The organism is Streptomyces sp. NPDC111520 (genome assembly GCF_055635295.1).
The window spans coordinates 111,547-169,217 of sequence record NZ_JBVKBW010000017.1 but is presented as its reverse complement, the minus strand read 5'-3'; the positions used below and the strand labels follow the sequence as shown (position 1 = coordinate 169,217).

Annotated in this window: 48 protein-coding genes (1 of these 48 running past the window's edge); 30 read left to right on the top strand and 18 right to left on the bottom strand. The window is 71.7% G+C overall.

Annotation, left to right across the window (positions count from 1 at the left end; all coding sequences use genetic code 11):
* The 7 genes from ACZ7MY_RS33060 to ACZ7MY_RS33030 form a co-directional block, all read left to right on the top strand.
* Positions 1–58, top strand: the 3' end of a protein-coding gene (locus ACZ7MY_RS33060) for a M14 family zinc carboxypeptidase (protein WP_499607170.1). 1,229 nt of this gene lie to the left of the window's left edge; only the last 58 of its 1,287 coding nucleotides appear in the window; the start codon falls outside the window, past its left edge; it ends in the stop codon at positions 56–58.
* Between the two features lie 90 nt (positions 59–148).
* Positions 149–904: a GntR family transcriptional regulator gene (locus tag ACZ7MY_RS33055; RefSeq protein WP_499607167.1), complete on the top strand. Its 756-nt coding sequence runs from the start codon at positions 149–151 to the stop codon at positions 902–904.
* A gap of 290 nt (positions 905–1,194) precedes the next feature.
* A complete protein-coding gene (locus tag ACZ7MY_RS33050; protein WP_499607164.1) occupies positions 1,195–1,632 on the top strand; it encodes an RpiB/LacA/LacB family sugar-phosphate isomerase in 438 nt (145 codons plus the stop codon).
* Positions 1,629–1,796 carry an SPOR domain-containing protein gene (locus ACZ7MY_RS33045; protein ID WP_361808082.1) on the top strand — a complete coding sequence of 56 codons (168 nt, stop codon included), beginning with the start codon at positions 1,629–1,631 and terminating at the stop codon, positions 1,794–1,796. Before ACZ7MY_RS33050 ends, ACZ7MY_RS33045 begins: the two co-directional genes overlap by 4 nt.
* A 27-nt stretch (positions 1,797–1,823) precedes the next feature.
* The gene (locus ACZ7MY_RS33040; RefSeq protein WP_499607161.1) at positions 1,824–2,231 is read left to right on the top strand and encodes a (deoxy)nucleoside triphosphate pyrophosphohydrolase; all 408 of its coding nucleotides are present in this window, start codon (positions 1,824–1,826) and stop codon (positions 2,229–2,231) included.
* A 405-nt stretch (positions 2,232–2,636) separates the two neighbouring features.
* Entirely contained in the window at positions 2,637–5,276 is a 2,640-nt protein-coding gene (locus ACZ7MY_RS33035) for a SpoIIE family protein phosphatase (protein ID WP_499607159.1), read from the top strand.
* A 145-nt stretch (positions 5,277–5,421) separates the two neighbouring features.
* Positions 5,422–8,040, top strand: coding sequence for a SpoIIE family protein phosphatase (locus ACZ7MY_RS33030; RefSeq protein WP_499607156.1), 2,619 nt, complete (start codon positions 5,422–5,424; stop codon positions 8,038–8,040).
* A 33-nt stretch (positions 8,041–8,073) separates the two neighbouring features.
* Here the strand turns inward: ACZ7MY_RS33030 and ACZ7MY_RS33025 are convergent, their stop codons facing one another.
* From ACZ7MY_RS33025 to ACZ7MY_RS33010, 4 genes are read right to left on the bottom strand one after another with little or no spacing between them, the layout of a single operon-like run.
* Entirely contained in the window at positions 8,074–8,841 is a 768-nt protein-coding gene (locus tag ACZ7MY_RS33025) for a succinate dehydrogenase/fumarate reductase iron-sulfur subunit (RefSeq protein ID WP_499607154.1), read from the bottom strand.
* On the bottom strand, positions 8,838–10,793 hold the full coding sequence (locus ACZ7MY_RS33020) for a fumarate reductase/succinate dehydrogenase flavoprotein subunit (protein WP_499607152.1): 1,956 nt from the start codon (positions 10,791–10,793) through the stop codon (positions 8,838–8,840). Before ACZ7MY_RS33020 ends, ACZ7MY_RS33025 begins: the two co-directional genes overlap by 4 nt.
* Positions 10,793–11,638 (bottom strand): succinate dehydrogenase subunit SdhC, encoded by an 846-nt coding sequence (sdhC, locus tag ACZ7MY_RS33015; RefSeq protein ID WP_499607149.1) that lies wholly within the window; start codon positions 11,636–11,638, stop codon positions 10,793–10,795. Before sdhC ends, ACZ7MY_RS33020 begins: the two co-directional genes overlap by 1 nt.
* Before the next feature lie 10 nt (positions 11,639–11,648).
* Positions 11,649–11,942: an Rv0250c family protein gene (locus tag ACZ7MY_RS33010; RefSeq protein WP_499607147.1), complete on the bottom strand. Its 294-nt coding sequence runs from the start codon at positions 11,940–11,942 to the stop codon at positions 11,649–11,651.
* A gap of 353 nt (positions 11,943–12,295) precedes the next feature.
* Here ACZ7MY_RS33010 and ACZ7MY_RS33005 point away from each other — a divergent pair, with 353 nt between their 5' ends.
* From ACZ7MY_RS33005 to ACZ7MY_RS32975, 7 genes are all read left to right on the top strand, one after another.
* Positions 12,296–14,059 (top strand): ABC transporter family substrate-binding protein, encoded by a 1,764-nt coding sequence (locus ACZ7MY_RS33005; RefSeq protein WP_499607145.1) that lies wholly within the window; start codon positions 12,296–12,298, stop codon positions 14,057–14,059.
* A gap of 170 nt (positions 14,060–14,229) precedes the next feature.
* Entirely contained in the window at positions 14,230–16,125 is a 1,896-nt protein-coding gene (gene typA, locus ACZ7MY_RS33000; protein WP_499607142.1) for a translational GTPase TypA, read from the top strand.
* Positions 16,126–16,838: 713 nt separating this feature from the next.
* Positions 16,839–18,473 carry a peptide ABC transporter substrate-binding protein gene (locus ACZ7MY_RS32995; RefSeq protein ID WP_499607140.1) on the top strand — a complete coding sequence of 545 codons (1,635 nt, stop codon included), beginning with the start codon at positions 16,839–16,841 and terminating at the stop codon, positions 18,471–18,473.
* A gap of 154 nt (positions 18,474–18,627) precedes the next feature.
* Positions 18,628–19,560: an ABC transporter permease gene (locus ACZ7MY_RS32990; RefSeq protein WP_499607137.1), complete on the top strand. Its 933-nt coding sequence runs from the start codon at positions 18,628–18,630 to the stop codon at positions 19,558–19,560.
* Positions 19,553–20,515: an ABC transporter permease gene (locus ACZ7MY_RS32985; protein WP_499607134.1), complete on the top strand. Its 963-nt coding sequence runs from the start codon at positions 19,553–19,555 to the stop codon at positions 20,513–20,515. Before ACZ7MY_RS32990 ends, ACZ7MY_RS32985 begins: the two co-directional genes overlap by 8 nt.
* Before the next feature lie 11 nt (positions 20,516–20,526).
* On the top strand, positions 20,527–21,582 hold the full coding sequence (locus ACZ7MY_RS32980; protein ID WP_499607131.1) for an ABC transporter ATP-binding protein: 1,056 nt from the start codon (positions 20,527–20,529) through the stop codon (positions 21,580–21,582).
* Entirely contained in the window at positions 21,575–22,687 is a 1,113-nt protein-coding gene (locus ACZ7MY_RS32975) for an ABC transporter ATP-binding protein (RefSeq protein ID WP_499607127.1), read from the top strand. The genes ACZ7MY_RS32980 and ACZ7MY_RS32975 overlap by 8 nt, the downstream gene beginning before the upstream one ends.
* A gap of 63 nt (positions 22,688–22,750) precedes the next feature.
* Here ACZ7MY_RS32975 and ACZ7MY_RS32970 read toward each other — a convergent pair whose 3' ends face one another.
* The 5 genes from ACZ7MY_RS32970 to ACZ7MY_RS32950 form a co-directional block, all read right to left on the bottom strand.
* On the bottom strand, positions 22,751–23,716 hold the full coding sequence (locus tag ACZ7MY_RS32970; protein WP_499607124.1) for a phosphotransferase: 966 nt from the start codon (positions 23,714–23,716) through the stop codon (positions 22,751–22,753).
* 154 nt (positions 23,717–23,870) lie between these two features.
* Positions 23,871–25,568: an ABC transporter family substrate-binding protein gene (locus tag ACZ7MY_RS32965; protein ID WP_499607121.1), complete on the bottom strand. Its 1,698-nt coding sequence runs from the start codon at positions 25,566–25,568 to the stop codon at positions 23,871–23,873.
* A gap of 31 nt (positions 25,569–25,599) precedes the next feature.
* Entirely contained in the window at positions 25,600–27,672 is a 2,073-nt protein-coding gene (locus tag ACZ7MY_RS32960) for an ABC transporter ATP-binding protein (protein WP_499607118.1), read from the bottom strand.
* Complete coding sequence (locus tag ACZ7MY_RS32955) at positions 27,669–28,661, bottom strand: ABC transporter permease (RefSeq protein ID WP_499607116.1); 993 nt, start codon at positions 28,659–28,661, stop codon at positions 27,669–27,671. The genes ACZ7MY_RS32960 and ACZ7MY_RS32955 overlap by 4 nt, the downstream gene beginning before the upstream one ends.
* Positions 28,662–28,715: 54 nt before the next feature.
* Positions 28,716–29,696 (bottom strand): ABC transporter permease, encoded by a 981-nt coding sequence (locus ACZ7MY_RS32950; RefSeq protein WP_499607113.1) that lies wholly within the window; start codon positions 29,694–29,696, stop codon positions 28,716–28,718.
* A 407-nt stretch (positions 29,697–30,103) separates the two neighbouring features.
* Between ACZ7MY_RS32950 and ACZ7MY_RS32945 the strand changes: the two genes are divergently transcribed.
* Genes ACZ7MY_RS32945 through ACZ7MY_RS32925 form a run of 5 tightly spaced genes read left to right on the top strand, consistent with a single transcriptional unit; the run spans position 30,104 to position 35,710 of the window.
* The gene (locus ACZ7MY_RS32945; RefSeq protein WP_499607111.1) at positions 30,104–31,729 is read left to right on the top strand and encodes a peptide ABC transporter substrate-binding protein; all 1,626 of its coding nucleotides are present in this window, start codon (positions 30,104–30,106) and stop codon (positions 31,727–31,729) included.
* Positions 31,730–31,734: 5 nt separating this feature from the next.
* Positions 31,735–32,658: an ABC transporter permease gene (locus tag ACZ7MY_RS32940; protein WP_499607108.1), complete on the top strand. Its 924-nt coding sequence runs from the start codon at positions 31,735–31,737 to the stop codon at positions 32,656–32,658.
* Positions 32,651–33,652 (top strand): ABC transporter permease, encoded by a 1,002-nt coding sequence (locus tag ACZ7MY_RS32935; protein WP_499607105.1) that lies wholly within the window; start codon positions 32,651–32,653, stop codon positions 33,650–33,652. Before ACZ7MY_RS32940 ends, ACZ7MY_RS32935 begins: the two co-directional genes overlap by 8 nt.
* A complete protein-coding gene (locus ACZ7MY_RS32930) occupies positions 33,652–34,677 on the top strand; it encodes an ABC transporter ATP-binding protein (RefSeq protein ID WP_499607102.1) in 1,026 nt (341 codons plus the stop codon). Before ACZ7MY_RS32935 ends, ACZ7MY_RS32930 begins: the two co-directional genes overlap by 1 nt.
* Positions 34,661–35,710, top strand: coding sequence for an ABC transporter ATP-binding protein (locus tag ACZ7MY_RS32925; protein ID WP_499607100.1), 1,050 nt, complete (start codon positions 34,661–34,663; stop codon positions 35,708–35,710). The genes ACZ7MY_RS32930 and ACZ7MY_RS32925 overlap by 17 nt, the downstream gene beginning before the upstream one ends.
* A gap of 114 nt (positions 35,711–35,824) precedes the next feature.
* Here ACZ7MY_RS32925 and ACZ7MY_RS32920 read toward each other — a convergent pair whose 3' ends face one another.
* The 5 genes from ACZ7MY_RS32920 to ACZ7MY_RS32900 form a co-directional block, all read right to left on the bottom strand.
* On the bottom strand, positions 35,825–36,895 hold the full coding sequence (locus tag ACZ7MY_RS32920) for an ABC transporter ATP-binding protein (protein WP_499607235.1): 1,071 nt from the start codon (positions 36,893–36,895) through the stop codon (positions 35,825–35,827).
* 35 nt (positions 36,896–36,930) lie between these two features.
* Complete coding sequence (locus ACZ7MY_RS32915; protein ID WP_499607097.1) at positions 36,931–38,022, bottom strand: ABC transporter ATP-binding protein; 1,092 nt, start codon at positions 38,020–38,022, stop codon at positions 36,931–36,933.
* 37 nt (positions 38,023–38,059) lie between these two features.
* Complete coding sequence (locus ACZ7MY_RS32910) at positions 38,060–39,037, bottom strand: ABC transporter permease (RefSeq protein ID WP_499607095.1); 978 nt, start codon at positions 39,035–39,037, stop codon at positions 38,060–38,062.
* Positions 39,038–39,117: 80 nt separating this feature from the next.
* The gene (locus tag ACZ7MY_RS32905) at positions 39,118–40,899 is read right to left on the bottom strand and encodes an ABC transporter substrate-binding protein (protein ID WP_499607093.1); all 1,782 of its coding nucleotides are present in this window, start codon (positions 40,897–40,899) and stop codon (positions 39,118–39,120) included.
* A gap of 86 nt (positions 40,900–40,985) precedes the next feature.
* A complete protein-coding gene (locus ACZ7MY_RS32900) occupies positions 40,986–42,014 on the bottom strand; it encodes an ABC transporter permease (RefSeq protein ID WP_499607090.1) in 1,029 nt (342 codons plus the stop codon).
* Between the two features lie 456 nt (positions 42,015–42,470).
* On the opposite strand from ACZ7MY_RS32900, the gene ACZ7MY_RS32895 reads away from it, so the two are divergent.
* Positions 42,471–43,502, top strand: a complete 1,032-nt coding sequence (locus ACZ7MY_RS32895; protein WP_499607087.1) for a hypothetical protein — start codon at positions 42,471–42,473, stop codon at positions 43,500–43,502.
* A gap of 14 nt (positions 43,503–43,516) precedes the next feature.
* On the opposite strand, the gene ACZ7MY_RS32890 is transcribed toward ACZ7MY_RS32895, so the two are convergent.
* Entirely contained in the window at positions 43,517–45,649 is a 2,133-nt protein-coding gene (locus tag ACZ7MY_RS32890) for a S9 family peptidase (RefSeq protein ID WP_499607084.1), read from the bottom strand.
* 188 nt (positions 45,650–45,837) lie between these two features.
* On the opposite strand from ACZ7MY_RS32890, the gene ACZ7MY_RS32885 reads away from it, so the two are divergent.
* The 8 genes from ACZ7MY_RS32885 (at position 45,838) to ACZ7MY_RS32850 (ending at position 53,368) form a co-directional block, all read left to right on the top strand.
* Positions 45,838–46,032 carry a hypothetical protein gene (locus ACZ7MY_RS32885; RefSeq protein ID WP_499607081.1) on the top strand — a complete coding sequence of 65 codons (195 nt, stop codon included), beginning with the start codon at positions 45,838–45,840 and terminating at the stop codon, positions 46,030–46,032.
* Positions 46,033–46,184: 152 nt separating this feature from the next.
* Positions 46,185–47,078, top strand: coding sequence for an N-acetyl-1-D-myo-inositol-2-amino-2-deoxy-alpha-D-glucopyranoside deacetylase (mshB, locus tag ACZ7MY_RS32880; RefSeq protein WP_499607078.1), 894 nt, complete (start codon positions 46,185–46,187; stop codon positions 47,076–47,078).
* On the top strand, positions 47,075–47,431 hold the full coding sequence (locus ACZ7MY_RS32875; protein WP_499607075.1) for a DUF6113 family protein: 357 nt from the start codon (positions 47,075–47,077) through the stop codon (positions 47,429–47,431). The genes mshB and ACZ7MY_RS32875 overlap by 4 nt, the downstream gene beginning before the upstream one ends.
* Positions 47,432–47,625: 194 nt before the next feature.
* Positions 47,626–49,755, top strand: coding sequence for a VanW family protein (locus tag ACZ7MY_RS32870; RefSeq protein ID WP_499607072.1), 2,130 nt, complete (start codon positions 47,626–47,628; stop codon positions 49,753–49,755).
* Between the two features lie 135 nt (positions 49,756–49,890).
* Entirely contained in the window at positions 49,891–50,850 is a 960-nt protein-coding gene (locus ACZ7MY_RS32865; RefSeq protein WP_499607069.1) for an ABC transporter ATP-binding protein, read from the top strand.
* Complete coding sequence (locus tag ACZ7MY_RS32860; protein ID WP_499607066.1) at positions 50,847–51,560, top strand: ABC transporter permease; 714 nt, start codon at positions 50,847–50,849, stop codon at positions 51,558–51,560. Before ACZ7MY_RS32865 ends, ACZ7MY_RS32860 begins: the two co-directional genes overlap by 4 nt.
* Positions 51,561–51,582: 22 nt before the next feature.
* Positions 51,583–52,830, top strand: a complete 1,248-nt coding sequence (locus tag ACZ7MY_RS32855) for a sensor histidine kinase (protein WP_499607064.1) — start codon at positions 51,583–51,585, stop codon at positions 52,828–52,830.
* Positions 52,760–53,368 (top strand): response regulator, encoded by a 609-nt coding sequence (locus ACZ7MY_RS32850; RefSeq protein WP_396568620.1) that lies wholly within the window; start codon positions 52,760–52,762, stop codon positions 53,366–53,368. The genes ACZ7MY_RS32855 and ACZ7MY_RS32850 overlap by 71 nt, the downstream gene beginning before the upstream one ends.
* Before the next feature lie 283 nt (positions 53,369–53,651).
* Here the strand turns inward: ACZ7MY_RS32850 and ACZ7MY_RS32845 are convergent, their stop codons facing one another.
* The gene (locus tag ACZ7MY_RS32845; RefSeq protein ID WP_499607061.1) at positions 53,652–54,476 is read right to left on the bottom strand and encodes a transglutaminase-like and tetratricopeptide repeat-containing protein; all 825 of its coding nucleotides are present in this window, start codon (positions 54,474–54,476) and stop codon (positions 53,652–53,654) included.
* Between the two features lie 10 nt (positions 54,477–54,486).
* A complete protein-coding gene (locus ACZ7MY_RS32840) occupies positions 54,487–55,509 on the bottom strand; it encodes a GNAT family N-acetyltransferase (protein WP_499607232.1) in 1,023 nt (340 codons plus the stop codon).
* 113 nt (positions 55,510–55,622) lie between these two features.
* Here ACZ7MY_RS32840 and fdxA point away from each other — a divergent pair, with 113 nt between their 5' ends.
* The gene (gene fdxA, locus ACZ7MY_RS32835; protein ID WP_018561461.1) at positions 55,623–55,943 is read left to right on the top strand and encodes a ferredoxin; all 321 of its coding nucleotides are present in this window, start codon (positions 55,623–55,625) and stop codon (positions 55,941–55,943) included.
* Positions 55,944–56,037: 94 nt separating this feature from the next.
* On the top strand, positions 56,038–57,150 hold the full coding sequence (dapC, locus tag ACZ7MY_RS32830) for a succinyldiaminopimelate transaminase (protein ID WP_499607059.1): 1,113 nt from the start codon (positions 56,038–56,040) through the stop codon (positions 57,148–57,150).
* A 100-nt stretch (positions 57,151–57,250) separates the two neighbouring features.
* On the opposite strand, the gene ACZ7MY_RS32825 is transcribed toward dapC, so the two are convergent.
* Positions 57,251–57,664 carry an ATP-binding protein gene (locus ACZ7MY_RS32825; RefSeq protein WP_499607056.1) on the bottom strand — a complete coding sequence of 138 codons (414 nt, stop codon included), beginning with the start codon at positions 57,662–57,664 and terminating at the stop codon, positions 57,251–57,253.
* Positions 57,665–57,671 lie beyond the last annotated feature (7 nt).

Below are 57,671 nucleotides of genomic sequence, written 5' to 3'. Positions count from 1 at the left end.
CCAGGCGGAGCAGCACGCCAGGGTGGTCCTGGCGGCCTTCGATCTGCTGCCCGGGTGACGCGACACGGGTAAAGCCTTGCGGAAGGCTTGCGGGTGGCAACCCTGAGTTGTCAAGCTGTTGCACACAGTCAACCCGAGGGAGGGGCACGTGCCTTTCGGTGAGCAGCCCGCGTACCTGCGCGTCGCCGAGGATCTCCGCCGGAAGATCCTCGACGGCAGCCTCCCTCCGCACACCCGCCTGCCCTCGCAGGCCCGCATCCGCGCCGAGTACGGGGTGTCGGACACCGTCGCCCTCGAGGCCCGCAAGGTGCTGATGGCCGAGGGCTTCGTCGAGGGCCGTTCCGGTTCCGGGACGTACGTGCGCGAGCGCCCCGACCCGCGGCTGGTCGTGCGCACGGGCTACCGTCCCGGCAGCGGCCAGGCGACGCCGTTCCGGCAGGAGCAGGCCGACGAGGGCTTCAAGGGCACCTGGGAGTCGAACAGCTTCCAGGACACGGCGAACGCGCGCATCGCCGAGCGGCTGGGCGTCAAGCCCGGCGACCGCGTGATGCGCACGCGCTACCTCTACCGGACGGAGGGCGAGCCGATGATGCTCGCCACGTCCTGGGAGCCGCTGTCGGTGACCGGCCGCTCGCCCGTCCTGCTGCCCGAGGAGGGCCCGCTGGCCGGCCAGGGGGTGGTGGAGCGCATGGCGGCGCTCGACGTCGTGGTCGACAACGTGGCCGAGGACGTCGGTGCCCGGCCCGGGCTCGCGGAGGAGACCGCGGTGCTGGGCGGGGTGCCCGGGCACGTCGTCATCGAGATCCGCCGTACGTACTACGCGTCGGGGCTGCCCGTCGAGACCGCGGACATCGTCATCCCGGCCGACCGCTACCGGGTGTCGTACCGGATGCCGGTGAAGTGACCCCCCTCGGGCGCCGGGCGGCGCCCGGGGAGCGGGCCGGGCCGCGCCGGCCCGGCGCCGCGGGCCGCGCCCGTTGTGCGCCGGCGCCGGCAAGGCCGCTGGTGGGCCGCGTGCCCGCGGGGCGCCGGGGGTGCGCGCGGGGCGGAGGGCGGCGCCGGGGCGCACACCGATGTACGAAGGGCGCGGGCAAGAGCCCCTTCTGAGTCAACTCCCCATCGAACATGGCCCGATCGAGTCGAATACTGCCCGAACGTGTCCGGCGCGTCACGTTCGGGCGTAGGCTCCGGCATATGCGCATCGCCGTTTCCTCGGACATGGACGAGCCGGTCGCGCGACTGGTCGTCGACGAACTGCGCCGTCGCGGGCACACCGTGGTCGCCTACGGCGCGCTGCGCGCCGGCGACCGCGAGGACTGGGCCTGGAGCGCGGAGACCGCCGCCCGCGAGGTCGCGGAGGGCCGCGCCGACCAGGCCGTCGTGTGCTGCTGGACGGGCACGGGCGCCTCCATCGCCGCCAACAAGGTGCCCGGCGTGCGCGCCGCCCTCTGCGCCGACGCGTACTCAGCTGACGGCGCCCGCAAGTGGAACGACGCCAATGCCCTCGCCCTGAGCCTGCGCCTGACCAGCGGGCCCCTGCTCCGGGAGATCCTCGACGCCTGGTTCGCCGGCGCCCCGAGCGACGAGGACGACGACCGGGCCAACGTGGCGCACCTGGAGGAGATCCGATGAGCGAGCTGGTCTGGGTCGTCATACGTCAGGACGACAACGGCAACCGCTACCGGGTCGGCCGCTACGCCACCCGGCAGGAGGCCGAACGCGTCGCCGACACCCTCGACGCCCGCGGCCACAAGCAGCTCTACCTCATCGAGCGGATAGACCGGCGCGCGTCGTAGCCGTCCGCCGCGGATAGGGTGCCGCCCATGACGACGCACGACGTGACGGTGGTGGTCGGCGCGGCCGTGCTCGACCGGGGCCGGCTGCTCGCGGCACGGCGCAGCGCGCCGCCGGAGCTGGCGGGGCGCTGGGAACTGCCTGGTGGGAAACTCGAACCCGGGGAGACGGCGCCGCAGGCACTGGTCCGTGAGCTCCGCGAGGAACTGGGCGTGGAGGCCGAGGCGCTGGAGCGGGTCCCCGGGGAATGGCCGCTGAAGCCCGGTTACGTCCTGCAGGTGTGGACCGCCCGCATCCTCTCCGGACAGCCCCGGCCCCTGGAGGACCACGACGAGCTGCGCTGGCTCACCCCCGACCGCCTCGACGAGGTCGACTGGCTCGACCAGGACCGCCCCGCCGCCACCTGGGCCGCCACCCGCGCCGCCCCCCAGGACTGATCCGGCCCCTCCCGTCCCTGGCGGCTCCCTCCGGACGCGGGCCCGCCCCGGCCGGACGCCCGGACCCCCCGGCCCGCTCGGGCTCCGGACCCGGACGGGCCCCGCGGGGCCGACGCCCGGCGATCCGGAGGGGAACTCCCGGGCCCCGCGCCGCCCGGACGCCCCGCGACCCCGGCCCCCGCCCCCGCCCCCGGCGCCCGGACGCCCCGCGACCCCCACATCGCCGACCCCGCAGGGCCCTTGGGCCGCCCCGACCTCCCACCACCCGGCGCCGAGGCCTCCCCGCCCCCTCCGCGGCGCGCCGGGACGGATATGCGGTGCGGAATATCGGGTATGGGGGGATTGATCCACCGACGGGGACCGGCCCCGAGCCGGTGGCCCTGCGATGGTCTGGGGTCCCCACACGTGAGCGGGAGCGAGGACGGCACGGCGAAGGGCGAGGCCCCGGGACGCCCCGGGTCCCCGGCCGGGCACGGGCGCGCCCACGCCGGGCTCCAGCCGGGGCCCGTGGGACGGGCGCCGGGCGGGCCGCCCACCGCCTCCGGGACGCTCCTCGACACCCTGCGGCTGGCCGTCGTCATGCTCGACACCTCCGGCCGGGTCCTGCTCTGGAGCCCCCTCGCGGAGGAGATGCTCGGCTGGGCGGGCGAGCACATCGTGGGCCGCCGGATCTCCGCCCTGCTCGACCCCGCCGAGGACGGCGGCCGGGCGGGGCGGCCCCCGGAAGCCGTGTCCGCCGCCCGGCGGACGCCCTCCGTGCCCCGGCCCGGTCCCGGCGAGCGGATCCTGGCCGAGCTGCTGCGCACCGGCCGCTGGGACGGCGTCCTCGCCGTCCGGCACCGCGACGGCCACCGGGTGCAGGTCGAGGCGCGGGCCTCGCTCCTCGTGGACGGCGACGGCCGGCCCTTCGTCCTGGTGTCGATCGCCGAGACGAGCCGGATCCGCGGCATGGAACACGACCTGGCCGCCCTGGACTCGCTCTTCGACTCCTCGCCGCTGGGCGTCGCCATCTTCGACACCGAGCTGCGCTACGTCCGTGTCAACGAGGCACTGACGCGGATGAACGAGGTCCGCGCCGAGGACACCCTCGGCCACCGCGTCGAGGAGATCGTGACCGCGGGGGCCGCCGACGAGCTGACCACCCTCCAGCGGCACGTGCTGGCCACCGGACGCCCCGTCATCGACGTCGTCGTGCCCGGCCCCTCCGGCGGCTGGCGCTCGGTGTCGTACCACCGGCTGGAGGACCGCGCGGGCCGGGTGCTGGGCATCAGCTGCAGCGTGATGGACGTGACGGAGCGCCAGCAGAGCGCGGAGAAGATCGAGCGCACCCGGCGCCGGCTGGCGCTGCTCAACGACGTCGGCTCGTGCCTGGCGGACCTGCTGGACGTGCGGCGGATCGCCGAGCAGCTGGCCAGGACCGTCGTGCCGCGGTTCAGCGACTACAGCGGGGTGATCCTGCACGCGGCCGTGCCGGACGGCGGCGAACTGCCCGGTGCCCCGTACGGGGAGCGCACCGAGATGCGCCAGCTCGGCATCGGGGCGGTCAAGGAGGGGCCCCTGGTCGACCGGATGCTCGGCATCGGCAAGGTCATCCAGGTCGACCGGGCGTCCGTCTTCGGCTCCGTGCTGCACAGCGCGCGGCCCGCCCTGGTGCGCAGCGCGGACGAACTGCGCGACGGCGTCGCCACCTTCCCGGGCGACCCCAAGGTGCAGGCCGCCGTGGACCTCGGCATCCACTCCCTGCTGGTCGCGCCGCTGCGGGCCCGCGGCATCGTCCTCGGGCTGCTGGTCGTCAGCCGCGCCGGCGGGCGCGAACCCTTCGACCGGGACGACGTCGACCTCGCCATGGAACTGTGCGACCGCTCCGCCGCCGCCCTGGACAACGCCCGCCTCTACATCCGCGAGCGCGAGGGCGCATTGATGCTGCAGCGCAGCCTGCTGCCGCGGAGCGTGCCCGAGCCGCCCGGCGTGGACCTCGCCTTCCGTTACGTCCCCGGCAGCACCGGGGCGGCGGCGGGGGGCGACTGGTTCGACGTCATCCCGCTCGCCGGCGGCCGGGTCGCCCTCGTCGTCGGCGACGTCGTCGGCCACGGGCTGCGCGCCGCCGCGACGATGGGCCGGCTGCGCACCGCCGTGCGGACCCTGGCGGCGTTGGAGATGGCGCCGGAGGAACTGCTGCGCCGGGTCGACGACCTCGGCGACGACCTCGCGGCGGGCACCGCCGAGGGCTGGACGGCGACCTGCGTCTACGCCGTCTACGACCCCTCCACCCGGCGGCTCGCCGTGGCCCGCGCCGGGCACCCGCCGCCCGTCCTGGTGGAGCCAGCGGCCCATGGGGGCGGCCGGGCCCGGCTGCTGGACTCCCCGGCCGGGGTGCCGCTGGGCGTCGGCGGCGTGGAGTTCGAGTCGGTCGAGCTCGACGTGCCCGACTCCTCCGTCCTCGTGCTCTACACCGACGGCCTGGTCGAGGCGCGCGGCGAGGACATCGGCGTCGGCATGGACCGGCTGCGGTCGGTGCTCGCCCGCCGTCCGCTGCGCTCCCTGGAGGAGGCCTGCGACGACCTGCTGGCCACCCTCGTCCAGGGCCGCGAACCCGACGACGTGGCCCTGCTCGTGGCCCGCCTCGGCGGCCTCCCGGAGGGCAGTACCGCCCACTGGACGTTCTCGGCCGAGCCGAGCGCCGTCCGCCGTGCCCGGCGGCACGTACGGGAGACCCTCGCGGAGTGGGGCCTGCGCGAGCTCACCGACGTCACCGTGCTGCTCGTCAGCGAACTCGTCACCAACTCCCTGCGGTACGCCCGCGGGCCGATCGGCGTGCGCATGGTGCGCGGTACGTCGTTGCTGGTCGAGGTCTCCGACCCGCTGCCCGACCCGCCCCGCCGGCGCGCCCCGGCCGAGGAGGACGAGGGCGGCCGCGGACTGCAACTGGTCGCCCACGCCTCCCGGCGCTGGGGGACGCGGCACGGCCCGCTGGGCAAGACGGTGTGGTTCGAGCTCGCCCTCCCCTGCGGCCCGGCGGCCGCCGCGTGCGGCTCCCGCGGATGACCGGTCACGCACGGTTCGGCGGGCCGGAGCAGGGTAGTTGAAGTGGGGCGTCGGCGGAATCCGTACGCCTCGAGATGATGCTGTGATCGACAAGTGCATGTGCGGAACGGGGGTAATGCTGGATACTCGGCACCAGCCGGTCCGTATGTGTGAGCTGGAGGGGTCGGGCGTGAGCGATGAGCCGTCGGGGGCTGTTGGGCCCCGGAACCCTGAGGCCGTGACACAGAGCGCCTGGCAGTCCAGTCCGCCCGGCTCCCTCTACGACTACATCCGGGTGGCCTCGTTCTCCCTCGGCCCCGACGGGCGGATCGAGCAGTGGAGCGAGCGCGCCGAGGAGTTCTTCGGCGTTCCCGCGTCCGAGGCGCTCGGCCAGGACCCGATCACCGCCTTCGTCCCCGAGGACCGGCGCACCCGGGCGCACGAGCGGATCGCGGAGATCCTCGACGGCCGCGAGTGGATCGGCACCGTGCCGTACCGCGACAAGGCCGGCCAGGAGGGCCTGGCCGAGGTCTACGTGATGCCCTCGCGCAGCGAGACCGGGGCGCGCGGGGCGCTGTGCATCGCCGTGGACGTCCGCGTGCTGCGCCAGATCGAGACCGACCTCGCGTCCTCGCAGGCGGTGTTCGGCCAGTCGCCGATGGGCTTCATCCTCTTCGACACCAACCTCAAGCTGCTCCGGGTCAACCAGCGCTTCGCCACCGTCTTCGGCCGGCACGCCGGCGACCACCGCGGCCGCACCCCGCACGACTTCCTGTCCCGCGTCGAGGCCGACCGGCTCACGGCCGCGCTCAAGCAGGTGCTGGACAGCGGTGATCCGGTCCTGGACATGACGATCGTGGGCACCGTCCCCTCCGGCTCGGGCACCAACAACCGCAGGCGCTGGTCGATCTCCCTGTACCGGCTGCACAGCGGCAGCGGGCGCCCCATCGGTGTCGCCGGCCTCGCCCAGGACGTCACCGGGCGCCAGCGGGCCGAGCGGGAGGCCGCGCACACCCGCCGCAACCTCGCCCTGCTCAACGAGGCCAGCCGGCGCATCGGCAGTTCCCTGGACCTGGAGACCACCGCCCGCGAACTGCTCGACGTCGCCGTGCCGCACTTCTGCGACCTGGCCTCCGTCGACCTGTACCAGGCGCTGCTGGTCGGCGAGGAGGGCCCGGTCGGCACCGCCGACGGCAGCGGCGAGGTGCGCAGGGTCGCCTTCGCCAGCGCCGTGTCCGACGCGCCCGTGGTCCCGCTCGACGGCGGCCACGCGGGCGGCCCGGTCTCGGTGGGCGCCGTGCACCGCTACCCCTTCAACTCGCCCTGGGCGGGCGCCCTGCGCACCGCCCAGACCCAGGTCATAGGCGCCGACGGCGGCGACCAGGAGGTGGAACTCGGCGAACTCGGCGGCGGCCTGGTGCAGTCCACCCTCGCGGTGCCCGTCGTCGCCCGCGACACCGTGCTGGGCCTGGTCCAGTTCGCCCGCGCCAAGGGCAGTGAGCCCTTCTCCGAGCGCGACCGGATGCTGGCCGAGGAACTCGCCGCCCGTGCCGCCGTGTTCATCGACAACGCCCGGCTGTACCGGCGCGAGCACGAACGCGCCCTCATCCTGCAGCGCAGCCTGCTCCCGCCGGGCAATCCCGAGGCCGCCGGACTCGACATCGCCTGCCGCTACCTGCCCGGCAACATGGAGACCGAGGTCGGCGGCGACTGGTTCGACGTCATCGAACTCCCCGGTCACCGCACGGCGCTCGTCGTCGGCGACGTCATGGGCCGCGGTCTGCGCGCCGCCGTCGCCATGGGCGAACTGCGCACCGCCGTACGCACCCTGGCGCTGCTGGACATCGAGCCGGCCGACGTGCTCACCGCCCTTGACGAGGTCGCCCGCGGCCTCGGCGGCAGCGGCGACGGCCGCAGCAGCCGGCGCGGCAAGGAGGCCGACGGCTCGGACCTGTCCGAGGTCTACCTCGCCACCTGCGTGTACGCCGTCTACGACGCCATCTCCCGCCGGGTCACCATCGCCAACGCCGGCCACCTGCCGCCGGTCCTGGTCGAGCCCGGCGAGCAGGCCATGATGCTGGAGGTGCCCACCGGGATGCCGCTGGGCGTCGGCGGGGAGCCCTTCGAGGAGGTCGAGGTCGACCTGCCGGACGGCGCCCTGCTCGCCCTCTACACCGACGGCCTCGTCGAGTCCCGCAACCACCCGCTCGACGAGGGCCTGCGCGCCTTCCGGGCCGCGCTCGACGAACCCCAGCGGCCGCTGGAGGACGTCTGCGACCACATACTCGCCCGGCTGGACACCGCCCACGGCGAGGACGACATCGCCCTGCTCATGGCCCGCGTCCACGGCCTGCCCGCCGACTCCGTCGGGGACTGGACGCTGGAGCCCAACCCCCGCTCCGTGGCCCGCGCCCGCGAACTGGCCCGCGACTGCCTGCTCTCCTGGGACCTGGCCGCGCTGGTCGACACCACGGAACTGCTCGTCAGCGAACTGGTCACCAACGCCCTGCGGCACGGCCAGGGCGACATCCGGCTGCGTCTGCTGCGCGACCGCACGCTGGTCTGCGAGGTGTGGGACGACGCCCTCGTCCAGCCGCGCCGGCGCCGCGCCCGCGCCACCGACGAGGGCGGCCGCGGACTGCAGCTGGTCTCCCTGCTGAGCACGCGCTGGGGGTCCCGCCGCACCCACCGCGGCAAGACGGTGTGGTTCGAGCTGGACCTGCCCTCCGAGGGCGAGGGCAGCACGGGCGAGGACACGATCGAGGCGCTGCTCAGCCTCTTCTGAGCAGCGCCCCGACGCCGGGTGGGACGGTCCCGGTCAGCTCCTGCGGCGGATCTTGTCGCCGAGCCAGACCAGCGGGTCGTACTTGCGGTCCACCGCGCGCTCCTTGAGCGGGATGAGCGCGTTGTCGGTGATCTTGATGTGCTCGGGGCAGACCTCGGTGCAGCACTTGGTGATGTTGCAGTAGCCCAGTCCGTGGTCTTCCTGGGCCGACCGCTTGCGGTCCAGGCCCTGCTCCTCCGCCGCGTCCAGCGGGTGCATGTCCAGCTCCGCCACCCGCATCAGGAAGCGCGGACCGGCGAACGCCTTCTTGTTCTCCTCGTGGTCACGGACGACGTGGCAGGTGTCCTGGCACAGGAAGCACTCGATGCACTTGCGGAACTCCTGCGAACGCTCGACGTCCTGCTGGTGCATCCGGTACTCGCCCGGCGCCACGCCCTCGGGCGGGACGAAGGACGGCACCTCCCGGGCCTTCTCGTAGTTGAAGGACACGTCCGTCACCAGGTCCCGCACCACGGGGAAGGTCCGCATCGGCGTGATCGTGACGGTCTCCTCCCGGTCGAACACCGACATGCGGGTCATGCACATCAGCCGCGGCCTGCCGTTGACCTCCGCGCTGCACGAGCCGCACTTGCCGGCCTTGCAGTTCCACCGCACCGCCAGGTCGCCCGCCTGGGTGGCCTGCAGGCGGTGGACGATGTCGAGGACCACCTCGCCGTCGTGGACCTCGACCTGGTAGTCCTGGAGCCCGCCGCCGTCCGCGTCACCGCGCCAGACCCTGAAGTGCGCCGTGTACGAACTCACCGGTCCAGCTCCTCGTCCGTCAGGTACTTCAGCAACTCGTCCTTGTCGAAGAGCGCGAGCAGGTCGGGCCGGATCGGTTCCGTCTCGCGCCGGCCGACCGTCACCTCGCCGAACGCGTCCGCCGGGTCGGGGAGTTCGCAGACCAGGTTGAGCTTGCGCCAGCGGCGGTCCATCTCCGGGTAGTCGTCCCGGGTGTGACCGCCCCGGGACTCGGTGCGCTCCAGCGCCGCCCGGGCCACGCACTCGCTCACCAGCAGCATGTTCCGCAGGTCGATGGCGAGGTGCCAGCCCGGGTTGAACTGCCGGTGCCCCTCGACGCCGGCCCGCCGGGCCCGGACCCGCAGGGCGTCCAGCCGGGTCAGCGCCTCCTCCATCTCGCCCTGCCGGCGGATGATGCCGACCAGGTCGTTCATCGTCTGCTGCAGCTCCTGGTGGAGCGTGTACGGGTTCTCCGGCGCCCCGTCCGGTACGGCCTCGGCCTCGGCGCTGAACGGCCGCAGCGCCTCCGCTGCCGCGGAGTCGACCTGCCACTCGGCGACCGCCGGCCGGGCGTCGCCGAGCCCTGCGGCGTACTCGGCCGCGTGCAGACCCGCCCGGCGCCCGAAGACCAGCAGGTCGGAGAGGGAGTTGCCGCCCAGCCGGTTGGAGCCGTGCATGCCGCCGGCCACCTCGCCGGCCGCGAACAGCCCGGGCACCCCGGCCGCCGCCGCGGTGTCCGGGTCGACGTCCACGCCGCCCATCACGTAGTGGCAGGTGGGGCCGACCTCCATGGCCTCCGTGGTGATGTCGACGTCCGCCAGCTCCTTGAACTGGTGGTGCATCGAGGGCAGTTTGCGCCGGATGACCTCGGCGGGCAGCCGGGTCGACACGTCCAGGAACACCCCGCCGTGCGGGGAGCCGCGGCCCGCCTTGACCTCGGAGTTGATGGCGCGGGCCACCTCGTCGCGGGGGAGCAGCTCCGGAGGCCGGCGGTTGTTGTCCGGGTCCTCGTACCAGCGGTCGCCCTCGTCCTCGCTCTGCGCGTACTTCTCCTTGAAGACGTCGGGGACGTAGTCGAACATGAACCGCTTGCCCTCGGAGTTGCGCAGCACCCCGCCGTCGCCGCGGACCGACTCGGTGACGAGGATGCCCTTCACCGACGGCGGCCAGACCATCCCGGTCGGGTGGAACTGCACGAACTCCATGTTGATCAGCGGCGCCCCGGCGAGCAGCGCCAGCGCGTGCCCGTCGCCGGTGTACTCCCAGGAGTTCGACGTCACCTTGAAGGACTTGCCGATGCCGCCGGTCGCCAGCACCACGGCGGGCGCCTCGACGACGAAGAAGCGGCCCGACTCGCGGACGTAGCCGAAGACGCCGGACACCTTGCCCCCGGGCCTTCGGCCGGGGGGTACCCCCGTCTCGCTCCGCTCGTCCTCCTTGAGCACCCGGGTGACCGTGCACTCCTGGAAGACCTTCAGCCGGGCCTCGTAGTCGCCGTACTCGCGGTGGTCCTCCTGCTGCAGCGAGACGATCTTCTGCTGGAGGGTGCGGATCAGCTCCAGGCCCGTGCGGTCGCCGACGTGCGCCAGGCGCGGGTACTCGTGGCCGCCGAAGTTGCGCTGGGAGATCCGCCCGTCCTTGGTGCGGTCGAAGAGCGCGCCCCAGGTCTCCAGCTCCCAGACGCGGTCCGGTGCCTCCCGGGCGTGCAGCTCCGCCATCCGCCACTGGTTGAGGAACTTCCCGCCGCGCATCGTGTCGCGGAAGTGGACCTGCCAGTTGTCGTGCGGGTTGACGTTGGCCATGCTCGCGGCGATGCCGCCCTCGGCCATCACGGTGTGCGCCTTGCCGAAGAGCGACTTGCAGATCACGGCGGTACGCATGCCCTGCTCGCGCGCCTCGATGGCGGCGCGCAGCCCCGCCCCGCCCGCGCCGACCACGACGACGTCGTACGCGTGCCGTTCGACTTGTGCCATCAGAAGAACCTCGGATCGTCGAACGCCCCACTGGCGACCAGGTAGACGTACAGGTCGGCGAGCGCCACGCTCACCAGCGAAAGCCAGGCCAGCAGCATGTGGCGGGAGTTGAGCTTCCCCACCCAGGTCCACACGCGGTACCGCACCGGGTGCTTGGAGAAGTGCCGCAGACGGCCGCCGACGATGTGCCGGCAGGAGTGGCACGAGGCGGTGTACGCCCAGATCAGGGCGATGTTCACCAGCAGCACCAGGGTGCCCAGGCCCATGTGGCCCCACGCCCCGTGCTCGTCGCGGAAGGCGAGCACGACGTCGTAGGTCAGGATCCCGGCGACCGGGATGGCGAAGTAGAAGAAGTACCGGTGGATGTTCTGCAGGATCAGCGGGAACCGCGTCTCACCGGTGTACTTCTCGTGCGGTTCGGCCACCGCGCAGGCGGGCGGCGAGGCCCAGAAGCCGCGGTAGTACGCCTTGCGGTAGTAGTAGCACGTCAGGCGGAAGCCCAGCGGGAAGATCAGCACCAGCAGCGCGGGCGACAGCCCCCACCAGTCGCCGAACAGCGGCCAGCGGGCGCCGAGGGGCATGTCCGCGCAGTTCGCGCCCAGGCAGGGCGAGTAGAACGGCGAGACGTACGGCTCGGCGTAGTAGTGCGCGTTCGCGAAGGCCCGCCAGGTCGAGTAGACGACGAAGGCGCCCAGGCCGAGCGCGGTCAGCAGGGGCTGCACCCACCAGCGGTCGGTGCGCAGATGTCGTGCCGGAATGGCCGCGCGCCCGGCGGAAAGTACGCCGTGGCGCGCGGGTGGAGCGGGTGGAGTCGGTGGAGCGGGGGGTTGTGTGTCGGTGGCCAAGGACTACTCCCTAGGGCGCTCGGCGGCCCGGCGCCCCCAGCCCTTCGTCTTCCGCGCCGGACCAGAGACTGGGGTCGTACGGCGTATCCGGGATCGTCACCATGTCCTGCCGCGGCTTCTGCGCGGCCGGGGTGGTCCCGACGCTGTCGCGCAGCAGCGCGAGGTCGTCGCTGAGGTGCTTCGTGTCGGCACGCACACGCCTCATGTCCAGGCTGTCGCCGACGTGCTGCTCCAGCTTGGACACGGCCCGGCCCAGTTCGTCGAGCCGGCGCTGTACCGATGCAAGTTCGTCCTGCAGGGACATGGCTGTCCTCACCTCCGCCACGTTGCGGGTGCACGACGCTGGCGCCAAGCGAGTGTCGCGCGTCACAGTCGCGCTTGGGAAGGGATCTGCACGGATTCTCCCACCTACGGGTGGCGCGCGCCCGGTGCGGACGCGCCGTGGCGTGGGGATTCCCCCGAAGGCCGCGCACCCGTGCGGGGGCGGCGCCCGCTCCGCGGGGCGGGGGCCCGCCGCGGCGTTGCGCCGGGCGGGTGGGAGGGCGGGGACTCGCGACGTGTCGAGGGCGTCCGGGTCGCGGAATGGCTTTCAGTAGGTGCGATAAGCGGCAAATAGACCGCCCCGTGATCATGGCTCCCTGGCGGAGGTACGCACGCATGGCCCGCAGCGCCACCTTGATCCGTTCCGCGACCGCCGTGGCACTCGCCGCCGCGGTCGCCGCCTCCGCCGGGTGCTCCGCCGGCAAGGACGACCCCCTCGCCGGGACCGACCTCGCCTCGGCGCCGCGCGACGGGGTGCGCGACGGAGGCACCCTGCGCTGGGCCGTGGACGCGGCCCCCGGCACGCTGAACGCGTACCAGGCCGGGGCGAACGAGACCACCTCCCTGGTCGCCGGGGCCGTCCTGCCGGCCACCTTCCGGCTGGACGGCAAGGGCCGCCCCCAGATGGACACCGACCTCCTGCGGTCGGCGAAGGTGGTGCGCAGCGAGCCGCAGCAGGTGGTGTCGTACCGGCTCGACCCCAAGGCGGTCTGGAGCGACGGCCGCGCGATCGGAGCCGCCGACTTCGCCGCCCAGTGGAAGGCGCTGCGCGGCACCGACGACGCGTTCTGGAGCGCGCGCAACGCCGGGTACGACCGGATCTCGGCCGTCACGGCCGGCAAGGACGCGCACGAGGTGAAGGTCACCTTCAAGAAGCGGTACGCGGACTGGCAGGCGCTGTTCACGCCGCTGTACCCCAAGGCCGTCACCGGCACCGCCAAGTCCTTCAACGAGGGGGCGCGCCGCACGCTGCCGGTGTCCGGCGGGCCCTTCAAGGTCCGCAGCGCGAGCGGCAAGTCCGTCACGCTGGAACGCAACGCCAAGTGGTGGGGCGACCGGGCCAAGCTGTCCGAACTGGTCCTCGCCGTGACGCCCGCGCACGAGCGGGCCGGCGACCTGGCCTCGGGCGCGCTGGACGTGGCGGAGGTCGACCGCGACGTGACCGGCAAGCACGTGGCCGTGTACCGGACGCGCGCCGCCTCCTACACGCAGCTCGCGCTGAACGGCTCCACCGGGCCGCTCGCCGACGACGAGGTGCGGCACGCCGTGGCCCGCGCGGTGGACCGCCGGGCGATCGCCAAGGCGGTGCTGGGCCCGCTCGGCCTGCCCGAGGAACCGCTCGGCAACCACCTGCTGCTGCTCACCCAGGCCGGGTACGCCGACCACAGCTCCGCGCTGGGCACCTCCGACACGAAGGCCGCCCGCGCGCTGCTGGCCGCCGCGGGATGGCAGCGCACCGCCCTGGACCCCGGTGCCGGGGCGGGCACCGGCAGTGGCGCCGGGGCCGCGGAGCGCAACCAGGCGGCGCCCGCCCGCAAGGTCGAGGTCAGCGTCGTCGAACCGGCCAAGACGGTGCTGCGCAAGAACGGCAAGGCGCTGACGCTGCGCTTCGTGCTCCCCAAGTCCTCGGCGACCCTGAACGCGGTCGGTGACCGCATCGCCACCATGCTCTCGGGCATCGGCGTGCGCACCGAGCTGCAGCGGGTCGCCGACGACAGCTTCTTCCGTGACCACGTCGCCGCCGGCGACTTCGACCTCGCCCTCTACGGCTGGCCCGGCACCCCCTACCCGGCGACCGACACCCGTCCGATCTTCGCCAAGCCCGAGCCGGCGCCGGACGGCTCCCTGGTCGTCGCGCAGAACTACCCCCGGGTCGGCACCGACCTCATCGACCAGCTCTTCGACCAGGCCGCAGGCGAACTCGACCCCGACAAGGCCCGTGACTTCGCCGCCCGCGCCGACGCCCGCATCTGGGCGGCGGCCGGCTCCATCCCCCTCTACCAGCGCCCCGAGCTGGTCGCCCTGCGCAAGGACGTCCTCAACGCGGGCGCCTTCGGCTTCGCGACCCCGCGCTTCCAGGACATCGGCTTCAGGAAGTGACCACACCCTCCGCGTGAGCCCCCCGGCGACGGTGACGATCATGCCCGGGCGGTCCTTGCCGCCCGGGCCCCGTACCATGGGGTGAGGCCGCGGCTTGACTCGCCCGGCGGGCTAGGTGTGCCGACGAGGGCACGCCGCCCCACCTACCTACCCGGGAGAAGCGCCCCAGTATGCCCACGCGTAACGACATTCGTAATGTCGCCATCGTCGCCCACGTCGACCACGGCAAGACGACGCTGGTGGACGCCATGCTCAAGCAGGCCGGAGCCTTCGCCGCGCACCAGCATCTGGACGACCGGATGATGGACTCCAACGACCTGGAGCGCGAGAAGGGCATCACCATTCTCGCGAAGAACACGGCCGTGAAGTACCACCCCAAGGGTGGCGGCGAACCCATCACGATCAACATCATCGACACCCCCGGCCACGCCGACTTCGGTGGCGAGGTCGAGCGCGGCCTGTCGATGGTCGACGCGGTCGTGCTGCTGGTCGACGCATCCGAGGGCCCGCTGCCGCAGACCCGCTTCGTGCTGCGCAAGGCGCTGTCCGCGAAGCTGCCGGTCATCCTCTGCATCAACAAGACCGACCGTCCGGACTCCCGGATCGACGAGGTCGTCAACGAGACGTACGACCTGTTCCTGGACCTGGACGCCGACGAGGACCAGATCGAGTTCCCGATCGTCTACGCCTGCGCGCGCGACGGCGTGGCCTCGCTGACCAAGCCGGAGAACGGCACCGTCCCGGCCGACAGCGACAGCCTGGAGCCGTTCTTCTCCACGCTGCTGGAGCACGTCCCGGCCCCGGTGTACGACGAGGCCGCCCCGCTCCAGGCGCACGTCACCAACCTCGACGCCGACAACTTCCTGGGCCGTATCGCGCTGCTCCGCGTCGAGCAGGGCGAGCTCACGAAGGGCCAGACGGTCGCGTGGATCAAGCGCGACGGTTCGATCCAGAACGTGCGCATCACCGAGCTGCTGATGACCGAGGCGCTCACCCGCAAGCCCGCCGAGAAGGCCGGCCCCGGTGACATCTGCGCCGTCGCGGGCATCCCGGAGATCACCATCGGCGAGACCCTGGCCGACCCGGAGAACCCGGTCGCGCTGCCGCTGATCACGGTGGACGAGCCCGCGATCTCCATGACCATCGGCACCAACACCTCCCCGCTGGTCGGTCGCGGCCCCGGCGGCAAGGGCGCCGTCAAGTCCGCGGTCAAGGACCGCAAGGTCACCGCTCGCCAGGTCAAGGACCGTCTCGACCGCGAGCTGATCGGCAACGTCTCCCTCCGGGTGCTGGACACCGAGCGTCCGGACGCCTGGGAGGTCCAGGGCCGCGGTGAGCTCGCGCTCGCCATCCTGGTCGAGCAGATGCGCCGTGAGGGCTTCGAGCTGACCATCGGCAAGCCGCAGGTCGTCACCCGCGAGGTCGACGGCAAGGTCCACGAGCCGGTCGAGCGCATCACCATCGACGTGCCCGAGGAGCACATGGGCGCCGTGACGCAGCTCATGGGCACCCGCAAGGGCCGGATGGACAACATGTCCAACCACGGCTCCGGCTGGGTCCGCATGGAGTTCGTCGTCCCCTCCCGCGGTCTGATCGGCTTCCGTACCGAGTTCCTGACCGGAACGCGCGGCACGGGCATCGCCCACTCGATCCACGAGGGCCACGAGCCGTGGTTCGGCCAGCTGGTGACCCGCAACAACGGTTCGCTGGTCGCCGACCGCGCCGGTGCCGTCACCGCCTTCGCGATGACGAACCTCCAGGAGCGCGGCGTGCTGTTCACCGACCCGGGCACCGAGGTGTACGAGGGCATGATCGTCGGCGAGAACTCCCGCGCCGACGACATGGACGTCAACATCACCAAGGAGAAGAAGCTCACGAACATGCGGTCCTCGTCGGCCGACTCGTTCGAGGCGATCGTCCCGCCGCGCAAGCTCTCCCTGGAGCAGTCGCTGGAGTTCTGCCGCGACGACGAGTGCGTCGAGGTGACCCCGGAGACGGTCCGCATCCGCAAGGTCGTCCTGGACCAGAAGGAGCGCGGCCGCACCGCCTCCCGCGCCAAGCGCTGAGGCCTCCCCGGTCCGCGCCCCCGCGGCGCGGACCGGGTCCTCGGCGGCGGCGACAGCGGCCCGGCCTCCCCGGTCCCCCCGGGGCGGCCGGGCCGCTCCATGACGGCCCCCGGCTCCGGCCCGCCGTGTCGCATGTGCGACATCGCCGGGCGTCCCCCGTGGGTCCGGGTGCGCGTGGAACGCCGTTCCCCGTGACACCGGTCACATCCAAGGCCCTTGCGGGGGCCCGGTGTGACCGAACTCACCGCCGCGTCGCCCGCTGTGCGGGGATCGGCCCCGGGGGTGCCGATGTGTCGCGGTTGCGCCACTGGCGCGGGCGCGACACATCGTTCCCTGTCGGCCCGTCAGGCACGTACATTCGCGTGGAATCTACGCGCTTTGAGGGCAACCGGATTTCAGTCCGGCGACGTCCGGATACCGGACGACGTTCACCGGTACTTGTGTTACAAGTCCGTTTCGTCGGTGTCTGTCTACAATCTAAATGTCCGAATTGCGGGATTGTTTTGGACCGGTTGTGACCAAAACGAAATCGTAAGTGTGTGGTTCGTAGGCCCAACGTGACCGATAGTTGGAGCCGTTGAGCTCGGGTCAATGGGTCCAAGCGCTTATGGGGAGCGCCGACTCACGAGCACAGGTGACCGGAATCACTGTCAGGGGTGTCAGTGAGGCCGGCCCTTTCACGTAAGAACAGTGACTCCTGAGGAGGCAAACCCATGCGCGGTGCCAAGAGCGCCACTTGGGTCGCAGGTGCGATCATCGTCGCTATGGCTGCTACCGCTTGCGGTGGCGGCGGTGGCGACAAGGGCAGCAAGAACGACGCTGGCGGCGTCAACCCCAACGGCAAGTTCTCCGTCGAGGTCGGCGAGCCGCAGAACCCCCTGCAGCCTGCCAACACCATGGAGTCCAACGGCAGCATCGTCGTCCGCTCGCTGTTCGCGCAGCTCGTGGACTACGACCCCAAGGGCAACATCGTCATGGTGAACGCCAAGTCGGTGGACACCAAGGACAACAAGACCTACACGGTCACCCTGCAGGACGGCTGGACCTTCCACGACGGCACCCCGGTGACCGCGGAGTCCTACGTCAAGGCGTGGAACTGGGCCGCCAACATCAACAACGCCCAGACCAACGCGTCGTGGTTCGCCGACATCAAGGGCTTCGCGGACGTCCACCCCGACAAGGAGGGCGCGAAGCCGAAGGCCGACGCCATGTCGGGCCTGAAGGTCGTCGACGACAAGACCTTCACCATCGAGCTCACCACCGCGATCCCGTACTTCGTGTACAAGCTCGGTTACGAGGTGTTCTCGCCGCTGCCGGAGTCCTTCTACAAGGACCCGAAGGCCGCGGGCGAGAACCCGGTCGGCAACGGCCCGTACCAGTTCGTCAAGTGGGACCACAAGAAGCAGATCGAGGTCAAGCGCTTCGACGGCTACAAGGGCCCGGACAAGGCGAAGAACGGCGGTGTGATCTTCAAGAACTACACCGGCCTCGAGGCTGCGTACGAGGACCTGAAGTCCGGCAACGTCGACGTCCTGCGCCAGATCGGCCCGAAGGACCTCCCGGTCTACCGTGACGACCTCGGCGACCGCGCCGTGGACCAGGCGTACTCCGCCATCCAGTCCATCGTCCCGGCCTTCTACTCCAAGCAGTGGAAGAACGTCGACCCCAAGGTCATCCAGGGTCTGTCGATGGCGATCGACCGCGACACCATCACCAAGACCGTGCTCCAGGGCACCCGTGAGCCCGCCACCGGCTTCGTCGCCAAGGGCGTGCTCGGCTACCAGGACAACGTGGGCGGCGACGTCTTCAAGTACGACCCCGCGAAGGCCAAGGAGCTCATCAAGGCCGGCGGCGGCGTCCCCGGCAACAAGATCTCCATCCAGTACAACGCCGACGGTGGCCACAAGGAGTGGGTGGAGGCCGTCTGCAACAGCATCACCAACGCGACTGGCGTCAAGTGCGCCGGCGACTCCAAGGCCGACTTCCAGAGCGACCTGGACGCCCGCGACGCCCACGAGGTCAAGTCGATCTACCGCAGTGGCTGGGTGCTCGACTACCCCGTGAACGCCAACTTCATCCGTGACCTGTACGCCACCACCTCGGCGGGCAACCAGTCCGGCTTCTCCAACAAGGAGCTGGACGAGATGATCAAGAAGGCCGACACCGCGGCCACGCTTGACGAGTCGGTCAAGGAGTACCAGGCCGTCGAGAAGAAGATGGTCGAGCTCATGCCCGCCATCCCGCTCTGGTACTACAAGGTCAACGCCGGCTACTCGGAGAACGTCTCGAACGTCCAGTACGCCCAGAACGGTGACCCGATCCTGACCGGCGTCGAGGTCAAGAAGTAACCATCGCGTAGTGAGCACGCCGGTGCGGGGCTGACGGAGACGTCGGACGCGCGGGGTGCAGGCAACGGCTGGGGGGCCCTTCTCCCGTCTTCCCGAAGAGGAGGACGGGAGAAGGGCCCATCTCTGCTGCCACAGCGACTGACATGGAGGCACGATGGGGCGTTACGTCGCGCGGCGACTGCTCCAGATGATCCCGGTTTTCATCGGGACGACTCTGCTCATCTTTCTCATGGTCTACGCCCTCCCCGGCGACCCCGTACGGGCGCTCGGCGGTGACAAGGGCATCGACCCGGCGACCGTGGCACGGATCCGTCACGAACTCGGTCTCGACCAGCCGATCCTGAAGCAGTACTGGGATTACATGACGGGCATCATCCTGCACTTCGACTTCGGCACTCAGATTGCCAGCGGTCGGCCGGTGCGGGACGTGCTCAGCGACGCGTTCCCGGTGACGTTCCGGCTCGCGGGACTCTCCTTCGCGATCGAACTGGTCGTGGGCATCACCCTCGGTGTCTGGGCCGGCATGCGCGCGGGCAAGCTCGCCGACTCGATGGTGCTGATCTTCACCCTGCTGCTGATCTCGGTGCCGGTCTTCGTCCTCGGCTTCATCTTCAAGCTGGTCTTCGCCTTCCAGCTCGACTGGATGACACCGAACGTCAACGACGACACGAACTACGGCCAGCTGCTGATGCCTGCCATCGTGCTGGCCAGCCTCTCGCTGGCGTACGTGGCGCGCCTCACCCGTACCTCCATAGCCGAGAACCTGCGCGCCGACTACATGCGGACCGCCATCGCCAAGGGCCTGCCCCGGCGCCGGGTGGTCGGTGTGCACCTGATGCGCAACTCGATGATCCCCGTGGTCACCTTCCTCGGCACCGACATCGGCGCCCTGATGGGCGGTGCGGTCGTCACCGAGGGCCTGTTCAACATCAAGGGTGTCGGCGGCACGATCTACGAGTCGATCCTGCGCCGCGAGGGGACCACGCTGGTCGGTCTGGTCACCGTCCTCGTGCTGGTCTTCCTCTTCACCAGCCTGATCGTCGACCTGCTCTACGCGGTCCTGGACCCGAGGATCCGTTATGCCTGACGTCACCAAGACCGCCGTCGAGAACGCGGACCCGATGGCCGCCACGGCCGCGGACGCCGTTGCCGCCACAGGGCCCGCGCCCGCGGCGGAGAAGGCGCGCAGCCTGTGGGGCGATGCCTGGCGGGACCTGCGCCGCAACCCCTACTTCGTGATCTCCGGCATCCTGATCCTGATCCTCCTGGTCATCGCGGTCTTCCCGGGCCTGTTCACCAGTGCCTCGCCGACCTACGCCGACCTGCGGAACCACTACCTCGGCAAGCCCGAGTACGGGAAGGTGTTCTCCGCCGGGTGGCTCGGTTACGACGGGCAGGGCCGCAGCGTCTTCGCCCGCGTGATCTACGGGACCCGTGCCTCGATCACCGTCGGCATCAGCGTGACCCTCCTGGTCACCGTGCTGGGCGGCCTGGTCGGCATGATCGCCGGCTACTTCGGCGGCTGGGTCGACACGCTGCTGTCCCGGATCACCGACATCTTCTTCGCGGTCCCCTTCCTGCTCGGCACGCTGGTCGTGCTGAACTCCTTCACCAACCGCACCGTGTGGGTGGTGTCGGGAGCGCTGGCCTTCCTCGGCTGGACGCAGATCGCCCGCGTCATGCGCGGTTCGGTGATCACCATCAAGCAGGCGGACTACGTGCACGCCGCCCAGGCGCTGGGCGCGAGCACCTCGCGGATCCTGTTCAAGCACATCCTGCCGAACGCGGTCGCCCCGGTGATCGTGGTCGCCACCATCGCGCTCGGCGGTTACATTTCCGCCGAGGCGACCTTGTCCTACCTCGGACTCGGTCTGCCGACGTCCGTGGTCTCGTGGGGCCAGGACATCTCCGGCGGCGCCCAGCAGATCCGTACGGCACAGCACATCATGCTGTACCCGTCGATCATGCTGAGCATCACGGTCCTGGCGTTCATCATGCTCGGCGATGCGGTCCGCAACGCCCTCGACCCCAAGCTGCGCTGAGGGAGGCGTACGTGACCATCATCGACAAGAACGCGGACGTGCCCGCGCCCCGTACCGGGGACGCCACCTCTCCGCTGCTGGAAGTGCGCGACCTGCACGTGGAGTTCCACACCCGGGACGGCGTCGCCAAGGCCGTCAACGGCGTGAACTACACGGTGTCGGCCGGCGAGACGCTGGCGGTGCTGGGTGAGTCCGGCTCCGGCAAGTCCGTCACCGCGCAGGCGATCATGGGCATCCTCGACATGCCGCCCGGAAAGATCCCGCAGGGCGAGATCCTCTTCCAGGGCCGGGACATGCTCAAGATGTCCGGCGAGGAGCGCCGGAAGATCCGCGGCCGCAAGATCGCGATGATCTTCCAGGACGCGCTGTCCTCGCTGAACCCGGTGCTCACCGTCGGCTACCAGCTGGGCGAGATGTTCCGGGTCCACCAGGGCATGTCCAAGAAGGAAGCCAGGGCCAAGTCCATCGAGCTCATGGACCGGGTCCGCATCCCGGCGGCGAAGGAGCGGGTCAACGACTACCCGCACCAGTTCTCCGGCGGCATGCGCCAGCGCATCATGATCGCGATGGCGCTCGCCCTGGAGCCCGAGCTGATCATCGCCGACGAGCCGACCACCGCGCTCGACGTGACGGTGCAGGCCCAGGTCATGGACCTGCTCGCGGACCTGCAGCGCGAGTACAACATGGGCCTGATCCTCATCACCCACGACCTCGGCGTGGTCGCCGACGTCGCGGACAAGATCGCCGTGATGTACGCGGGCCGGATCGTCGAGACCGCGCCCGTCCACGAGATCTACAAGCGCCCGGCGCACCCGTACACCAAGGGCCTGCTGGAGTCGATCCCGCGCCTGGACCAGAAGGGCCAGGAGCTCTACGCGATCAAGGGCCTGCCCCCGAACCTGCTGCGCATCCCCTCCGGCTGCGCCTTCAACCCGCGCTGCGAGATGGCGCAGGACATCTGCCGCACCGAGGTCCCCGCGCTGCACCGGGTGACCGAGAAGGACGGCAGCGAGCTGCCGGGCCGCGGCAGCGCGTGCCACTTCTGGAAGGAGACGATCCATGGCTGACGTCACCAAGAACGACGAGGCCGTCTCCGACGAGGTGGCGGCGGTCGAGGCCGCCATCGCCAAGCCGGTCGAGCGCGGCGAGCCCATCCTCCAGGTGCGCAACCTGGTCAAGCACTTCCCGCTGACCCAGGGCATCCTCTTCAAGAAGCAGGTCGGCGCCGTCAAGGCGGTCGACGGCATCTCCTTCGACCTGTACCAGGGCGAGACCCTGGGCATCGTGGGCGAGTCCGGCTGTGGCAAGTCCACCGTCGCCAAGCTGCTGATGAACCTGGAGCGGGCCACCGCCGGCGAGGTCTTCTACAAGGGGCAGGACATCACCAAGCTGTCCCGCCGCGCCCTGAAGGCCGTGCGCCGGAACATCCAGATGGTGTTCCAGGACCCGTACACCTCGCTGAACCCGCGCATGACGGTCGGCGACATCATCGGCGAGACCTTCGACATCCACCCCGAGGTGGCCCCGAAGGGCGACCGGCGCCGCAAGGTGCAGGAGCTGCTGGACGTCGTCGGCCTGAACCCGGAGTACATCAACCGGTACCCGCACCAGTTCTCCGGCGGCCAGCGCCAGCGCATCGGCATCGCCCGTGGCCTGGCGCTCAACCCGGAGATCATCATCTGCGACGAGCCGGTCTCGGCGCTGGACGTCTCGGTGCAGGCGCAGGTCATCAACCTGATGGAGAAGCTGCAGGACGAGTTCAACCTGTCCTACATCTTCATCGCGCACGACCTGTCGATCGTCCGCCACATCTCCGACCGCGTCGGCGTGATGTACCTGGGCAAGATGGCCGAGATCGGTACCGACACCGAGATCTACGACCACCCGACCCACCCGTACACCCAGGCCCTGCTGTCGGCGGTGCCGGTTCCGGACCCCGAGGCGCGCGACCACCGCGAGCGCATCATCTTGAGCGGTGACGTGCCCTCGCCGGCCAACCCGCCGTCCGGCTGCCGCTTCCGCACCCGCTGCTGGAAGGCCCAGGACCGGTGCGCCACCGAGGAGCCGCTGCTGGCCGTCCCGCAGCGCTTCAAGGGTGACGACACCCCGGCCGCGCACGAGTCGGCCTGCCACTTCGCCGAGGAGAAGGACGTCGTCCACGCGGTGAACTGAGCACCACCCGCACCACCCACGAGGGGCGCCCGCGCGAACACCGCACGGGCGCCCCTCGGGCGTTCACGGCCGTACGGGACGGTCGTCCGGCCCGGCGAGGGCGAGTGCGGTGAGGAAGGCCCCCTGGTGCGGGTCGGCCCAGTCGTCGCACTCGGTGGCGTCCAGGAGCGTCCAGATGCCCCACTCGACCTGCATGTAGCGCACGGCCACCGGCCACAGCGCCACCTCGGCCGCGGTCAGCGCGCAGTGGCGGCGGTAGGCGCCCTGGAAGACGGTCCATTCGCGGGGCGTGAACGGCCGTGGCGGGGCGGCCGGCGACTCGGTGTGGAAGAGCAGCAGCGCCAGTGCGAGGTCGAGCAGCCGCGGCGCGTACTCGGCGTTCTCCGGGTCGACGAGCACCGGTCCGCCGGCGGCGTAGACCAGGTTGTTCGCCTTGAAGTCCATCGACGCGACGACATGCGGCAGGCCCCCGTCGCGCAGGGCGGGCATCAGTTGCGTCATCAGCGTCCGGGACCACCGCTCCAGCCGGGCCGTCGCAGCCTCCCGGACGGCCGGGGCGTGGCGCTCCAGGGCGGGGCGCAGCGCGTCGAGTTCGGCCTCGAGGTCCGCCGGTTCGTGGTCCGGCCAGGTGAAGGCCGGGACGCCGGCGGGGCCGTCGGCGCTGTGCGCGTGCAGCCGTCCCAGCAGGTCGCCCGCCGCCTCGATGTCCGCGTCCGTGCCGGAGTAGGGGCGGCCCTCCACCCAGGGATAGGCCACCCAGGCCTCCTCGCCCATCCGGGCCGGGTTCGTGGCGGGCCCGTCGAGCGGGGTCACCACCGGTACGTCCCGCGCCGCCAGGGCGCGCGTCCAGCCGGCGAGGGCCGCCGCCGCGGACTCCGGCGAGGCGGCCCTCTTCAGCACCGCCTCCGTACCGGCCACGCGGCACCGGAAGACCGGTGAGTGCGGGTGGAGCGAGCGGGCGGGACGGTCGCCCGGCGCCACCCCGAAGTGGGCGAAGACATGGGCGTACGGCAGCGAGTTCTCGAGCATGGGCGGGGGATCCTGTCCTGCCGGAGGGCCGGTGCGTGCGGGGCCGTCGACGGTCCCGCGGCGACGGCCCCGCACGCGCCACGGGAACGAAGGGGTCCGCCCCGTCACCGGGTGGTGACGGGGCGGACGAGGTGCCGGGAGCCGGCGGGGCGGCCTACTTCAGGAAGCCGATGTTCTCGTAGCGCAGGTCCTGGAAGCCGAAGGCGCCGATGTTGACCAGGTTCTTCTTCACCGCGTAGATGTCGGGGCGCTGGTACAGCGGCAGCAGGTTGGCCTGCTGCCAGATCAGCAGGTCCGAGGCGTTGGCGTCGGTGATCGCCTGGGCCGGGTCGGTGTCCGCGGCGGCCTTGTTCATCGCCGTGTCCAGTTCGTCGCTGCCGACGCCGGTGTAGTTCTGCTGGATGTTGTCGCCCACGGGCTTGGCGTAGATCGACTTGGTCGACGACACCGGGAAGGGCGTGCCGAGCCAGGAGAAGGCCGTCAGGTCGAAGCTGCCGGTGTTGACGTACTTGTCGAAGAACTCCTGCAGCGGCACCGACTTGATGTTCATCTTGATGCCGACCGCCTTGAGCATCGGCTGCATCAGCTTGCCCTCGTTGGCGGAGGTGCTGACGTTCGCCGGGATGACGAAGTCCAGCTCCAGGGTCTTGCCGTCCTTGGTGCGGAACTCGCCGCCCTGCTTCCAGCCGGCCTCGTCCAGCAGGCTCTTGGCCTTGGCCTGGTCGAAGACGCCGATGCCCGCGGCGTTGTCCTTGTACCCCTTCTGGTTGGTGACGAAGAAGTGGTTGTTGAGCGGCTTGGCGTCCCAGTCCAGACCCTGCAGGTCGGACTCGGCGATGGCCTGCCGGTTCAGCGCGGACATGATGGCCTGGCGGACCTTGACGTCCTTCAGCGGGCCGCGGGCGCCGTTGAAGGTGACGTGGCGGTAGTTGGGGCCGGCCGCCTTGCGGATGTCGGCGCCCTTGACCTCCTTGGCCTGCTTGTAGGCGGCCGAGTCGGGGCCGACGTTGAAGAAGTCGACCTCGCCGTTGGCGAAGGCGCCGGCGGTGGCGTCCGAGTCCAGGGCCCGGTAGATGATCTTGTCCAGGATGGCCTTGTTGCCCCACCAGGCGTCGTCGCGCACGACGGTCAGGGTCTTGGTGGTCTTGTCGATGCCCTGGAACTTGAAGGCGCCCGAGGTGACCGGGAACTTGCCCAGGTAACCGGTGTTGAAGCCGTCCGGGGTGCCGATGACCTGGGCCGGGTACAGCGGGCTGAACAGGCTCTTCCAGTCACCGAAGGGGCTGGAGAAGGTGACCACGGCCTCCTGGTCGTTCGCGCCCTTGGCGACGCCGCTGATCAGCTCGTAGCCGGTGCTGGAGGAGATCTTGTACTTGGCGTCCTTGCCGTTCAGCGCCTTCCAGCTGGCCTCGAAGTCCTTCCAGGACAGCGGGGTGCCGTCGGACCACTTGGCCTTGGGGTTGATCTTGTACGTGACGACCTGCTTGCCGGAGCTGTCGGAGGCCTCCGCCGAGGTCAGGTAGTCCGGGTTGGGGGCGACCGTGCCGGTGGCGTCGGACATCATGATGATCGGCATCACGGCGCGCTCGACGTCGAAGCCGTCGGCCAGGGTGCCGTCGACCTGGTTGTAGTTGAAGTTCTCGGCGATCTCGCCCAGCGGCCAGTTCACCGTGCCGCCCTGCTTGAGCTGGTCGCGGTCGGTGGCCTTGATGTTGTTGACGCTGGACTTGGGCACCGAGTTCTTCTTGGACCCGGCGGCGTCCTTCCCGTCCCCGCCGCCGCACGCGGTCAGGGTCAGCGCGCTCGCCGTGGCCAGCGCCACCACGGCGACGGACATACGTGTTCTGTTCAACGGACTCTCTCTCCTGTTGCGGGGTGGGAAATCACACGACGGTGACGGCGGCGGCGAAGTGGCAGGCCGCGGTGTGGTCGCCCGCCAGTCCGGTCGGTGCCGGGTCCTCCTCGCGGCACCGGCCGCGGTCGGACTCGTCCAGGGAGGCGAACTTCGGGCAGCGGTTGCGGAATCGGCAGCCGGTCGGCACGTCCGCGGGGCTGGGAAGGTCACCGGTGAGCAGGATGCGCCTGCGTTCGCGCTCCTTGCGGGGATCGGGCAGCGGCACGGCGGAGAGCAGCGCCTGGGTGTACGGGTGGGAGGGCGCTTCGAAGGCCGCCTCGGCGGTGCCGAGTTCGACGATCCGGCCCAGGTACATCACCGCGATGCGGTCGGCGATGTGGCGTACGACGGACAGGTCGTGCGCCACGAAGAGGTAGCTCAGGTTCATGCGCGCCTTGAGCTCGTCCAGCAGGTTGAGCACACCGGCCTGGATGGAGACGTCCAGCGCCGAGACCGGCTCGTCCAGGACGACCAGCTTGGGCTCCAGCGCCAGCGCCCGCGCGATGCTGATGCGCTGCCGCTGACCACCGGAGAACTCCGCGGGGAAGCGGTCCACGTGGTCCGGGTCGAGGCCGACCTGGCCCAGCAGCTCCGGCACCCGGGCGGCGACGCGGTCCCGGGACCAGCCGTGGGTCTTCAGCGGCTCGGCGAGGATGTCGCCGACCGGCATCCGCGGGTCCAGCGCGGCCATCGGGTCCTGGAAGACGACCTGCAGGTCGCGGCGGAGCGCCTTGCGCTCGGCGCCCTTCAGGCCCCGGATGTCCTTGCCGAAGACGGTGACCGTGCCGGACTGCCCGGAGGGCAGGTCGAGGATCTCCAGCAGCGTGGTCGTCTTCCCGCAGCCCGACTCGCCCACCAGGCCCAGGGTCTCGCCCTCGCGGATGTCGAAGCTGATGCCGTCGACGGCACGCACCTCGCCCACCTTGCGCTTGACGACCGCGCCGTAGAGCAGGGGGAAGTGCTTGACCAGCCCGTTGACCTCCAGCACCGGGGCGCGGTCGTGGCGGGGCACGGAGTCCGCCGGGGCCTCGGGCAGCGGCGGCACCGGGTAGATGGTCGCGGGGTCCAGGGCGCCGCCCGCCACCAGTTCGTGGCTGCGGTGGCAGGCCGTGGGGTGGTTGCCGCCGTCGCGCACGGTCAGTTCGGGCTCGACGCGCCGGCACAGGTCGGTCGCGATGGGGCAGCGGGCCGCGAAGGGGCAGCCGTCCGGCAGGTCCACCAGCGAGGGCGGATTGCCGTCGATCGGGGTCAGCGCGTGGCGTCCGCCGTCGTCGAGCCGGGGGATCGAGCCGAGCAGGCCGATGGTGTACGGCATGCGCGGGGAGTAGTAGACGTCGTCCACGGTCCCCGTCTCCACGGGGCGGCCCGCGTACATCACCTGGACCCGGTCGGCGAAGCCGGCCACCACGCCCAGGTCGTGGGTGATCATGACGATCGCGGCGCCGGTGACCTCCTGGGCCTTCTTCAGGACGTCCAGGATCTGCGCCTGGATGGTCACGTCCAGGGCGGTCGTCGGCTCGTCGGCGATGATCACCTCGGGGTCGTTGGCGATCGCCATGGCGATCATCGCGCGCTGGCGCATGCCGCCGGAGAACTCGTGCGGGAAGGCGTCGGCGCGCCGCGCCGGGTCGGGGATGCCCACCAGTTCCAGCAGTTCGACCGCGCGCTTGCGGGCCGCGTCCTTGTCCAGGTCCTGGTGGATCCGCAGCGCCTCGACGATCTGGTCGCCGACGGAGTAGACCGGGGTCAGCGCGGACAGCGGGTCCTGGAAGACCATCGCGATGTCCTTGCCGCGGATCTCCGTCATGTCCCGGTCGTCCAGCTCCAGCAGCTCGCGGCCGTGCAGCTTGACCGAGCCCTTGATGTCGGCGGTCTCCGGGAGCAGCCCGAGGACCGCGAGGGAGGACACGGACTTGCCGGAGCCGGACTCGCCGACGATGCCGAGGACCTCGCCGGGACGCACCGAGAAGGACACGCCGCGCACGGCCCTGACCGGCCCGGCCTCGCTCGGGAAGGAGACGTGGAGGTCGGTGACCTCGAGGGCGGGGGGCGTCTCGCTCACGACGTGCGTCCTTCCTTGGTGGTGCTCTTGGCCGTGCTCTTGGAGGTGCGGGGGGCGCGGGCCTTGGCGCCGCTGGAGTTGGGGTCGAGCGCGTCGCGCAGGCCGTCGCCGATGAAGGCGATCGACAGGCAGATCAGCACCAGGCACCCGGCCGGGAAGTAGAACAGCCACGGGAAGGACGGGGCCGCCGGGGTGCCGGTGGCGATGACCGTGCCCAGGGAGACGTCGGGGGACTGCACGCCGAAGCCGAAGTACGACAGGCTGGTCTCGCCGATGATCGCCGCGCCGACCTGGATCGTGCCGTCGATGATCAGCATCGAGGCCATCGACGGCAGGATGTGCCGGAAGATGATGACGGGCGCGGGTACGCCCATGTACTTGGCGGCCTTGACGAACTCACGGTCCTTCAGGGTGAGCGTCATGCTGCGGACCACCCGTCCGGTGATCATCCAGCTGAACCCCGCCAGCAGCACCACGAACACCAGCCAGGTGGTGCCCTGGAACAGGGGCGAGAGCACCGCGATGATCAGGAAACTGGGCATCACCAGCAGCAGGTCGACCACCCACATCAGGGAACGGTCCGTCCAGCCGCCGAAGTAGCCGGCGCTGGCGCCGACCGCGGCGGCGACGAAGGTGCAGATGAGGCCGGTCAGGATGCCGATGACCAGGGACTTCTGCATGCCGCGCGCGGTGAGCGCGAAGAGGTCGGAGCCCGTCTGGTCGGTGCCGAACCAGTGCTCGCCCGAGGGCGGCTTCTGGAAGGCGGTGAAGTCCAGCTCGGTGTAGTCCCACTTGTAGAACAGCGGCGAGACGTAGGCCATCAGGAAGAGCAGCACCAGCATGACCAGCCCGAACAGGGCCATGCGGTTGCGCGAGAAGCGGACGGCGGTGAGCCGGAGCCGGCCGCTCACGCGGCGCCGGGCGGGCTGGTCGCCCGGCACGGCGGACGCCGGTGCGGGAGGCTGCACGGAAGGGGTCTGGACGGCCATGGGTGGAGGCTCCTGGGAACGCGGGATCGGGGCGGCGGAGGGGTGCGGTGGGTCTCAGCGCACCCGTACGCGGGGATCGAGCGCCGCGTAGAGCACATCGGACAGCAGGCCGGCGATCAGCACCACGCACGCCGTGAACATGCCGACGGCGGCGACCGCGTTGACGTCGTTGGTGCTGATGGAGTTGACGAGCCACTCGCCCATGCCGTGCCAGCCGTAGATCTTCTCGGTGAAGGTGGCTCCGGTGAAGAGCAGGACGACGTTGTAGACCAGCAGCGGGACCACCGGGAGGACCGCGGTGCGCAGGCCGTGCTTCATCAGCGCAGCCCGCCGCGTCAGGCCCTTGGCCCGGGCGGTGCGCAGGAAGTCGCTGCCGAGCACGTCCAGCATGGTGCTGCGCTGGTAGCGGCTGTAGAGGGCGACCTGGATGACGATCAGGGTCAGGCTGGGCAGCAGCAGGTGCTGCAGCCGGCTGGCGAGGATCTCACCCGTCCCGGTCAGCCCGGGATCGTACTCGCCCGTGTACTCGATGACCTTGTGCCCGACGGCGTCGTTGATGTCGATCGCCCAGAGCTTGAAGGTCACCGCGATCACGAACACCGGCATGGCCAGGACGAAGAACGAGGCCAGTGTGGTCACCCGGTCCGACGTCCGGTACTGCCTGATGGCCCCCCAGGCGCCCATCAGGACACCGCCGATGGAGCCCAGGATGGTGGCGATCAGCAGCAAGCGGGTGCTCACGCCGACGCGCCGGCCGAACTCGTCGTTGACCTCACCGCCGGTGACGGTCCGTCCGAGGTCCCCGTGGGCCACCCCGTTCGCCCAGTGGGCGAAGCGGACCACGACCGGGGTGTCGGGGTTGAGGTTGTATTCGTTCAGGGTGGCCGTCACCGAGGAGGCCGCCACCGGGGGGTTGCGGCCGGCGAAGTTGGCCCGCGGGTTCAGGCTGATCGCCGCCAGGAAGTACGTGAGTGAGGCCGCGATCAGAACCAGCGCCACGTTGTTGATCAGTCGGCGCAGCAGGTAACGGCCCACGGCTCACACTCTCAGTCGGTTCGTTTCGAACGAATAACAAGATTGAACTTTCTTCGCCGGCCGCTTCTGACATAGTGGTGTAGCACGGCCGAAACATTTGAACTCCGGCCGTCTGCGCAGGTCGTGCGTATTCCGGCCGGGCTTGCAGGGTTGATGGGACTTTCGCAACCGAATTATGGCCACGTCAACGAGCACCGGTTCGTCGTGATGGATCCTTTATTTTTTTGGTCGAAATTTAACCTGACTATCGGGATGCCCCTCATTGACGGATCGGTGCATAGGGAAAACCCTCTGTCCCCCTCGTGGTCACCCCGGGCCGGTGAGCCGCTGTGCAATATGTATGGGTTTGCGATGTCATGGTGAGTCTCGTGTCCTTCATGGCGTAGAGCTCCCCGAGGAGGCATCCGATGCGACGGAGCGCGGCGAGGTGGGCCGTCTGCGCGGCCGCGGCCGCCCTGGTGGCGACGGGCTGCGGAGGCGGGGACGGGGGCGGCGGCACCGGCGGCCCGGGTGTGTTCAGCGCCTCGTGGACCGATCCGCAGAATCCTCTGGAGCCCGCCAACACCAATGAGGTGCAGGGCGGCAAGGTGCTCGACATGATCTTCCGCGGCCTCAAGCGGTACGACCCGAGGACGGCGGTCGCCGAGAACGTCATCGCCGACTCGATCGCGACCACGGACCAGCGGACCTTCAGGATCAGGCTCAAGGACGGCTGGACCTTCGGCAACGGCGAGAAGGTCACCGCCGATTCGTTCATCGACGCCTGGAACTACGGCGCGCTCGTGACGAACAAGCAGATCAACGCGTCCTTCTTCCGGTACGTCGAGGGCTACGGGAAGGTCCATCCGGAGTCCGGGAAGCCGTCCGCCGCGAAGCTCTCCGGGCTGACCCGGCAGGACGACCTGAACTTCACCGTCAGGCTCAACCAGAAGTTCTCCACCTGGCCAGACACCCTCGGCTACGCCGCCTTCATGCCCCTGCCGAAGGCCTTCTTCACCGACCACGCCGCCTGGCTGAGGAAGCCTGTCGGCAACGGCCCGTACCGCGTGGAGTCCTACACCAAGGGCCAGGGCATGCGGCTGCGCGCCTGGGACGGGTACAAGGGCGACGACGCGGCCGTCAACGGCGGCGTGGACCTCAAGGTCTACACCGACAACAACACCGCCTACACCGACCTCCAGGCCGGCAACCTCGACCTCGTCGACGACGTCCCCGCCGCCCAGTTGCGGAACGTCAAGACCGACCTGGACGGCCGCTACCTCAACACCCCGGCCGGCATCATCCAGACCCTGGCCTTCCCGCTCTACGACAAGGCCTGGTCGGGCAGGAACTCCGAGAAGCTCCGCCAGGGCATCTCCATGGCCGTCAACCGCCCGCTGATCACCCGGCAGATCTTCCAGAACACCCGCATCCCGGCCCGGGACTGGACCTCACCCGTGCTCGGCGCGGACGGCGGCTTCGACGACACCCTGTGCGGCCGGGTCTGCGACTACGACCCCGCCCGGGCCAGGCAGCTGGTCAAGGAGGGCGGCGGCCTCCCCGGCGGCACCATGAGGATCACGTACAACGCGGACGGCGGCTCCCACAAGGACTGGGTCGACGCGGTCTGCAACAGCATCAACAACGCGCTCGGCAAGGACGACGCCTGCGTCGGCGATCCCGTCGGCACCTTCGCCGACTTCCGCAACCAGATCGTCAACAAGCGGATGCGCAACCCGTTCCGGGCCGGCTGGCAGATGGACTACCCGCTGATCCAGAACTTCCTGCAGCCGCTGTACTACACCGACGCCTCGTCCAACGACGCGCACTTCAGCGATCCCGACTTCGACCGGCTCGTCGACCGGGCGAACGCCGAGAGCGACCCCGCCAGGGCCGTCGAGACCTTCCAGCAGGCCGAGCGGATCCTGCCGCGGCAGGTCCCCGCGATCGCCCTGTGGTACCAGAACGGCAGCGCGGGCTGGTCGCAGCGGCTCTCCGGCGTCGCCCTCAACCCCTTCAGCGTCCCCGTCTTCAACCAGATCAAGGTCAGCTGACGCCCATGGGACGGTACGTCATCCGCCGTCTGCTGCAGATGATCCCGGTCTTCGCCGGCACCACCGTGCTCATCTTCGTCATGGTGTACGCGCTCGGCGACCCGGTCCAGGCCCGCTGCGGGGACCGCGCCTGCGACCCCGCGACGGCCGCGCAGATCCGCCACGACCTGTACCTGGACCACCCCTTGTGGCAGCAGTACCTGCGCTACATGGGGCAGATCTTCCGGGGCGATTTCGGGATCGCCTGGAACGGGCAGCCGGTCACCGAACTGCTGGCCTCCGCCCTGCCCGTCACGCTGCGGCTGACGGTCCTCGCCGTCCTCCTCGAGATCGTCATCGGCATCACCCTCGGCGTCCTCACCGGCCTGCGCCGCGGCCGTCCCGCGGACACCGCCACGCTGCTCGGCACCCTCGTCGTCATTTCCGTGCCGACCTTCGTGACCGGCTACGTGCTGCAGTACCTGCTGGGCGTCAAGTGGAACGTCATCGCGCCCTCGGTCTCCTCCGAGGCCCGGTTCGACGAGCTGATCGTGCCGGCGTTCGTGCTGGCCCTGACCTCGCTCGCGTACGTCACCCGGCTCAGCCGCACCTCGGTCGTGGAGAACGTCCGGGCCGACTACGTCAGGACCGCCGTCGCCAAGGGGCTGCCCAGACGCCGGGTGATCACCCGTCACCTGCTGCGCAACTCCCTGATCCCGGTGGTCACCTTCATCGGCACCGACATCGGGGCGCTGATGGGAGGGGCCATCGTCACCGAGCGCATCTTCAACATCCACGGTGTGGGCTACCAGCTCTACCAGGGCATCCTGCGGCTGGACTCGGCGACCGTGGTGGGCTTCGTGACGATCCTGGTCATCGTCTTCCTCCTCGCCAACCTGCTGGTCGACCTCCTCTACGCCGTCCTCGACCCGAGGATCCGCTATGCCTGAACCGCGCAACCACCCCGACGAGGCCATGGAGCCGGCCGGCGGGACGGGAGCCGCCATGGGGCTGGGCCAGGACGAGGCACGCACCCTGGAGCGGACGCCGGCCCCCGGTACGGCGCCGGGCGTCCCGGCCGGCCGGGACGGCGCCGACCGGCCCCGCAGCCTGTGGTCGGACGCCTGGCGGGACCTGCGGCACAACCCGGTCTTCGTGATCGCCGCGCTGGTCATCCTGTTCCTCGTCGTCATCTCCGTCTGGCCGCAGCTCATCGCCCCCGGCAACCCGCTCAGCTGCGACCTGGACCACTCCCAGCAGGGCTCCTCGCCCGGCCACCCCTTCGGCTTCGACACCCAGGGGTGCGACGTGTACACCCGGGTCGTCCACGGGGCCCGCGCCTCGCTCACCGTGGGCATCTGCGCCACCGTCGGCGCCGCCCTGCTCGGCGCGCTGCTCGGCGGCCTCGCCGGCTACCACGGCGGCTGGGCGGACGCCGTGCTCTCCCGGGTGAGCGACATCTTCTTCGGCATCCCGATCGTCCTGGGCGGGCTGGTGTTCCTGTCCGTGGTCACCGGGACCACCGTGTGGCCGGTGGTGGGCTTCATCGTGCTGCTCGGCTGGCCGCAGATCGGCCGCATCGCCCGCGGCTCGGTGATCACCGTCAAGCAGAACGACTACGTCCAGGCCGCCCGGGCGCTCGGCGCCGGCAACACCCGGTTGCTGCTGCGGCACATCGCGCCCAACGCGGTCGCGCCCGTCATCGTCGTCGCGACCATCGCGCTCGGCACGTACATCTCCCTGGAGGCCACCCTGTCCTACCTCGGCGTCGGGCTGAAGCCGCCCACCGTCTCCTGGGGCATCGACATCTCGCAGGCCTCCACCCAGATCCGCAACGCCCCGCACATGCTGCTCTGGCCGGCCGGGGCGCTGAGCGTGACGGTGCTGGCCTTCATCATGCTCGGTGACGCGGTGCGCGACGCCCTCGACCCCAAGCTGCGCTGATGGACGGAGGAACGATGGCCGCCGCGGCCCCGGACGAGCCGCCCCTGCTCGACGTACGCGACCTGCACGTGGAGTTCCGCACCCGGGACGGCGTCGCCCGCGCCGTCAACGGGGTCTCGTACGCGGTGCGACCCCGCCAGACGCTGGCCGTGCTCGGCGAGTCCGGCTCCGGCAAGTCGGTGACCGCGCAGGCCGTCATGGGCATCCTCGACTCGCCGCCCGGGTTCGTCACCCGCGGCGAGGTCCTCTTCCACGGCGAGGACCTGCTCACCATGGGCGCCGAGGAGCGCCGCAAGGTCCGCGGCGCCAGGATGGCGATGATCTTCCAGGACGCGCTGTCCGCCCTCAACCCCGTGCTGACCGTGGGCGACCAGCTCGGCGAGATGTTCCGGGTGCACCGCGGGATGTCCCGCAAGGACGCCCGGGCCCGGGCGGTGGAGCTGATGGACCGGGTGCGCATCCCCGCGGCCCGCGACCGCGTCGGGCAGTACCCGCACCAGTTCTCCGGCGGCATGCGGCAGCGCGTCATGATCGCGATGGCGCTCGCCCTGGAACCCGAGCTGATCATCGCCGACGAGCCGACCACCGCGCTCGACGTCACCGTCCAGGCCCAGGTGATGGAGCTCCTGGCGGAGCTGCAGCGCGAGTACGGCATGGGTCTGATCCTCATCACCCACGACCTCGGCGTGGTCGCCGACGTCGCCGACCACATCGCGGTGATGTACGCCGGGCGCATCGTGGAGACCGCGCCCGTCCACGACATCTACCGGGCGCCCGCGCACCCGTACACCAAGGGCCTGCTGGAGTCGATCCCGCGCCTGGACCGCAAGGGCCGCGAGCTCTACGCGATCAAGGGCCTGCCCCCCAACCTGCTGCGCATCCCCTCCGGTTGCGCCTTCCACCCGCGCTGCCCGCTGGCCCGCGACGTGTGCGCCACCGACGAGCCGGAGCTGTACCGGGTCGGCGCCCGGCGGGGCAGCGCCTGCCACTTCTGGAGGGAGTGCCTCGGTGAGGACCAGCGGTGAGCCCGTGCTCCAGGTGCGCGGGCTGTACAAGCACTTCCCGCTGACCCAGGGGATCGTCTTCAAGCGGCAGGTCGGCGCGGTGAAGGCGGTCGACGGCGTGGACCTCGACCTGCACCGCGGCGAGACCCTCGGCGTCGTCGGCGAGTCCGGCTGCGGCAAGTCCACCGTGGCCCGTCTGCTGGTGCACCTGGAACGGGCCACCAAGGGGGAGATCCTCTACCGGGGCGAGGACGTCACCAGGCTGTCGGGCCGGGCCCTGAAGGCCGTGCGCCGGAACATCCAGATGGTCTTCCAGGACCCGTACACGTCGCTGAACCCGCGCATGACGGTCGGCGACATCGTCGGCGAGCCGTACGAGATCCATCCGGACGCCGCGCCCAAGGGCGACCGCCGCCGCCGGGTGCGCGAACTGCTGGAGGTGGTCGGCCTCGACCCCGAGCACGTCAACCGCTATCCGCACCAGTTCTCCGGCGGCCAGCGGCAGCGCGTCGGCATCGCCCGCGGGCTGGCGCTGCGCCCCGAGGTCATCGTCGCCGACGAGCCGGTCTCGGCGCTGGACGTGTCGGTGCAGGCGCAGGTCGTCAACCTGATGGAGCGGCTGCAGGACGAGTTCGACCTCTCCTACCTCTTCATCGCCCACGACCTGTCGATCGTCCGGCACATCTCGGACCGGGTGGCGGTGATGTACCTGGGGCGGATCGTCGAGACGGGCGACGGCACCCAGATCTACGACCACCCCACCCACCCCTACACCCAGGCGCTGCTGTCGGCGGTGCCGGTGCCGGACCCCGGGGCGCGCGCGCACCGCGAGCGCGTCATCCTGAGCGGCGACGTCCCCTCACCCGCCGATCCGCCCTCCGGCTGCCGCTTCCGCACCCGCTGCTGGAAGGCGCGCGAACGCTGCACGCTGGAGGTGCCGGAACTCGCGGTGCCCGCGGTCTTCCGCGGGGTGGACTCCCCGGCGGCGCACGCCAGCGCGTGCCACTTCGCCGAGGAGAAGACGGTGGTGCCGCCGGAGGCCCCGGGCGAGTGAGCCGCGGAGCAGCGCGCCAGGCGAACCGAGCCACAAAGAGGCACGACCCGCGCCCGGTGGTGCAGGGGTGTGGGCGCGGGTCGGGCTCCGAACGGAGACGTCTGTCGGCCCGGGTCAAGGGGTCCTGTCGGCGGGCGTCTCCTCGATCGCGGCCAGTGCCGGGTCGAGGACGACGTCCTCGCCGCGGGCCGCGGTCGTCGGCTCCTCGGGGAAGTGGCACGCGCTCAGGTGACCCTCCCGGTTCCCCTCCAGGCGGACCAGGGGAGGTTCCTCGGTGGCGCACCTGTCCTGCGCCTTCCAGCAGCGCGTGCGGAAGCGGCAGCCGGACGGCGGCGAGACGGGCGAGGGCACGTCGCCGGCGAGGCGGATCCTCTCCGTCGTGTGGCGGTCGTCCGGGTCAGGCTCGGGCGAGGCGGACAGCAGGGCGTGGGTGTACGGGTGGCGGGGCCGCTCGTAGATGTCCCGGCGCTCGCCGACCTCCACGATCCGCCCGAGGTACATCACCGCCACGCGCTGCGAGAAGTGCCGTACCACCGCCAGGTCGTGGGCGATGAACAGGAAGGCGATGCCCAGTTCCCGCTGCAGGCGCTGCAGCAGGTTCACCACCTGGGCCTGGATCGAGACGTCCAGCGCCGACACCGGCTCGTCGGCCACGATGAGCTTCGGCTCCAGCGCCAGTGCCCGGGCCACCCCGATGCGCTGCCGCTGGCCGCCGGAGAACTCGTGCGGGAAGCGGTTGTAGTGCTCCGGGTTGAGGCCGACGGTCTCCAGCAGCTCGCGCACCCGCTTCTCGCGGCCGCCCGGCGGGTCGATCCCGTTGATCTCCAGTGGCGCCGAGACGATGTGCCCGACGGTCTGCCGCGGGTTCAGCGAGGCGTACGGGTCCTGGAAGATCATCTGGATCTCGGAGCGGATCGGGGCCAGCTCCCTGCGCGAGGCGTGCGTGATGTCCCGGCCCCGGTAGCTGATCCGTCCCGCGCTGGGCTCCAGCAGCCGGGTCACCAGCCGCCCGGTGGTGGACTTGCCGCAGCCCGACTCGCCGACCAGGCCGAGGCTCTCGCCCTCGGCGATGGTGAAGTCGATGCCGTCCACCGCCCGCACGTCCGCCACGTGGCGCTTGACCAGGAAGCCGCCCCGGACGGGGAAGTACTTGCGCAGCCCGGTCACTTCGAGCAGCGGGCCCATGGTCTCCCCCGGCGCGTGGTCCTGCTGCGGGGCGCTCACCGCGCACCTCCGCCCAGCCGGGGCCGGATCTGCCCGGTGAAGATCTCCCGTTTCCGCTCCCGCCCCAGGTGGCAGGCGGAGCCGTGCCGCTCGTCCTCCGGGATGGCGGGCCGCTCGGTGGTGCAGCGTCCGCCGCCGACCTCCCCGGTGAAGCCGCAGCGCGGGTGGAAGGGGCAGCCGGAGGGCGGGGCGAGCAGGCTCGGCGGGCTGCCGGGGATCGGGGACAGCGGCAGGTCCACCGGCGCCGACAGCCGCGGGATGGAGGCCAGCAGGCCCCAGGAGTAGGGGTGTTCGGGTGCCTTGAGGATCTCGTGCACGGTGCCGCGCTCCACGCAGCGCCCCGCGTACATCACCATCACGTCGTCCGCCGTGTTGGCGACCACGCCCAGGTCGTGGGTGATGATGACGATCGCCGTGCCCGTCTCCCGCTGCAGGTCCTTCAGCAGGTCGAGGATCTGCGCCTGCACGGTCACGTCCAGGGCCGTCGTCGGCTCGTCCGCGATGACCAGCGCCGGGTCGCAGACCAGCGCCATCGCGATCATCGCGCGCTGCCGCATGCCCCCGGAGAACTGGTGCGGGAAGTCGTCCACCCGCAGCCGCGGCTGCGGGATGCCCACCCGGGCCAGCATCTCGATCGCCCGCTCCCGGGCGGCCTTCTTCGAGGCCCCCATGTGCTTCATGTACGGCTCGGCGATCTGCCGGCCCACCGAGTAGTACGGGGAGAGCGCGGTCAGCGAGTCCTGGAAGATCATCGCCATCTTCCGGCCGCGCAGCCGTTCCAGGGTCCGCTCGGAGGCACCCGTCAGCTCCTGCCCGTCCAGCACGATCTCGCCGCGGACGGTGGTGTTGCGGCGGTCGTGCAGACCGAGGACCGCCAGGTTGGTGACCGACTTGCCGGAGCCGGACTCGCCGACGATGCCCAGGGTGCTGCCGCGCTCCAGGTCGAAGGAGAGCCCGTCGACGGCCTTGACCACGCCGTCCTCGGTGGCGAACTGCACGTACAGGTCGCGGACCGACAGGAACGGCCCGGACGGCGCGGGGTCCCCGGGCCCGGGCGGCCCCGCCTCGGTCTTGGTGAGGATGCTCAACGGTGCTTCTCCTCTGCGTGCCGGCAGGCGTCCCGGCTCACGACAGCCTGATCCGCGGGTCGATGAGGGCGTAGGCGGCGTCGACGACGATGTTGCAGACGACGATGATCGTGGCGCCGATCAGCATCACGGCCATCTCCAGCGGCAGGTCGCTGCGGAGCACGGCCTGCACGGACAGCAGGCCGAGGCCGTGCAGTCCGAAGGTGACCTCGGTGATGATCGCGCCGCCCAGGACGGCGCTCAGGTCGATGCCGAAGATGGTGATGATGGAGGCGGCGGCGCCGCGCAGCGCGTACCGCAGGAAGACGTAGCGGGAGGACATGCCCTTGGCGCGGGCGGCCCGGATGTGGTCCTCGGACAGCTGCTCCACCATCAGCGAGCGGGTCTGCCGGCTGTAGTTGGACCAGAAGATCACCGAGAGCACCAGGCAGGGCAGGATCAGCCCCTGCACCGAACCCCACGGGTCGTGCGACCAGTCGGGGTCGTGCCCGCGGTCCAGCACGTGCCAGCTGCTCGCGAACAGGCCGATGGCGATCGGTCCGAGGAAGTAGATCTGCACGGAGTTGCCGACCAGCGAGACGCCGCTGGCGATCCGGTCGAAGGCCTTCCCCTGCTGCCAGGCGGAGACCAGCCCGAGGCCGACGCCGACGCACAGGAAGACGGTGGCGCCGCCGATCGCCAGCGACAGCGTCGTCGGGTAGCGGTCGGCGATGGTGTCCCAGACGAGTTGCTGGTCGGCGAAGGAGTAGCCGAAGCACGGCGCCGGGCAGTGGCCGATGGGCATGTCCCGGCCGGCGAAGATGCCGACCATGAAGTGCCAGTACTGGGTCCAGATCGGCAGGTCCAGGCCGAGGTTCTTGCGGATCAGGGCCACGTTCTGCGGGCTGCAGTTCTTGCCGCAGGACAGCAGCGCCGGGTCGGAGGGCAGGAAGAAGAAGAGGAAGTACGTGATGGCGCTGATCAGCAGCAGGATGACCAGCGCGCCCAGCACACGGCGTACCAGGAAACGCAGCATGGGTCAGGCTCTCCGTCGGTTCCGTCGGGACGCCGGTCCCGGCCCGGGGAGAGGCCGGGACCGGCGTGTCTGCGCTGGGCCTACTGCTTGACGAAGATCGTGTTGGGGTTGATCGTCCCGTAGACCTCGTTGTAGGTGACGCCGCCGAGGCCCGAGCCGTGGATGTTGAAGTACTTGTCGAAGATGAACGGGATCTGCGACGTGTCGTTCTTCAGCACGTACTCGGACAGCGTCCGCCACTCGTCGTTCTGCTGCTTGATGTCCGTGATCGCCAGGATGCGGTCGATCTCGGAGTTGACGTGCTCGTCGTTGAGGAACGAGTAGTTGTTGGTGCCGTCGGCGAGGTTGCGGCCGTCCATGGTCGGCGGGACCACGGTGGAGGCGCTGGGCCAGTCCGCGCCCCAGCCGGTGCGGTAGATGTCGTACGGGGTGTCGAGCTTGCCGACGACCGTGTAGTACGAGGTCGGGTCGATCGCCTTGCGCTGGACGTCGAAGCCGGCCTTCTCCAGCGCCTTCTCGATGGTCAGCGAGACGTTCTGCCAGCGCGGGGTGTTGGCGTAGGCGTAGGAGAGCTTCACCTTGCCGGTGACCCCGGCCTCCTTCAGCAGCTCCTTGGCCTTCTCGACGTCACCGGTGGGCTTGTCGAGCTTGCCGAAGGGGTCGTACTTCTTCCAGCCGGCCACGGTCGGGCTGAGCAGCGTGGTGCCGAGCTCGCCCTGCGCGCCGCCGCCGAAGGCCTGCTGGACCTGGGTCATCGGGAAGGCGTACATGATCGCCTGGCGGACCTTCGGGTCGGTGATCCGCTTGGTGTTGATGTTGATGACCTCGACGTACGGCTGGTACTGGTTCACCGTCCGCGACTTGTACTGCGCGTCCGTCGTCAGCGTCTGCATCTTCGACGGGTCGGAGGAACCGGAGAGGTTCACCGCGTACTTGTCGTCGCCGTCCTCGGCGGCGAGCCGGTTGGTCAGGCCGGGCTCGGCGATGCCCAGCTGGAAGTTCCAGCTGTCCGGGTAGGCGTTGCGGATCGGGTCGGTCTTCGGGTCCCAGTTGGTGTTGCGCTCGAAGACCAGCTCCTTGCCCGGCTTGTAGCTGGCGATCTTGTACGGGCCGGTCGCGACCGGGTGGTTGTTGTACTTCTGCTTGTCGTCCTTCGCCTTCGGCACCGGCGAGATGTTCGGCATCGCGGCCGCGTAGGGGGCGTCGGCGTGCGCCTCCAGGAAGTGGAGGACGATGGTCTTGTCGTCCGGCGTGTCGATCTTGTCGGCCGGGATCTCCTTGCCCTCGTACGGGCCCGTGTAGGTCTTGCGGTATTCGGCGCCGTAGAGCCACTTCTGGATGTACTGCGGGCCCTGCGTCTGGTAGTCGGCGAACAGCCGCTCGATGCCGTACTTGACGTCCTTGGAGGTGACGGGGGTGCCGTCCTCGAACTTCAGGCCGTCCTTGAGGGTGAAGGTCCAGGTCTTCGCGCCGTCGGAGGGCTTGCCGGTGTCGGTGGCGAGGTCGCCCACCAGGATCGTCTTGCCGGTCTTGGCGTCGATCTTGTAGCCGGTCAGCGAGCGGTTGTAGAGCAACTGGACCGACAGTTGGTCGCTGACGTACTGCTGGCCGGGGTCCAGGTAGTCGAAGCCCGCCTGGTCGAGGTCGTACGCCGTGCCGCCCTTCCTGGCCCCCGGGACCTCCGGGGCGGGGCCCTTGGAGTCGGCGGCCGTACCGATGCCGAAGTTCTGCACGGTGGCCTTCTTGCCCTCGCCGCCGCCGGTGCCCGTCCCCCCGCCGCCACCGCTGCTGCACGCGGCGGACAGTGTCAGAGCTCCCAACGCCAGGAACGCGGAGGCGTGACGCGCCTTGCGAATTCTCATTGTTCCCTGCCTGTCAGTGAACCGAACTGCGGATACCGGCGCGCCCGGTCTCCCCCCACAGGGGCCCGGCGCGGCGGCTTGGACACCTAGCGCACGGTCTTGGGATCGAGTGCGTCCCGGACCGAATCCCCGAGCAGGTTGAAGGCCACCACGAAGATCACCATGGCGATGCCGGGGAAGAACATGAAGGTGACGTCGGATTCGTAGTACGCCGCGGCCTGCTGGAACATCAGCCCCCAGTCCGGGGTGGGCGGCAGAATTCCGACACCGAGATAGGAAAGGCCCGCCTCGGCGGTGACGTTCACCGGCAGCAGCAGGGTCGACTGGACGAGGATCGTGGACCAGATGTTCGGCAGCAGCTCCTTGCGGATGATCCGCGCCGGGGAGGCGCCGCTGATCCGCGCGGCCTCGATGAACTCGCGCTCGCGCAGGCTCAGCACCTGGGCCCGCACCAGCCGGCCGACGCTCATCCAGCCCAGCACGAACTGCACGATGACCAGTGCCGCGATGCGGACGTAGGTCGGTTCCTCGTCGCGCGGGGAGACGAAGAGCGCCACGATCACCGGGGTGAAGGCGATGAAGAACAGCTGCTGCGGGAAGGACAGCATCAGGTCCGAGAACCGGCCCAGGAAGTAGTCGGTGCGCCCGCCGAGGTAGCCCTGCACGAGCCCGATCAGCACGCCGACCACGACGGAGACCGTGGTCACGGCGAGGGCGATGCCCAGCGAGGTGCGGATCCCGTAGATCAGCAGGGTGAACACGTCCCGGCCGAGCTGGGGTTCGAGCCCGAACCAGAAGTCGCCGTCGATGCCGCCGTTGGGCTTGAGCGGGATCCCGTAGCTGTTCAGCAGCCCGAGGTCCTGGCCGTACAGCTCGTACGGGTTCTTGCCGTACACCTTGGAGATCAGCGGCGCGGCCATGGCCACGACCAGGTAGAAGACCACGACGCCGGCGCAGATCACTCCGGTGCGGTCGCGCCGGAAGCGCAGCCAGGCCAGCTGTCCCGGGGAGCGCCCGACGAGTTCCGAGGGCTCCTTCCCGGTGCCCTCGACGTGGGCGGGTGCCTCTGCCGGAACGGGTTCCGGCCGGTTCGCGGCCGTGCTCGGACTGGACATGGTCATCTGCCCCCGCACCAAAGAGATTTGGCGGCGCATGTGAACGCCCGTGGCTAGCTAGCCGGTATTGGGCAATGGATTTGGCGGCCAGTCAAGGGGGTGAAGCGACCGGAAGACGAGATCGCCGTTATCTTGGGGCAAGGTTTTGGATATTGTCGTGAACGCGTGCTTGACAGCTTCCGCGGCCGCTCGGCGAATGCGGTGGATTCAGGATGAATTTCTTTTACACGCACGCAACTTGATCGAAGCGTCACCGATATACGGACGCGCCACGCTGAGCAGCGTACGGCCGTGCGGGTGCCGTGGGCCGGCCGGGGCGAACGTGCGTCGCCCCGGCCGGCCGCCCGTACGCCGCCGCGCGCCGCCGCGCGCCGGCGGTGAACGGCGAGGCGGCCCGCTGCGTATCCCCTGCGAAGGCCAAACGACAGTGCTGCCGGAAGGGCCGGGGAGGTGGCCGTGCGGCGGGCGTATCGGCTCGGAGGAGTGGTCTGCGCCGCCCTGGGGGCCGCGGAGGCGGTCTGGCTGGGCCAGGACCTCGTGCAGTTCCGCGCGGAGGGCGCCGTCAAGGTGTGGGCCGGGCTGGCGGTGCCGGTCGGCGGGGCACCGCTCGTGACCTCCACCGTGGACCTGCTGCTCCTCGCGCTCTACGCGGCCGCCGCGGTCGCGTCCCTCAAGCCCGGCGGCGTCGGGGTCCTCGGGGCGGCCTCGGTGGTCACCCTGGCGCTGCGCACCCCCACGGCGTACCTGCTCGCCCCCGCCGCGGGCGGCGGGGCGCCGGGGCTGCAGGGGGCGCTGCTGCTGACCGCGGCCGGGCAGGTCGCCGGCGCCCTCGTGCTGCTCGTGGTCGTACGGCGCACCGGCCAGGACGCGCCCGCCCCGCCACGGCCCGCGGCGGGCGTGCTGGCGGGGATGCTGCTGCTGGTGGTCGCGCTCATCGCCGGGGTCCTGGAGTTCTCCCGGCGCTCCGACCCGAACGCGCCGCTGCCCCCGGGCTTCTTCTGGCGCACCGCCACGGGCGGCTACCTGGTCGACTCCCAACTGGGCGCGCCCTACGAGTGGCTGGTCTGGGCGACCGCCGGGCTGGCCGCGGCCGCGGGCCTCGCCGCGTTCTCCCGGGCCCCGTTCGCCCGGCCGCTGGGCATCTCCGTGGCCGGACTGCTGGCGGTGACCGCGGTCCCGGTGATCGGCACCTCCCGGATCGACGCCCCGGCCGCCGACGACTTCGCCGCCGCCTTCGCGGTGGGCGCCGCCCTGGTGGTGACGCTGCTGCTCGTGCCCGGTGACCTCGCTGCGGTGGGCGTGCCCGGCGGCGACCCGTACGTGGAGGCGGAGGTCCCGGCGGCCGCCGACAACCTGTCCATGCCGCTCTACGAGCAGACCGCCGTCCTCCCCGTCTTCGGCGCGTACGGGCAGCCGCCGCCCGGCCCCGGTACGGGCCCCGGCCCGGGCTCCGAGGCGCGGGCGGCCTACCTGCAGAACCCGCCCTGACCCGCCGGGACGCCCTAGTCCCGCCCGACGCCCAAGGAGCGCTTGAGGAACGCGACCTGGAGCAGGAGCAGGTTCTCGGCGACCTCCTCCTGCGGCGTCATGTGCGTGACGCCGGACAGCGGCAGCACCTCGTGCGGGCGTCCGGCGGCCAGCAGCGCGGAGGAGAGCCGCAGGGTGTGCGCGGCCACCACGTTGTCGTCGGCCAGACCGTGGATGATCATGAGCGGCCGGACCTCCTCGGCCGGGTCCGTCAGGCCGGCGTCGGTGACCAGGGAGTTGGCGGCGTACACCGCCGGCCGCTCCTCGGGGTGGCCGAGGTAGCGCTCGGTGTAGTGCGTGTCGTACAGCCGCCAGTCGGTGACGGGGGCGCCCGCCACCGCCGCGTGGAAGACGTCCGGACGCCGCAGCACGGCCAGCGCCGCCAGGTAGCCGCCGTAGGACCAGCCGCGGATGCCCACCCGGGTGAGGTCCAGCGGGTAGTGGCCGGCCAGCGCGTGCAGCGCGTGGACCTGGTCGTCGAGCGTGACCCCCGCGAAGTCGCCCGCGATCGCCTTCTCCCAGGCGGGGGAGTGCCCGGGGGTGCCCCGGCCGTCCGCGACGACGACCGCGAAGCCCTGGTCGGCCAGCCACTGCGCCTGCAGGTAGCCGCGCTGGGCGCTCACCACCATCTGGCCGTGCGGCCCGCCGTAGGGGTCCATCAGCACCGGCAGCGGGCCGTCGTCCGCCCGGTACCCCGAGGGGAGCAGCACCGCCGCCGGCACCCCGCGCTCGCCGGCGCCGACCAGCACGGGGCGCGCGGTGAGGACCGGGGTCTCGGTGTACGAGGCGATCTCCGCCACCTCCTCGCCGTCCCGCAGCACCCGCACGGAAGTGGCCGCCGACCCCAGTGACGCGGAGGACAGCACCGTGACGCCCCCGGCCCGCACCGCGGAGTGCACCCCCGGCGCGGTGCTCAGCCGGACCGGTCCGCCCGGGCCCCCGTCGGCGCGGTACACATGGATCTCGCCGATCTCCGGGTCCTTGGCGCCCGGTCCCGCGGAGGCCGACAGCAGGACCGCGTCGCCGTCCCGCCCGAGCATCGCGCGTACGTGCAACTCCGGCCCCGTCCAAGGCTGTTCGCCGACGAACAGCGACCGTGCGCCGTCCTCGTCGGAGATCCGCACGAGGCGTTCGCCGGACGTCCACGCGGGCACCCCGGCGAAAAGATCAAGCCAGATTTGATCGCGGTCCCGGTGTACCTCCCGGGTGCCCCCGGTGGCGGTGTCCACCGCCAGGTACAGCTGCTCGCGCTGGTCGCGGGTCTGGACGAGCAGCAGCGGCGGGCCCGCCGCCGACCAGTGCACCTGCGCCAGGTACGGGTAGCGCTCGCGGTCCCACTCCACCGCGGTGGCCGTGCCGTCCAGCGTCAGCAGCGCCAGCGTGACCTCGGCGTTCGGCGTGCCCGCGGCCGGGTAGGCCACCTCGGCCGGCGCCTGCCCGGGGTTCGCCGGGTCGGCGATCCACCAGCGGCGGACCGGGGACGCGTCCACCCGGGCCGCCAGTACGCGGTCGCCGTCCGGCGACCACCAGTAGCCGCGGCTGCGGGACATCTCCTCGGCCGCGATGAACTCGGCCAGCCCGTAGGTGACGTCCGGGCCCTCGGGCTCGGCCAGCGCACGGTCCCCGCCGCCGTCCGCGGCCACCACGCGCAGTGCGCCGTCCGTCACGTAGGCCACCAGGCGGCCGTCCGGCGACGGGCGCGGGTCCACCACCGGGCCCGGCACGGCGATCTCCCGGGCGGTGCCCGCCCGCAGTTCCGCGGTGAACAGCCGCCCGGACAAGGCGAACGCGGCGATCTCGACCGCGTCGTCGGTCGCGTGGCCGACGATCCCGGCCGAACCCTCCCGGCTGCGCTCGCGGCGCGCCCTCTCCTGCGGCGACAACTCCTCCGCCGTACCGGACAGCAGCACCTCGGGGTCCGCCGCGACCCGCTCGGTGCCGGACTCCAGGTCCAGCACCCACAGCAGGTGCGAGCGGTCGGTGCCGGTACGGGAGCGCAGGAAGACGACCCGGCCGCCGTCCGGCGACACGGTGAAGGCGCGCGGGGCGCCGAGCGAGAACCGCTGCGTGCGGGCGTACTGCCGCGGGAACGAGAGCGCTTGCGTCATGGGGGGAGTGTGCCACCGCCCGCCGGCGGGCCCCGCGCACGCCAACCGCGAGATCCGGCCATGCGCCCCCGCGTGCTCCCGTGCGACGAGCTATGCGGTGCGCCACAAAGTTATGATCCACTGCCGAGAGTGGGTAACAACCGGTTGGCAATTGCTGTCGGACCACGAGGCCCTGGAGGTGAGCCGCTGTGGCACTTTCGATTTCGGCGGTGCTGCTGCTGCTGATCGTCGTCTTCCTGCTGGTCAGGAAGGCCGGTCTGAAGGCGGGGCACGCGGTGGTCTGCGTACTGCTCGGGTTCTACCTGGCGAGCTCCTCCATCGCCCCGACGATCAGTGACCTGACCAGCAACGTGGCGGGCATGATCGGGGACTTCAAGTTCTGAGCCCGTGCCTTCGGCCCGGGGAGCCGCCGGATCGTCCCCGTGGCCCGCTGCGGGGGTGACCCTCCGCCGTGCGGCGCACCGCGTCGGCGCAGCGGGGGACCCGCCCTTCGGCCGGCCCGGGCCACCCCGACGGCAGGGCCTAGGCTCTCCTCATGACCGCACTGCCCGCCCGGCGACTGCTGCTCGTCCACGCGCATCCCGACGACGAGTCGATCAACAACGGCGCCACCATGGCCAAGTACGCCGCCGAGGGCGCGCACGTCACGCTGGTGACGTGCACCCTCGGGGAGGAGGGCGAGGTCATCCCGCCCGAACTGGCACACCTGGCGCCCGGCCGCGACGACACCCTCGGCGCGTACCGGGCCGGCGAACTCGCGGACGCCATGGTCCAGCTCGGCGTCACCGACCACCGCCTCCTGGGCGGCCCCGGCCGCTTCCGCGACTCCGGGATGATGGGCGCGCCCCAGAACGACCGGCCCGACAGCTTCTGGCAGGCGGACCTCGACCTCGCGGCCGGGTACCTCGTGGAGGTGATCCGCGAGGTCCGTCCGCAGGTCCTGGTCACCTACGACCCCGACGGCGGCTACGGCCACCCCGACCACGTCAAGGCGCACCGGGTCGCCATGCGGGCCGCCGAGCTGTCCGCGGAGCCGGCCTACCGGCGCGACCTCGGCGGGCCGCACTCCGTCGCCAAGGTCTACTGGAACTGCGTCCCCCGCCGCGTGGTCGAGGAGGGCTTCGCCCGGCTGCACGCGGCCGGCCGGCAGATGCCCTTCGAGGGCATCGCGACCGTCGAGGACGTCCCGGGCGTGGTGGACGACGACATGGTGACCGCCGCCATCGACGTGGAGGCCCGCTACGCCGAGCGGAAGGCCGCGGCGATGAAGGCCCACGTCACCCAGATCGCGGTGGACGGCCCGTTCTTCGCGCTCTCCAACGACCTCGGACAGCCCTTGTTCGGCGCCGAGTTCTACCGGCTGGTCAAGGGCGCGCCCGCGCCCGCCGGCAGCCTGGAGGACGACCTGTTCGCCGGGAGCGGGGCATGAGGCGCGCGGCCTACCCCCTGCTCGCGGTCCTGGGCGTGCCGGTCGCCGTCGCGGGGTCGCTGGTCCAGGCCGCCTGGTTCCCGGGCGGGTTGCTGCTGGCGCTCGCCGGGAGCGCGGCGCTCTTCCACGGCGGTGCCAGGCTGACCGGCACCCGGCTGGGCGCGGTGGTGCCGGCGGCGGTGTGGCTGATCACCGTGATGCTGCTCAGCTCGGCCCGTCCGGAAGGCGATTTCCTGTTCGCCAACGGAATCAGCCCGTACGTCTACCTGTTGGGCGGAGCCATGGCGGGAGTGATGTCGGCCACGCTTGTGCAACCCCGAACTCCCCCTGGTGGATCACTTGAGGCACGATAGGCGCCACGTTGCGTCCGTTACGGAGCGAGCGTCGTCCGTTTTGGCGGTCGACGTCACATAAACCCCTTTGATCAGGGCGGTCTCCATCCGGCGGACAGGCGGCTCCGACGCGGCGCCCAGTATGGTGGTGCGCGCCGCCGGGCCGCCCGCGGAAAGGCCGTGACGGGTGGCGAAGCGAACCGGGAGAGCCTGCTTTGAGTCGTGAAACTGATCGTCCGTCCCCCGGCCCCCAGGGCCGGGGCGGAGCCGCGTACCCGTCGGGTACCCCGCCGTACGGAACCCGACCGTTTCCGTCGCTGCATCCGCAGGAGGGCCCGCGCGACGGTGCCGCGAACGGGGAGCCCGCCGATGCCCCCGCCGCGGAGGAGACCAAGACCGAGACCACACTGACCACCCGGGTGCGCATCAACATCCCCGGGTCCCGGCCGATCCCGCCGGTCGTCGTCCGCACGCCCGTCGAGGGCGGCGCGGAGGGCGAGGCGGCCGCCGGGTCCGCACCGGCCGGCCCCGCCGCCGAGTCCGCCCCGCTGCCCGCGGGCTGGGCCACCGGCGGCGGTACGGGCGCCGGCAACGGCACCGGGGCCGGTCAGGGCGCCCCGGCGCCCGCGCCCGAGCCCGCCGCAGAGCCGGCGCCGGGGCCGAAGAGCGAGAAGCCGACGAGCGACTGGTTCGCGCCGCGCAAGGCCGCGCCCGTACCGGCGCCGGCGCCCGAGGCGGCCCAGGAGTTCTCCGCCCCCGAGGTCACCCAGCCGATGCAGATCGGCGACATCCCCGCCCAGCCCGGGCCGGCCGAGCGCGGTCCGGCCCCCGGGCCGGCCGGCGCCCCCGGCGGGCCCCGGCGCGGGGCCATCCCGTACCTGAACGACGGCGCGGTCGGCCCGGCGGGCCCCGGCGGTCCGGTCGCGCCGGGTGGCCCCGGCGGCCCGGGCGGACCGGGTGTTCCCGGCGGCCCCGGTGGGCCCGTGGCGCCCGGCGGTCCGGCCGGCCCCGGTGGCCCCGCCGGCCCCGGGCGTCCCCCTCAAGGGCAGCGTCCGTTCCCCGGCGGGCCCGGTGCGGGCCCCGCGGGTCCGGGGGCCGGTCTGCCCTTCCCGGGGCAGCAGCCGCCGTCCGGCCCCACCGCGGGCCCGGTGACCGGTGAGATGCGGGTGCCCCCGGCGGGCCCCGCGACCGGCCGGCCGCCGTTCCCGACGCCGTTCCCGTCCTCCGCGTCCGAGCGGCTGTCCGGGGACACCGTCGTCAGCGGCATCCCCGCGGTTCCCCCCGCGGGACCGTCCGCGAACCGTCCGGCTCCGGCCGGCGGCGAGATGTACCGCTTCGAGCAGGACGAGCCCGCGGCGCCGCCCGCCGCGCGCCAGAGCGCGGTCGAGCCGCAGCGCAAGGGACGTTCCAAGCTGATACTGGCGGGCGTCGGTGTGCTGGGCCTGGCGGGCATCGCCTACGGCGCCGGACTCCTGATGGACCACTCCGACGTGCCGGCCGGCACGACCGTCTACGGCGTGGAGATCGGCGGCAAGACCAAGGACGCGGCCGTCGCGCTCCTGGACCAGGCGCTGGGCCCCCGCAAGAACGCGCCGATCACCGTCACCGTCGGCGACGCGCAGAAGTCGCTCAAGCCCGCGGCCGCCGGTCTCGTCCTCGACACCGACGCGACCGTCCGCAACGTGGCGCACCGCGACTACAACCCGGTCACCGTCATCGGCTCGCTGTTCGGCGGTTCGCGCGCGGCCGAGCCCGTGCTGACCACCGACGGCGAGAAGCTCCGTGCCCAGCTGGAGAAGCTCTCCCAGGGGCTCGGCGGCTCCGGCTCCGAGGGCATGGTCAAGTTCGTGGACGGCAAGGCCGTCGCCGTCCCCGGCAAGCCCCACGAGGGCGTGGACGTGGGCGCCTCGATCGACGCCGTCACCGCCGCCTACGCCACCCAGGTCGCCACCGGCAAGGCCGGCACGGTCAGCCTGAAGGTCGCCACCGTGGAGCCCAAGGTGACCCAGGAGGCACTCGACAAGGCCGTCGACGGTTTCGGGAAGTCCGCCATGTCCGGGCTGGTCACGGTCCGGGCGGGCGCCGCGCAGGTCCCGTTCAGCCCGGAGAAGTCGCTGTCGCAGATCCTCACGATGGTGCCGGACCAGGAGGGCAACCTGACGCCGTACATCGACCGCAAGGTCCTCCAGGGGCTGTACGGCGGCGCCTTCGACGGTGTGCTGGTCGAACGCGGCGACGGCAGCAAGACCGCCGTCACCCCGGAGGACGTCGCCTCGGCGATGATGGCCGCGCTGCAGACCACCGACGCCGCCAAGAAGACGGTGACCATCGAGGGCGCCTCCTGACCCCCGGTCGCCCGATCCCCGCGTGAAGGTGTGGCCCCGGTACCCGTACCGGGGCCACACCCATGACATCTGTCATCCGCGGGACAGGACGCCCGGCACTGCCGTGCGGACCCCGCCGTCGGCCAGGCTGCTGCCATGACCGCAACAGTGTTCACGCACGTGAGCAAGAGCTTCGGTCAGGTCCGGGCCGTCGACGACCTGAGCCTGACCCTCCACCCCGGTGAGACCGTCGCCCTGCTGGGCCCCAACGGCGCCGGCAAGTCCACCGCCCTGGACCTGCTGCTGGGGCTGCGCACCCCCGACTTCGGCACCGTCGAGGTCTTCGGCACCACCCCGCGCCGGGCGATCGCCGACGGCCGGGTCGGTGCCGTGCTGCAGAGCGGCGGCCTCATGGAGGAGGTCACCGTCCGCGAGCTCGTCCGGCTCGCCTGCGACCTGCACCCGCGCGCCCACCCCGTCGCCGAGGTGATGGCGGCCGCCGGACTGGAGTCCATCGCCGACCGCAAGGTCGACAAGCTCTCCGGCGGGCAGGAGCAGCGCGTGCGCTTCGCCCTGGCCACGGCCGGTGCCAGTGACCTGCTGGTCCTCGACGAGCCGACCACCGGCATGGACGTCTCCGCCCGGCAGGCCTTCTGGGAGGCCATGCGCGGGCAGGTGGCGCGGGGCCGCGCGGTGCTCTTCGCGACCCACTACCTGGAGGAGGCGGACGCCGTCGCCGACCGGGTGCTCGTCCTGCAGGGCGGCCGGCTGGTCGCCGACGGCACCGCCGCCGAGATCAAGGCCCGGGCCGGCGTCCGCCGCATCGTCTTCGACCTGGACACCCCGCCGGACCTGCCCGCCCTGCGGGCCCTGCCGCGGGTCACGGACGTGGAGGTCACCGGGCGCACGGTGCGCATCCGCTCCACGGACGCCGACGCGACCGTGCACGCCCTCTACGCGGCCGGGCTCTACCCCCGGCACCTGGAGGTCGCCGGGCTGGGCCTGGAACAGGCCTTCCTGGCCATCACGGAGTCGTCCGGGAAGTCCGGGCAGCCCGGGCAGCCCGGGAAGTTGGAGAAGTCCGAGAAGTCCGAGAAGGAGGCGGCGGCGCGATGAGGACACTGGCCCGGCTGGAGATCCTGCGCGTCCTGCGCAACCGCAAGTTCATGTTCTTCTCGGTGCTGTACCCGGTGCTGCTCTTCATGATCCTCACGGCCGGCCAGACGGCCGCGATGGTGCCGTACTACATGGTGGCGATGTGCGCCTTCGGCGCCATGACCGCCGTGCTCATGGGCAACTCCGAGCGGATCGCCCGGGAGCGCGACAAGGGCTGGGTGCGCCAGCTGCGGCTCACCGCCCTCCCCGGGCGCGGCTACGTCCTGGCCAAGGTCGCCGCGGCCGCCACGGTCAGCCTGCCCTCGATCGTGCTCGTGCTGCTCGCCGGCGGCGCCGTGAAGGGCGTGCGGATGGCCGCGTGGCAGTGGGCCGGGGTGCTGCTGACCAGCTGGGCGGGGAGCTTCGTCTTCGCCGCGCTGGGCGTGGCCATCGGCTACGTCGCCTCGGCGGAGACCGCCCGTCCCGTCGCGATGATCGCCTACTTCGGGCTCGCGCTGCTCGGCGGGCTGTGGGTGCCCTTCGACTCCTTCCCCGGCTGGCTGCGCGACATCGCGGAGCTGCTCCCGTCCCGCCCGTACGCGGCGCTCGGCCAGGCCGTCGAGTCCGGACGGGCCCCGCACGCCGGGGACGTCGCCGTGCTGGTGGTCTACGGGCTGGTGTTCGCCGGGACAGCCGCTTGGATGTACCGCAAGGACACCGCGAAGGCCTGACGGGCCGGAGAGGAGGAGGACTGTGACCGCCGGAACGACGCAGGCGCCGGACGTCGCCGAGCCCCGGGACGCCCCGGCGATCGGCAGGGCCCCGGAGAACCGCCGCCAGGCCGTGGTCAAGCTGGTCTGGGTGGCCATGTGGATGCTCTACCTCGGCGCCCCGGTCAGCGACCTCGCCGAGGGCGGGCACGGCCTCACGGCGACCGTGCTGGGCTGGCTCGGGCTCGCCGGCTACGTCGCCGTCTACCTCGGCATCGTCTTCCTGCGGACCAACGCCGACCACCAGCCGCGCTGGGTGTACGGGCAGCTCCTGCTGCTGGGCGCGCTGGCGCTGCTGATGACGTTCACCCTCGGCGAGGCCTTCCTCGTCCTGTTCGTCTACCTCGCCGTCGGCTGCGGGGCGGTGCTCCCCGGCCGCCAGGCGCGCTGGGCGATCCCGCTGGTCACCGCGCTGCTCGCCGCCGCCGCCTGGCTCGCCGGCGCGGGCGAGGACCTGGTGATCCCGCTGCTCGTGCCGTGCCTGCTCGGCGGCTACGCCATGATGGGCGTGCGCCAGCTGGTGCGGACCACCCGCGAACTGCGCGAGGCCCGGGCGGCCGTGGCCCAGCTCGCGGCCACGGAGGAACGGCTGCGGCTCGCCCGCGACCTGCACGACCTGCTCGGCCACTCCCTCTCGCTGATCACCCTCAAGAGCGAACTGGCCGGACGCATGCTGCCCGACCGCCCCGAGGACGCCGCCGCGCAGGTGGCCGACATCGAACGGGTCAGCCGGCAGGCCCTGGTGGACGTCCGGGAGGCCGTCAGCGGCTACCGCAGACCCACCCTCGCCACCGAGCTCGCCGGCGCCCGCACCGTCCTGCAGGCCGCCGGCATCCGCGGCCGGCTGCCCGCGACGGTGACCGCCCCGCTCACGCCGGAGGCCGAAGGTGCGCTCGCCTGGGCCCTGCGCGAGGCCGTCACCAACGTCGTACGGCACAGCGGCGCCACACGCTGCGTGGTCACCGTCGCCGAGGACGACGGCACGGTACGGCTCACCGTCGCCGACGACGGCCGGGGACCGGGGCCGGGCGGCACGCACCGCGGCAACGGCCTGACCGGCCTGGAGGAGCGCCTGCAGCTCGCCGGGGGCCGTCTGGAGACCGTGGCGGAGGGCGGCTTCACCCTCCACGCCGTCGTCCCGGCCGACTACGCTCACGGCCATGATCCGGGTGCTGCTGGCAGAGGACCAGTCGATGGTGCGGGAGGCCCTGGCCGCGCTGCTGGGGCTTGAGGGGGACATCGAGGTGGTCGCCCAGGTCGCCCGCGGCGAGGACGTCGTCGGCGCGGCCCGCGACGCCGGGGCACAGGTGGCCCTCCTGGACATCGAGATGCCCGGCGCGATGACCGGCCTCGACGCGGCCGCCGCGGTGCGCGCGGAACTGCCCGGGGTGCGCGTGGTCATCGTCACCACGTTCGGCCGGCCCGGGTACCTGCGCCGCGCGATGGAGGCGGGCGCCGACGCGTTCCTGGTCAAGGACGCGCCCGCGGGGCAACTCGCGGAGGCGGTGCGCAGGGTGCTGCGGGGGGAGAAGGTGATCGACCCCGTGCTCGCGGCGGCCGCGCTGTCGGAGGGGGCCGACCCCCTCACCCCGCGCGAGCGGGACGTCCTGCGTGCGGCGGCCGACGGCTCCCTCAACGCGGACATCGCCCGCCGCCTCCACCTCTCGGAGGGGACCGTCCGCAACTACCTCTCCACGGCGATCCAGAAGACCGCCGCCCGCAACCGCGCCGAAGCGGTCCGCATCGCCCTCGAACGCGGCTGGCTCTAGGCGGCTGTTCGGCTGTTCGGCTGTCCCGCCGTCTCGCGCCCTTCGGGCGCAAAGCGGCGGGCTGCGGATGGGAGGGTGGGGGCCCACTTTGTCGGCAGCCTGCGGGTCGGTGCGTGGCTGGGGTTCAGGCGCCGGAGCGGGTTGCCTCTCCCTTGGCGGAGGTCTCGTTGCCGTCCGCGGGTACAGATGGCCGCTTCCACGCCATCCGTGCGTGGGTGGCGCGCCCGCCGTAACCCGCGACTGCGGGTGCTTCGGGGTGCTGACGAGCGATCGGTACGACATCTCAGTTGAGGAGCGCGCGGGCGGCCCGCGCCTGGCGGCGCATGGCCGTCGCGGCGGAGGGCTCCGCCTCGGCGAGCACGTCGGCGTACTCCTCCATCTCCGTCGCGCCCCGCGCGAAGTCCCCCTTGCGCACCAGCAACTGGGCGTGCTCGAAGCGCAGCCGCGCCGGATGGTGGGGCAGCAGCAGCGCCAGCTCCACCGCCCACAACTGCGTGCCCAGGTGCTCGGGCCGTGCCGACGCCCACGCGCGGATGTTGTTGAGCACCCGCTGCACGATGTCCAGCGGATCCGCCGGCTCCAGCATCGCCGGGGACGGCGCGGCCCCCGTGGCGCCCGCCACCAGTACGCGTACGTCCTCCTCGCCCAGCCGCCGGCCGCCGTTGAACGGGTCGGCCAGCACGAACCCGCCCGCGGGGTCGCCGAAGCCCACGACGAAGTGCCCCGGGAGGGCGACCCCGTGGACCGGGCCGCCCGCGCGCCGGACGACCTCCATCCAGACCACCGACAGCAGGATCGGCAGCCCGCGCCGCCGGCGCAGCACCTCGTGCAGCAGTGAGGACTCCAGCCGCTGGTAGTCGGCGGGGGAGCCGCCGAACCCGCAGCGGCTGCCGAGCAGTTCCGCGGCGGCGTCGGCCCAGTCGCCGGGGGCGGCGAGGCCGTACGGCAGGAGCCCGGCGAGGCGGTCGAGTTCCATCTGCGCCGCGTCCGTGCCCGCCTCGTCGAGGGACGGGTCGGCCTCCGCGCCGATGAGCAGGCACAGCTCCGCGAGGTCGGGGCGCGGTTCGCGGGCGGCCTCGCCGAAGCGCTGCCTCATGGCGTCGTCCATACCGGGCTTCTCACCCTTCCGCGGACAGCGGGCCGCGCCGGTAGTGGTAGGCGTGGTGGGTGGTGAAGCCCATCCGGTCGTAGAGGGCGCGCGCCCCCTCGTTGCCGGTCTCAACCTGCAGGTACGCGCCGGAGGCGCCCTCGTCCAGCGCCTTGCGGGCGAGCGCGGCCATCACGGCCCGGGCCAGTCCGCGCCGCCGGTGGTCCGGGGCCACCTCGACGGCGCCGAAGGAGGCGAACCGGCCGTCGACGACGCAGCGGCCGATCGCCGCGGGCCCGGTGCCGGCGGGACCGTCACCCGGAACGGTGGCGAACCACACCGAGGGACCGCCGCCCAGCACCTTCAGCGCCGCGTCGCCCAGGTCACCCGTGCGGTGGTAGCGGGCGAGCCACGCCGCGTCGGCATCGCGGGACAGTCGTACGGCCTCGGCGCCCGGCAGGTCCGCGATCGGCGCCAGCGCGGCCGTGCGCAGCAGGGCGTGGCCCTCCGCGGTCCAGCCGAAGTGGTCCAGCGCCTCGGCCAGCGCCTCGTCGGAGTCCTCGCCACCGGTGGTGACCTGCACGTACGGCGGCAGGCCGCGGTCGCCGTACCAGCGGGCGATCCGTGCCGCGGCCTCCGACAGCGGGACACCCGGATCGCCGAGCGGCAGCACGGAGTTGGCGCGCCGGGTGAAGCCGCCGGCCGCCCGCAGCGTCCACCCGCCCAGCCGGGCGGTCTCCTGCGCGGGCCAGCCGCGGGAGGCCGATTCCTGCAGTTCCCGGGCGGTCGCACGGGGCGCGCGAGCGGCGCGACGCGCCGGTGCGGCGGGTACGACCTTCCCCGCCACCAGGGACGATTCCGCGATGCGGACGGCTTCTCCGTCCCGTCGGGTGACGACGAGCACCCCGTGGTCCCACGATGTGAGAACCCCGACGGCGTCGGTGAACACCGGGTGTCCGTCGACGATCTCCGCGATCCTCCGTACCGAAACGCGTTTGCCCACGTCAGAAGGGGTTATGCGCACCTCGAGCCGGCCTCCGGCGGTGAAATCCATGCTCATGACCGCCCCTCCTGTTCGTCTGCTGCCCAAGAACGGAGATACTAGGGGCGGGCATCGACGACGCCGCGCTCCCGCGCGAGACAGCCCTATCGAGGAGGAACGACAGCGTGACCTACGTCATCGCGCAGCCTTGTGTCGACGTCAAGGACAAGGCGTGCATCGAGGAGTGCCCCGTCGACTGCATCTACGAGGGCCAGCGGTCCTTGTACATCCACCCGGACGAATGCGTCGACTGCGGAGCCTGTGAGCCGGTCTGCCCGGTGGAGGCCATCTTCTACGAGGACGACACCCCGGAGGAGTGGAAGGACTACTACAAGGCGAACGTCGAGTTCTTCGACGAGCTCGGTTCGCCCGGTGGTGCCTCCAAGCTCGGGCTGATCGAGCGCGACCACCCCTTCATCGCCGCCCTGCCCCCGCAGGGCGAATGACCCGAGAATTGCGTGCGGTCCCGCACGGCACACCGCCGTGCGGGACCGTCGTGCCTCAGGCAGTGGCAGGCCGCGTGCCTGCGAGGAACGGAAAGTGAGCACCACCGTGGCGCAGCCAGTCTCGTCCAGACTCCCCGTCTTCCCGTGGGACCGGCTCGAACCGTACAAGGCCACGGCCGCCGCCCATCCCGGCGGCATCGTCGACCTGTCGGTCGGCACCCCGGTCGACCCGGTCCCGCACATCGTGCAGCGTGCCCTGTCCGCGGCCGCGGACAGCCCCGGCTACCCGACCGTGTGGGGGACGCCGCAACTGCGCGCCGCCATCACCGGCTGGGCCGGCCGCCGGCTGGGCGCCGACGGGCTGACCGACGCGCACGTGCTGCCGGTGGTCGGTTCGAAGGAGCTGGTGGCCTGGCTGCCGACCCAACTGGGGCTCGGCGCGGGCGACAAGGTGGCGTACCCGCGGCTCGCCTACCCGACGTACGAGGTCGGGGCGCGGCTGGCGGGCGCCGAGCCGGTCGTCTACGACGAACCGACCGAGCCCGACCCGGCCGGGCTGCGGCTGCTGTGGCTCAACAGCCCCTCCAACCCCACCGGTCGCGTGCTGTCCAAGGACGAGCTGACCCGTGCCGTCGCCTGGGCGCGCGAGCACGGCGTGCTGGTCTTCAGCGACGAGTGCTACCTGGAGCTGGGCTGGGACGCCGACCCGGTCTCCGTCCTGCACCCGGACGTCTGCGGCGGCTCCTACGAGGGCATCGTGGCCGTCCACTCGCTGTCCAAGCGCTCCAACCTGGCCGGCTACCGCTCCGCCTTCCTCCTGGGCGACCCGGCCGTGCTCGGCGAGCTGCTGCAGATCCGCAAGCACGGCGGCATGATGACGCCCGCCCCGGTGCAGGCCGCCACGGTCGCGGCGCTCGGGGACGACGCCCACGTGGCCCGGCAGCGCGAGCGCTACGCGCGGCGGCGGGCGACGCTGCGGGAGGCCTTCGAGGCCGCCGGCTTCCGCATCGAGCACAGCGAGGCGAGCCTGTACCTGTGGGCGACGCGCGACGAGTCCTGCTGGGACACCGTCGCGGACCTGTCCAAGCACGGCATCCTCGTGGCGCCCGGCGACTTCTACGGCGCGGCGGGCGAGCGGTACGTACGGATCGCCTTCACCGCCACCGACGAGCGGGTGGCGGCGGCGGTGCGCCGGCTGTCCTCCTGAGCCGCGGCGGTACGCCCGGCGGCGGTACGGCCGCGCACAGGACGCGCAAAGGGCCCGGGGAGCACCGCTCCCCGGGCCCTTTCGGTGCGGCTGTGGGGGGTCAGCCGCCGATGGGGAGCCCCTGGAGGGGCAGTTGGCCGGTGGAGGGGAGGCCACCCGGCAGCCCCGAGCCCTTGGCGGTCTTCCCGAGCTCCTGGGCGGTGCCGCCGACGGTCTTGGCGGCCTCCGTCGCGGCGCCCTTGACGGTGGGCTGGGTGCTCTTGGCGAGGCCGCCGACGGTCTCGGTCGTCGCGGGCAGCGCCTGCTGCACGGTCTTCACGGCGCCGGACTGCTTGGCCACGCCGTTCACGGTGCCGGTGAGCTCGGGGGTCTTGTCCACGTTGGTCAGCCCACCCAGGTCGCCGACCTGCGGCAGCTCGGCGGCGGACGCGGCACCGGCACCGATGAGAGGAGCCGCGGCCGCGCCGACCAGCAGGGCGGCCCGGGCGATCCGACGCGCGAGGGGGAGAGACATGGTGCTC

Bases quoted from the DNA above. Each gene is read 5' to 3' on its own strand.
- ACZ7MY_RS33050 (WP_499607164.1), top strand. From the start codon at position 1,195: ATGCGCATCGCCGTTTCCTCGGACATGGACGAGCCGGTCGCGCGACTG.
- ACZ7MY_RS33045 (WP_361808082.1), top strand. From the start codon at position 1,629: ATGAGCGAGCTGGTCTGGGTCGTCATACGTCAGGACGACAACGGCAAC.
- ACZ7MY_RS33040 (WP_499607161.1), top strand. From the start codon at position 1,824: ATGACGACGCACGACGTGACGGTGGTGGTCGGCGCGGCCGTGCTCGAC.
- ACZ7MY_RS33030 (WP_499607156.1), top strand. From the start codon at position 5,422: ATGTGTGAGCTGGAGGGGTCGGGCGTGAGCGATGAGCCGTCGGGGGCT.
- ACZ7MY_RS33020 (WP_499607152.1), bottom strand. From the start codon at position 10,793: ATGGCACAAGTCGAACGGCACGCGTACGACGTCGTCGTGGTCGGCGCG.
- ACZ7MY_RS33010 (WP_499607147.1), bottom strand. From the start codon at position 11,942: ATGTCCCTGCAGGACGAACTTGCATCGGTACAGCGCCGGCTCGACGAA.
- ACZ7MY_RS33005 (WP_499607145.1), top strand. From the start codon at position 12,296: ATGGCCCGCAGCGCCACCTTGATCCGTTCCGCGACCGCCGTGGCACTC.
- typA (WP_499607142.1), top strand. From the start codon at position 14,230: ATGCCCACGCGTAACGACATTCGTAATGTCGCCATCGTCGCCCACGTC.
- ACZ7MY_RS32995 (WP_499607140.1), top strand. From the start codon at position 16,839: ATGCGCGGTGCCAAGAGCGCCACTTGGGTCGCAGGTGCGATCATCGTC.
- ACZ7MY_RS32990 (WP_499607137.1), top strand. From the start codon at position 18,628: ATGGGGCGTTACGTCGCGCGGCGACTGCTCCAGATGATCCCGGTTTTC.
- ACZ7MY_RS32985 (WP_499607134.1), top strand. From the start codon at position 19,553: ATGCCTGACGTCACCAAGACCGCCGTCGAGAACGCGGACCCGATGGCC.
- ACZ7MY_RS32975 (WP_499607127.1), top strand. From the start codon at position 21,575: ATGGCTGACGTCACCAAGAACGACGAGGCCGTCTCCGACGAGGTGGCG.
- ACZ7MY_RS32970 (WP_499607124.1), bottom strand. From the start codon at position 23,716: ATGCTCGAGAACTCGCTGCCGTACGCCCATGTCTTCGCCCACTTCGGG.
- ACZ7MY_RS32955 (WP_499607116.1), bottom strand. From the start codon at position 28,661: ATGGCCGTCCAGACCCCTTCCGTGCAGCCTCCCGCACCGGCGTCCGCC.
- ACZ7MY_RS32945 (WP_499607111.1), top strand. From the start codon at position 30,104: ATGCGACGGAGCGCGGCGAGGTGGGCCGTCTGCGCGGCCGCGGCCGCC.
- ACZ7MY_RS32940 (WP_499607108.1), top strand. From the start codon at position 31,735: ATGGGACGGTACGTCATCCGCCGTCTGCTGCAGATGATCCCGGTCTTC.
- ACZ7MY_RS32935 (WP_499607105.1), top strand. From the start codon at position 32,651: ATGCCTGAACCGCGCAACCACCCCGACGAGGCCATGGAGCCGGCCGGC.
- ACZ7MY_RS32930 (WP_499607102.1), top strand. From the start codon at position 33,652: ATGGACGGAGGAACGATGGCCGCCGCGGCCCCGGACGAGCCGCCCCTG.
- ACZ7MY_RS32920 (WP_499607235.1), bottom strand. From the start codon at position 36,895: ATGGGCCCGCTGCTCGAAGTGACCGGGCTGCGCAAGTACTTCCCCGTC.
- ACZ7MY_RS32910 (WP_499607095.1), bottom strand. From the start codon at position 39,037: ATGCTGCGTTTCCTGGTACGCCGTGTGCTGGGCGCGCTGGTCATCCTG.
- ACZ7MY_RS32905 (WP_499607093.1), bottom strand. From the start codon at position 40,899: ATGAGAATTCGCAAGGCGCGTCACGCCTCCGCGTTCCTGGCGTTGGGA.
- ACZ7MY_RS32900 (WP_499607090.1), bottom strand. From the start codon at position 42,014: ATGTCCAGTCCGAGCACGGCCGCGAACCGGCCGGAACCCGTTCCGGCA.
- ACZ7MY_RS32890 (WP_499607084.1), bottom strand. From the start codon at position 45,649: ATGACGCAAGCGCTCTCGTTCCCGCGGCAGTACGCCCGCACGCAGCGG.
- mshB (WP_499607078.1), top strand. From the start codon at position 46,185: ATGACCGCACTGCCCGCCCGGCGACTGCTGCTCGTCCACGCGCATCCC.
- ACZ7MY_RS32875 (WP_499607075.1), top strand. From the start codon at position 47,075: ATGAGGCGCGCGGCCTACCCCCTGCTCGCGGTCCTGGGCGTGCCGGTC.
- ACZ7MY_RS32865 (WP_499607069.1), top strand. From the start codon at position 49,891: ATGACCGCAACAGTGTTCACGCACGTGAGCAAGAGCTTCGGTCAGGTC.
- ACZ7MY_RS32860 (WP_499607066.1), top strand. From the start codon at position 50,847: ATGAGGACACTGGCCCGGCTGGAGATCCTGCGCGTCCTGCGCAACCGC.
- ACZ7MY_RS32850 (WP_396568620.1), top strand. From the start codon at position 52,760: ATGATCCGGGTGCTGCTGGCAGAGGACCAGTCGATGGTGCGGGAGGCC.
- ACZ7MY_RS32845 (WP_499607061.1), bottom strand. From the start codon at position 54,476: ATGGACGACGCCATGAGGCAGCGCTTCGGCGAGGCCGCCCGCGAACCG.
- ACZ7MY_RS32840 (WP_499607232.1), bottom strand. From the start codon at position 55,509: ATGGATTTCACCGCCGGAGGCCGGCTCGAGGTGCGCATAACCCCTTCT.
- ACZ7MY_RS32825 (WP_499607056.1), bottom strand. From the start codon at position 57,664: ATGTCTCTCCCCCTCGCGCGTCGGATCGCCCGGGCCGCCCTGCTGGTC.